The sequence below is a fragment of the Neobacillus vireti genome (assembly GCF_036962465.1).
Lineage (GTDB): Bacteria > Bacillota > Bacilli > Bacillales > Cytobacillaceae > Neobacillus > Neobacillus vireti_B.
Map to the genome: position 1 here is coordinate 9,658 of NZ_JBALNF010000023.1, position 57,671 is coordinate 67,328.

At 40.1% G+C, this 57,671-nt stretch carries 54 protein-coding genes (1 of these 54 running past the window's edge); 11 read left to right on the forward strand and 43 right to left on the reverse strand.

Annotated features, from left to right (window positions below):
* Nucleotides 1-155 precede the first annotated feature (155 nt).
* The gene (locus V7077_RS09995) at nucleotides 156-824 is read right to left on the reverse strand and encodes a CoA transferase subunit B (protein ID WP_335500961.1); all 669 of its coding nucleotides are present in this window, start codon (nucleotides 822-824) and stop codon (nucleotides 156-158) included.
* Nucleotides 825-844: 20 nt separating this feature from the next.
* Nucleotides 845-1,534 carry a CoA transferase subunit A gene (locus tag V7077_RS10000; RefSeq protein ID WP_335500963.1) on the reverse strand — a complete coding sequence of 230 codons (690 nt, stop codon included), beginning with the start codon at nucleotides 1,532-1,534 and terminating at the stop codon, nucleotides 845-847.
* Between the two features lie 172 nt (nucleotides 1,535-1,706).
* Here V7077_RS10000 and V7077_RS10005 point away from each other — a divergent pair, with 172 nt between their 5' ends.
* The 3 genes from V7077_RS10005 to V7077_RS10015 all read left to right on the forward strand — a co-directional run bounded on the left by V7077_RS10005 (nucleotide 1,707) and on the right by V7077_RS10015 (nucleotide 4,020).
* Nucleotides 1,707-2,612, forward strand: coding sequence for a hydroxymethylglutaryl-CoA lyase (locus V7077_RS10005; RefSeq protein WP_335500965.1), 906 nt, complete (start codon nucleotides 1,707-1,709; stop codon nucleotides 2,610-2,612).
* A 75-nt stretch (nucleotides 2,613-2,687) separates the two neighbouring features.
* Nucleotides 2,688-2,828: a hypothetical protein gene (locus V7077_RS10010; protein ID WP_176541399.1), complete on the forward strand. Its 141-nt coding sequence runs from the start codon at nucleotides 2,688-2,690 to the stop codon at nucleotides 2,826-2,828.
* Between the two features lie 271 nt (nucleotides 2,829-3,099).
* Entirely contained in the window at nucleotides 3,100-4,020 is a 921-nt protein-coding gene (locus V7077_RS10015) for an alpha/beta hydrolase (RefSeq protein ID WP_335500968.1), read from the forward strand.
* A gap of 46 nt (nucleotides 4,021-4,066) precedes the next feature.
* Here V7077_RS10015 and V7077_RS10020 read toward each other — a convergent pair whose 3' ends face one another.
* On the reverse strand, nucleotides 4,067-4,402 hold the full coding sequence (locus V7077_RS10020; RefSeq protein WP_335500970.1) for a YolD-like family protein: 336 nt from the start codon (nucleotides 4,400-4,402) through the stop codon (nucleotides 4,067-4,069).
* An 18-nt stretch (nucleotides 4,403-4,420) separates the two neighbouring features.
* Nucleotides 4,421-5,680, reverse strand: coding sequence for a DinB/UmuC family translesion DNA polymerase (locus tag V7077_RS10025; protein ID WP_335500972.1), 1,260 nt, complete (start codon nucleotides 5,678-5,680; stop codon nucleotides 4,421-4,423).
* A 142-nt stretch (nucleotides 5,681-5,822) separates the two neighbouring features.
* Between V7077_RS10025 and V7077_RS10030 the strand changes: the two genes are divergently transcribed.
* Nucleotides 5,823-6,014 carry a YqzH family protein gene (locus V7077_RS10030; RefSeq protein WP_335500974.1) on the forward strand — a complete coding sequence of 64 codons (192 nt, stop codon included), beginning with the start codon at nucleotides 5,823-5,825 and terminating at the stop codon, nucleotides 6,012-6,014.
* A 288-nt stretch (nucleotides 6,015-6,302) separates the two neighbouring features.
* Here V7077_RS10030 and V7077_RS10035 read toward each other — a convergent pair whose 3' ends face one another.
* The 3 genes from V7077_RS10035 to V7077_RS10045 form a co-directional block, all read right to left on the reverse strand.
* Nucleotides 6,303-9,485 carry a DEAD/DEAH box helicase gene (locus tag V7077_RS10035; protein ID WP_335500976.1) on the reverse strand — a complete coding sequence of 1,061 codons (3,183 nt, stop codon included), beginning with the start codon at nucleotides 9,483-9,485 and terminating at the stop codon, nucleotides 6,303-6,305.
* A gap of 119 nt (nucleotides 9,486-9,604) precedes the next feature.
* Entirely contained in the window at nucleotides 9,605-10,402 is a 798-nt protein-coding gene (locus tag V7077_RS10040) for an SDR family NAD(P)-dependent oxidoreductase (protein WP_335500978.1), read from the reverse strand.
* Between the two features lie 34 nt (nucleotides 10,403-10,436).
* Nucleotides 10,437-11,399 (reverse strand): MBL fold metallo-hydrolase, encoded by a 963-nt coding sequence (locus V7077_RS10045; protein WP_335500980.1) that lies wholly within the window; start codon nucleotides 11,397-11,399, stop codon nucleotides 10,437-10,439.
* Between the two features lie 190 nt (nucleotides 11,400-11,589).
* On the opposite strand from V7077_RS10045, the gene proC reads away from it, so the two are divergent.
* From proC to namA, 3 genes are all read left to right on the forward strand, one after another.
* Complete coding sequence (proC, locus tag V7077_RS10050) at nucleotides 11,590-12,432, forward strand: pyrroline-5-carboxylate reductase (protein WP_335500982.1); 843 nt, start codon at nucleotides 11,590-11,592, stop codon at nucleotides 12,430-12,432.
* Nucleotides 12,433-12,517: 85 nt separating this feature from the next.
* Nucleotides 12,518-13,666 (forward strand): glycosyltransferase, encoded by a 1,149-nt coding sequence (locus tag V7077_RS10055; RefSeq protein WP_335500984.1) that lies wholly within the window; start codon nucleotides 12,518-12,520, stop codon nucleotides 13,664-13,666.
* Nucleotides 13,667-13,742: 76 nt separating this feature from the next.
* On the forward strand, nucleotides 13,743-14,765 hold the full coding sequence (gene namA / locus V7077_RS10060; RefSeq protein ID WP_335500986.1) for an NADPH dehydrogenase NamA: 1,023 nt from the start codon (nucleotides 13,743-13,745) through the stop codon (nucleotides 14,763-14,765).
* Between the two features lie 41 nt (nucleotides 14,766-14,806).
* On the opposite strand, the gene rnz is transcribed toward namA, so the two are convergent.
* Nucleotides 14,807-15,730, reverse strand: a complete 924-nt coding sequence (gene rnz, locus V7077_RS10065) for a ribonuclease Z (RefSeq protein ID WP_335500988.1) — start codon at nucleotides 15,728-15,730, stop codon at nucleotides 14,807-14,809.
* Between the two features lie 235 nt (nucleotides 15,731-15,965).
* Between rnz and zwf the strand changes: the two genes are divergently transcribed.
* Nucleotides 15,966-17,432: a glucose-6-phosphate dehydrogenase gene (gene zwf / locus V7077_RS10070; protein WP_335501102.1), complete on the forward strand. Its 1,467-nt coding sequence runs from the start codon at nucleotides 15,966-15,968 to the stop codon at nucleotides 17,430-17,432.
* Between the two features lie 73 nt (nucleotides 17,433-17,505).
* On the opposite strand, the gene V7077_RS10075 is transcribed toward zwf, so the two are convergent.
* The 4 genes from V7077_RS10075 to mce form a co-directional block, all read right to left on the reverse strand.
* Complete coding sequence (locus tag V7077_RS10075) at nucleotides 17,506-18,783, reverse strand: DNA polymerase IV (protein ID WP_335500990.1); 1,278 nt, start codon at nucleotides 18,781-18,783, stop codon at nucleotides 17,506-17,508.
* An 85-nt stretch (nucleotides 18,784-18,868) separates the two neighbouring features.
* Nucleotides 18,869-19,990 carry a tripeptidase T gene (locus tag V7077_RS10080; protein WP_335500992.1) on the reverse strand — a complete coding sequence of 374 codons (1,122 nt, stop codon included), beginning with the start codon at nucleotides 19,988-19,990 and terminating at the stop codon, nucleotides 18,869-18,871.
* Between the two features lie 126 nt (nucleotides 19,991-20,116).
* Nucleotides 20,117-21,667: an acyl-CoA carboxylase subunit beta gene (locus tag V7077_RS10085; protein WP_335500994.1), complete on the reverse strand. Its 1,551-nt coding sequence runs from the start codon at nucleotides 21,665-21,667 to the stop codon at nucleotides 20,117-20,119.
* Nucleotides 21,664-22,083 (reverse strand): methylmalonyl-CoA epimerase, encoded by a 420-nt coding sequence (gene mce, locus V7077_RS10090; RefSeq protein ID WP_335500996.1) that lies wholly within the window; start codon nucleotides 22,081-22,083, stop codon nucleotides 21,664-21,666. The genes V7077_RS10085 and mce overlap by 4 nt, the downstream gene beginning before the upstream one ends.
* Nucleotides 22,084-22,248: 165 nt before the next feature.
* On the opposite strand from mce, the gene prli42 reads away from it, so the two are divergent.
* Nucleotides 22,249-22,347: a stressosome-associated protein Prli42 gene (prli42, locus tag V7077_RS10095; RefSeq protein ID WP_205176447.1), complete on the forward strand. Its 99-nt coding sequence runs from the start codon at nucleotides 22,249-22,251 to the stop codon at nucleotides 22,345-22,347.
* 39 nt (nucleotides 22,348-22,386) lie between these two features.
* Here prli42 and V7077_RS10100 read toward each other — a convergent pair whose 3' ends face one another.
* The 18 genes from V7077_RS10100 to V7077_RS10185 all read right to left on the reverse strand — a co-directional run bounded on the left by V7077_RS10100 (nucleotide 22,387) and on the right by V7077_RS10185 (nucleotide 43,968).
* Nucleotides 22,387-22,872 (reverse strand): L,D-transpeptidase, encoded by a 486-nt coding sequence (locus V7077_RS10100; RefSeq protein ID WP_420489631.1) that lies wholly within the window; start codon nucleotides 22,870-22,872, stop codon nucleotides 22,387-22,389.
* A 49-nt stretch (nucleotides 22,873-22,921) separates the two neighbouring features.
* Nucleotides 22,922-23,905, reverse strand: coding sequence for an aromatic acid exporter family protein (locus tag V7077_RS10105; protein WP_335501001.1), 984 nt, complete (start codon nucleotides 23,903-23,905; stop codon nucleotides 22,922-22,924).
* A gap of 109 nt (nucleotides 23,906-24,014) precedes the next feature.
* A complete protein-coding gene (locus V7077_RS10110; protein WP_335501003.1) occupies nucleotides 24,015-24,737 on the reverse strand; it encodes an amino acid ABC transporter ATP-binding protein in 723 nt (240 codons plus the stop codon).
* The gene (locus V7077_RS10115; protein ID WP_215043339.1) at nucleotides 24,730-25,389 is read right to left on the reverse strand and encodes an amino acid ABC transporter permease; all 660 of its coding nucleotides are present in this window, start codon (nucleotides 25,387-25,389) and stop codon (nucleotides 24,730-24,732) included. The genes V7077_RS10110 and V7077_RS10115 overlap by 8 nt, the downstream gene beginning before the upstream one ends.
* Nucleotides 25,390-25,441: 52 nt before the next feature.
* A complete protein-coding gene (locus V7077_RS10120; protein WP_335501005.1) occupies nucleotides 25,442-26,218 on the reverse strand; it encodes a transporter substrate-binding domain-containing protein in 777 nt (258 codons plus the stop codon).
* 193 nt (nucleotides 26,219-26,411) lie between these two features.
* Entirely contained in the window at nucleotides 26,412-27,584 is a 1,173-nt protein-coding gene (locus V7077_RS10125; protein WP_335501007.1) for a M20 family metallopeptidase, read from the reverse strand.
* 122 nt (nucleotides 27,585-27,706) lie between these two features.
* Nucleotides 27,707-28,144, reverse strand: coding sequence for a BrxA/BrxB family bacilliredoxin (locus V7077_RS10130; protein WP_335501009.1), 438 nt, complete (start codon nucleotides 28,142-28,144; stop codon nucleotides 27,707-27,709).
* Between the two features lie 112 nt (nucleotides 28,145-28,256).
* Entirely contained in the window at nucleotides 28,257-29,381 is a 1,125-nt protein-coding gene (gene meaB / locus V7077_RS10135; RefSeq protein ID WP_335501011.1) for a methylmalonyl Co-A mutase-associated GTPase MeaB, read from the reverse strand.
* Nucleotides 29,382-31,580 (reverse strand): methylmalonyl-CoA mutase, encoded by a 2,199-nt coding sequence (scpA, locus tag V7077_RS10140; protein WP_335501013.1) that lies wholly within the window; start codon nucleotides 31,578-31,580, stop codon nucleotides 29,382-29,384. It abuts the gene before it with no gap.
* Nucleotides 31,561-33,450 (reverse strand): methylmalonyl-CoA mutase subunit beta, encoded by a 1,890-nt coding sequence (locus V7077_RS10145; protein WP_335501014.1) that lies wholly within the window; start codon nucleotides 33,448-33,450, stop codon nucleotides 31,561-31,563. The genes scpA and V7077_RS10145 overlap by 20 nt, the downstream gene beginning before the upstream one ends.
* Nucleotides 33,451-33,641: 191 nt before the next feature.
* Entirely contained in the window at nucleotides 33,642-34,955 is a 1,314-nt protein-coding gene (locus tag V7077_RS10150; RefSeq protein ID WP_335501017.1) for a dihydrolipoamide acetyltransferase family protein, read from the reverse strand.
* Between the two features lie 15 nt (nucleotides 34,956-34,970).
* Nucleotides 34,971-35,954 carry an alpha-ketoacid dehydrogenase subunit beta gene (locus tag V7077_RS10155; protein ID WP_335501019.1) on the reverse strand — a complete coding sequence of 328 codons (984 nt, stop codon included), beginning with the start codon at nucleotides 35,952-35,954 and terminating at the stop codon, nucleotides 34,971-34,973.
* Between the two features lie 12 nt (nucleotides 35,955-35,966).
* Complete coding sequence (locus V7077_RS10160) at nucleotides 35,967-36,968, reverse strand: thiamine pyrophosphate-dependent dehydrogenase E1 component subunit alpha (protein ID WP_335501021.1); 1,002 nt, start codon at nucleotides 36,966-36,968, stop codon at nucleotides 35,967-35,969.
* A 65-nt stretch (nucleotides 36,969-37,033) separates the two neighbouring features.
* Nucleotides 37,034-38,455, reverse strand: a complete 1,422-nt coding sequence (gene lpdA / locus V7077_RS10165; protein WP_335501023.1) for a dihydrolipoyl dehydrogenase — start codon at nucleotides 38,453-38,455, stop codon at nucleotides 37,034-37,036.
* 23 nt (nucleotides 38,456-38,478) lie between these two features.
* Nucleotides 38,479-39,588 carry a butyrate kinase gene (gene buk, locus V7077_RS10170; RefSeq protein ID WP_420489629.1) on the reverse strand — a complete coding sequence of 370 codons (1,110 nt, stop codon included), beginning with the start codon at nucleotides 39,586-39,588 and terminating at the stop codon, nucleotides 38,479-38,481.
* A gap of 135 nt (nucleotides 39,589-39,723) precedes the next feature.
* Nucleotides 39,724-40,827, reverse strand: a complete 1,104-nt coding sequence (gene bcd, locus V7077_RS10175) for a branched-chain amino acid dehydrogenase (RefSeq protein WP_335501027.1) — start codon at nucleotides 40,825-40,827, stop codon at nucleotides 39,724-39,726.
* A 30-nt stretch (nucleotides 40,828-40,857) separates the two neighbouring features.
* Complete coding sequence (gene yqiS, locus V7077_RS10180) at nucleotides 40,858-41,763, reverse strand: phosphate butyryltransferase (protein WP_335501029.1); 906 nt, start codon at nucleotides 41,761-41,763, stop codon at nucleotides 40,858-40,860.
* 129 nt (nucleotides 41,764-41,892) lie between these two features.
* On the reverse strand, nucleotides 41,893-43,968 hold the full coding sequence (locus V7077_RS10185) for a sigma-54-dependent Fis family transcriptional regulator (RefSeq protein WP_335501031.1): 2,076 nt from the start codon (nucleotides 43,966-43,968) through the stop codon (nucleotides 41,893-41,895).
* Nucleotides 43,969-44,155: 187 nt separating this feature from the next.
* On the opposite strand from V7077_RS10185, the gene V7077_RS10190 reads away from it, so the two are divergent.
* Nucleotides 44,156-44,389, forward strand: coding sequence for a DUF2627 domain-containing protein (locus tag V7077_RS10190; RefSeq protein ID WP_335501033.1), 234 nt, complete (start codon nucleotides 44,156-44,158; stop codon nucleotides 44,387-44,389).
* An 80-nt stretch (nucleotides 44,390-44,469) separates the two neighbouring features.
* Here V7077_RS10190 and V7077_RS10195 read toward each other — a convergent pair whose 3' ends face one another.
* Complete coding sequence (locus tag V7077_RS10195; protein ID WP_335501035.1) at nucleotides 44,470-45,198, reverse strand: glycerophosphodiester phosphodiesterase; 729 nt, start codon at nucleotides 45,196-45,198, stop codon at nucleotides 44,470-44,472.
* 36 nt (nucleotides 45,199-45,234) lie between these two features.
* Between V7077_RS10195 and V7077_RS10200 the strand changes: the two genes are divergently transcribed.
* Nucleotides 45,235-45,372 carry a YycC family protein gene (locus V7077_RS10200; protein WP_335501037.1) on the forward strand — a complete coding sequence of 46 codons (138 nt, stop codon included), beginning with the start codon at nucleotides 45,235-45,237 and terminating at the stop codon, nucleotides 45,370-45,372.
* A gap of 76 nt (nucleotides 45,373-45,448) precedes the next feature.
* Here V7077_RS10200 and spo0A read toward each other — a convergent pair whose 3' ends face one another.
* The 12 genes from spo0A to V7077_RS10260 all read right to left on the reverse strand — a co-directional run.
* Entirely contained in the window at nucleotides 45,449-46,240 is a 792-nt protein-coding gene (gene spo0A, locus V7077_RS10205) for a sporulation transcription factor Spo0A (RefSeq protein ID WP_335501039.1), read from the reverse strand.
* Nucleotides 46,241-46,626: 386 nt separating this feature from the next.
* A complete protein-coding gene (gene spoIVB, locus V7077_RS10210; protein ID WP_420489630.1) occupies nucleotides 46,627-47,925 on the reverse strand; it encodes a SpoIVB peptidase in 1,299 nt (432 codons plus the stop codon).
* A 117-nt stretch (nucleotides 47,926-48,042) separates the two neighbouring features.
* Nucleotides 48,043-49,731, reverse strand: a complete 1,689-nt coding sequence (recN, locus tag V7077_RS10215; RefSeq protein WP_335501043.1) for a DNA repair protein RecN — start codon at nucleotides 49,729-49,731, stop codon at nucleotides 48,043-48,045.
* Between the two features lie 16 nt (nucleotides 49,732-49,747).
* Nucleotides 49,748-50,197 carry a transcriptional regulator AhrC/ArgR gene (gene ahrC, locus V7077_RS10220; protein ID WP_335501044.1) on the reverse strand — a complete coding sequence of 150 codons (450 nt, stop codon included), beginning with the start codon at nucleotides 50,195-50,197 and terminating at the stop codon, nucleotides 49,748-49,750.
* A 261-nt stretch (nucleotides 50,198-50,458) separates the two neighbouring features.
* A complete protein-coding gene (locus V7077_RS10225) occupies nucleotides 50,459-51,295 on the reverse strand; it encodes a TlyA family RNA methyltransferase (RefSeq protein WP_335501046.1) in 837 nt (278 codons plus the stop codon).
* A gap of 3 nt (nucleotides 51,296-51,298) precedes the next feature.
* Nucleotides 51,299-53,200 carry a 1-deoxy-D-xylulose-5-phosphate synthase gene (dxs, locus tag V7077_RS10230; protein ID WP_335501048.1) on the reverse strand — a complete coding sequence of 634 codons (1,902 nt, stop codon included), beginning with the start codon at nucleotides 53,198-53,200 and terminating at the stop codon, nucleotides 51,299-51,301.
* 163 nt (nucleotides 53,201-53,363) lie between these two features.
* On the reverse strand, nucleotides 53,364-54,257 hold the full coding sequence (locus tag V7077_RS10235; protein ID WP_335501050.1) for a polyprenyl synthetase family protein: 894 nt from the start codon (nucleotides 54,255-54,257) through the stop codon (nucleotides 53,364-53,366).
* Nucleotides 54,258-54,260: 3 nt separating this feature from the next.
* Entirely contained in the window at nucleotides 54,261-54,494 is a 234-nt protein-coding gene (locus V7077_RS10240) for an exodeoxyribonuclease VII small subunit (protein WP_215043384.1), read from the reverse strand.
* Complete coding sequence (xseA, locus tag V7077_RS10245; RefSeq protein ID WP_335501052.1) at nucleotides 54,484-55,842, reverse strand: exodeoxyribonuclease VII large subunit; 1,359 nt, start codon at nucleotides 55,840-55,842, stop codon at nucleotides 54,484-54,486. Before xseA ends, V7077_RS10240 begins: the two co-directional genes overlap by 11 nt.
* 115 nt (nucleotides 55,843-55,957) lie before the next feature.
* Nucleotides 55,958-56,815 carry a bifunctional methylenetetrahydrofolate dehydrogenase/methenyltetrahydrofolate cyclohydrolase FolD gene (gene folD, locus V7077_RS10250; RefSeq protein WP_335501053.1) on the reverse strand — a complete coding sequence of 286 codons (858 nt, stop codon included), beginning with the start codon at nucleotides 56,813-56,815 and terminating at the stop codon, nucleotides 55,958-55,960.
* A 34-nt stretch (nucleotides 56,816-56,849) separates the two neighbouring features.
* Nucleotides 56,850-57,245: a transcription antitermination factor NusB gene (gene nusB, locus V7077_RS10255; RefSeq protein ID WP_335501055.1), complete on the reverse strand. Its 396-nt coding sequence runs from the start codon at nucleotides 57,243-57,245 to the stop codon at nucleotides 56,850-56,852.
* A 261-nt stretch (nucleotides 57,246-57,506) separates the two neighbouring features.
* A protein-coding gene (locus V7077_RS10260; protein ID WP_335501056.1) for an Asp23/Gls24 family envelope stress response protein crosses the window boundary here: on the reverse strand, nucleotides 57,507-57,671 show its end. It continues 243 nt past the right edge of the window; only the last 165 of its 408 coding nucleotides appear in the window; its start codon lies beyond the right edge, outside the window; it ends in the stop codon at nucleotides 57,507-57,509.

Genomic DNA, 57,671 nt, shown 5'->3' on the forward strand with positions numbered 1-57,671 from the left:
TCCGCTCCAATCAACAAGGTCTTTTACAGAGTCTAAATTAAAAAAGGTATAATTTCTCATCATTAAGAGAATTATACCTTTTTGTTGTTACTTTAAGATTCTTAATAAACCGAAGGTTTTTCAGTGCCCTAGTGCCCGTCAGCCTGTTTTTACCATTAATAAGCATTCAATCTAACATTTTGGTCGACATGTAATAGGGCTTCTGTTGACTTAACAACTTCTTCAACTGTATACCCACTGGCCACTTCTACAAGTTTTAACCCTGAATCGGTCACATCCATTACGGCACGCTCGGTGATAATCCGATTCACAACTCCTTTTCCGGTTAGCGGCAAGGTACATTGTTTTAATATCTTTGATTCACCTTTTTTGTTGACATGCTCCATAATAACAATGATTTTCTGAGCCCCATGGACAAGGTCCATTGCCCCGCCCATTCCTTTAATCATTTTTCCTGGAATCATCCAGTTGGCCAAATCCCCGGTTTCCGATACTTCCATTCCGCCGAGGATCGCCAAATCGACATGCCCCCCACGAATCATGGCGAATGATTCCGAACTATCAAAATAGGCTGCCCCATTAATGGCCGTGACTGTTTCTTTTCCTGCATTAATTAAATCAGGATCGACTTCTTTTTCATGCGGATATGGGCCTATTCCAAGAAGACCGTTTTCTGATTGCAAAACAACCTGTTTATTATCTGATATATAATTGGCAACGAGGGTGGGCATACCAATTCCAAGGTTTACATAGTAGCCATTCTCTATTTCCTTTTCTGCCCTGATTGCAATTCTTTCTCTAACACTGGCTTTATCATTTGCCATGGTTTTTACTCCCTCCCACTCTATTTTTTTACGGTTAATCTTTCTATCCGTTTTTCTTGTTTCCCCTCAATAATGGTCTGAACATAAATACTTGGTGTATGAATAAAATTAGGATCTAGTTCACCTATTTCATAAAGCGCTTCCACTTCTGCAATTGTTACTTTCCCGGCAGCGGCAATCATCGGATTAAAGTTTCGGGCAGTTTTATGGTAAACGAGATTTCCCATCTTATCTCCTTTCCATGCCCTTACAAGACTAAAATCAGCTGTCAGCGCTTCCTCTAATAGATATTCACGGCCATTAAATATTTTTGTTTCTTTCCCCTCCGCAATTGGTGTACCAACCCCCGCTGGAGTATAAAAGGCCGGAATCCCGGCACCACCGGCCCGAATTTTTTCCGCTAGGGTTCCTTGAGGAGTTAATTCTACTTCTAATTCTCCTGTTAATACCTGTCTTTCAAACTCTTTATTCTCACCAACATAGGAGCCTATCATTTTTTTTATTTGTTTATTATTTAATAGAAGACCCAAGCCCCATTCATCAATCCCGCAATTATTTGAAATGACCGTTAAATCCTTTACTCCCTTTTCGGCTAAAGCTAATATCAGATTTTCTGGAATGCCGCATAACCCAAATCCGCCAACCATCAATGTTGCCCCATCCTGAATATCGGCAACTGCCTCTTGGAAGGACGTACAAATTTTCTTCATCCTTTCTATCTCCCCTTTAATTATTGTTTCACTAACTCACTACAATCCGTTGACTTTTAATTACTTCTACTTATCTGCTCAAAATTCCTCTAATTTTGTCAAAATTCTATTAACTCTTGCTTTTCAGAAATCAACACCACTACAATGAAGGTATGTACTTGGGAGGGGGAAAATGATGTTAAATTTACCTAAAAAAGTGACGATTATTGAAGTAGGTCCGCGCGATGGCCTTCAAAATGAGAAGCTATTAGTCCCAACTGATATCAAAAAAAAGTTTATAACTAGTTTAAGGAGTGCCGGACTTAAGGAAATGGAGCTGACGTCGTTCGTGTCACCAAAATGGGTGCCGCAAATGGGAGATGCTGCTGAAATCACAGCCGATTGTCTTGATGAGAAAACGAGAAACATCGTCCTAGCCCCTAATCGGAGAGGCATTGATCGGGTTTATTCGACCAATTGCCAAGCAGTTGCGGTATTTGTCGGTGTCAGCAATAGCTTTAATATAAAGAACATTAATAAAACAACTCGAGACAGTATGGCAGAATTAAAGCCCATTATCCGTGAATTAAAAGAAAAGAATTATTTTGTCCGGGCCTGTATTTCTACAGCCTTCTATTGTCCTTATGAAGGAAAAATAAGCGAGAAAGATACGTTAGAGCTCTGCCGTGAATTTGTTCTTGCGGGAGTTGATGAATTAAGTGTCGCCGACACGATTGGGATGGCAGCCCCAAATGAATCCTATTCTCTATTTACCCAATTAAAGTCTGAATTTAATGAAAGCCTGATTACAGCCCATTTTCATGATACGCGCAAGCTTGCCCTTGCTAATATTCTCGCTGCCCTCCAAGCGGGAATTGATCGGTTTGATACATCTGCCGGAGGCCTTGGCGGCTGTCCTTTTGCTCCGGGTGCGGCAGGAAATGCTGCTACCGAGGATGTTGTTTATATGCTGGAAAGAATGGGCATTGCAACAGGTGTTGATTTGGATAAATTAATGGCGGCTATTGAAGTTGTCATCCCTTATCTTTCAAGGAAAATCGAGACCGGCTATTACCGCCTTTATGCCCAAACGGTTTAACTAGACTTCTTATGAATAATCAGTCTCCTCATCAACCATCATAATAATTGAGACTACCAGGAAGGGAGACTGAATATGAGCCAGAAACGGGAAAAAGGAAACAGTCAAAGCGGGAAAAATTATGCGGACACAGCAGGAGGCGGCAAACGAATGATTGCTGCGGAAGAGCTTGAAAAAGCCCTTCACCCAACAAAAAGGCAAAACTCAGAGCAATAAGAAAAGCGGAAGCGCCTTGGTCAGCCCCGACAAGCACAAGACAAGCCGGCCGAAAGGTTGCCTTTTAACCTTTTGGACGGATGGTCTTGTGACCTCGAGGGGCTAGGCGCTGGAGCTGGACATAAAGAAAAGCGGAAGCGCCTATAGTTAAAGCCGCTCATTGGTGTCAGCGGCTTTTTTTATGTTAAAATTAAATTTGTTAATTTATGGGCAGTGTGTTGTTTTCTTACATATTTTATTAGGAAACTTTATTTCTGTGGGAGGTGCCAATATGAAAAAAGCATTCCGGACTTTGTTTATTTTGTTATTTTTCTGGGTATCTCTCGGTTTGTATTTTACAAACCGTCTGATGTATATGAAAAAGAAGGACGAGGAATTAATCCTCAGGCGGGAAAAAGAAGCGGGCAGGTATAACCCTGAAGAATTTGAGTCGCTTCCAAAGCGGGAGGTGGACATCCCTTCTCCATATGGCTATATCATTAAAGCACTGCTTGTTGAACCACACCAGACGAATCGGTATGTGATCATTTCTCATGGTGTGACGGAAACTAAAATTAACTCGATTAAATATGCAAATCTTTTCCTAGAGCGCGGCTTTAATACCTTAATTTATGACCATCGCCGTCACGGACAATCGGGTGGAAAAACAACGAGTTTTGGCCACTATGAAAAGTTCGATTTAAAAACCATTGTTGATTGGCTGAAGCAGGAGATCGGTCCCACGCTTCGACTCGGGATTCACGGGGAATCGATGGGGGCTGCTACCATGCTTTTGTATGCCGGACTATTAGAAGATGGGGCCGATTTTTACATTGCGGATTGTCCCTTCTCTGATTTCAAAGAACAGCTTGCCTATCTTATAAAAAAGGACTTTAAGCTCATCCCTGGTCTCCTATTGCCAATCGGTGATGCACTTTTACGCTTGCGCGATAAATATTCGATACAGCATGTTTCCCCCATTTCGGTGATTGAAAATATTAAACATCCTGTGTTGTTTATCCATAGCAAAAAAGACGATTTTATTCTACCCTCCATGTCAAAGGATTTATTTGAACAAAAAAAAGGGCCCAAAATGCTTTATATTGCTGAAAATGGACGTCATGCCCAGTCTTTCAATGAAAATCGCTCCGATTATGAACGAGCCATTGATGAATTTTTACAAAAATATGTGGATCAGCCACTGCCCAGTTAATAGCAAATAGTTAAATGGGCGGCTTGCCTCTAAGCCGCTCTTTATTTTATAGATCGGTTAACCGGATATCTGCAATATCTGCCAGTGGTATCCGGTGCACCTCCTCAAAACGGTCCACCACGTGAAGCTTTTGGACTAATTCATCCCAATAATGGATTTTACCAATAACCATTTCATAGTTTTGATTTCGATAATGAGTAATCGTAACAAAGTGGTTAAACTCAATCGCTTCGGACAAGGTTTCGTTCATTAGCTCCAACTGCTGCTCATCCATTTCCTTTTTCTGTTCGTATCGATCTTCTTTTACCCAGTCCCTAAGTAATTTGACGTGTTCAGGCAGCATCATGGACGTCCATTTGATTTTCCCACGGTCACGAATCATAGGTATTTCCTTCTTTCATTACATTTTATGTCCCCCAACCAATGTCGCGCGGTGTTTAGCGGTTCCCGCAGGCGTATAAGAAACAGCCCGCAGTAAAGAACCTGACCCAAAACGCCTGCGGATCGAATCCACTACATACCCAAGCTCCCGTCGCTTAGACGCCCCCATGTCAAACAAATCAAGCTGAAGTTCCCAATCGTCGACAATATTTCCAATTGCAATTGAAATTTGCCGTACCGTTTTTCCACTATAATGTTCATTAAATAATTCGAGGCAGACACGATAAAGTTCCATTGTTACATTTGTTGGCTGTTTGATTGTTCGAGAACGATGAAATCCGCCCCCAAATTCATCCTGACTATACCCCACTCCGAGACTAATCGTTCTTCCTGCTTTCCGATGGGTGCGTGCTCTTCGGGCAACCTCTTCACATATTTCTAACATGACAGCCTTAATCTCCTCTACCTCTTTATAATCCCTCAACAAAATTTGACTCTTCCCAAAGCTGATTTGTCCTTGAATAATGGGCGCTCCCAGATCGGATAGATCTACTCCCCAAGCATGATAATAAAGCTGGTTTCCCATAATCCCGAATTTCTTTTCCAGCTTTTCTAAATCATAACGAGCCAATTGGCCAACGGTAAAAATCCCCATGCTATTTAATGTTTTTTCGACACGTCTGCCAATTCCCCACATTTCTCGCAGTGGTGCGACATTCCAAAGTTTGGTCTGAACATCTTCGTATGTCCATTCCGCCACCCCTTTTTTCTTGGCATCAAGGTCAAGGCAAAGCTTTGCTAATAACATATTAGGTCCAATACCAACGGCGCATGGCAGCTGAAATTCCCGTTCAATATCCTTTTTTACTTTTTCGGCAATGGTACAGGCATCCCCCCACAGCTGAGCAGCACCATCCACTTTAATAAAGCTTTCATCGACACTATAGACATGGATGGCTTCCTTTGGAACATAGCGGTTAAATACACGGGTAATTTCAGTTGAAATCCGCAAATAAGTAGCCATTTTGGGCTCGACAATTTTAATCCTCGGGTCATCTGGTATTTCAAACAAACGTGAACCGGTTTTAATTCCAAATTCCTTTTTTAAGCGCGGTGAAGCGGCAAGTACGATGCTCCCCTGGCGCTTTTTCTCACCTACAACAGCCAAATAGCAATTCAAAGGGTCAAGACCTTCCATAACAGCGGAACAGCTTGCATAAAAACTCTTCATGTCCACACATAAAATTTTACTTTTCGGCATCGCGCTGTAATCAATCATGACTTTTCCCTCACAATTTAAATATCGAACATTTGTTCTTTAGTATATTCACATTTTAAGCGAATATGCGTTCGTATTCAATGGAAATTTTTTGAGCAGTTTCCAGTAGAGAAAAACGTTATAATGATGATGAGGTGTCGTGATGGAGAAAAAACTAGTCGTCAAAATGATTAAAAATTGTTTTAAACAATATTACGAAACGGATACCCTGCCAGTAAGCGAACAGGATTTAGCACAATTAGCGAATCGGATTCTTGAAAGGAAAAAGGGAGAGCCCACAGCGGATTTATATGAGGTTGTAAATGATATCGTCTATGAATTTTTGACTAATTAAAGATAAAAAGCCTCTGAAAAAAAGAGGCTTAAATCATTTTAATAATGATCTTGAATGTTGATTTCCGCTTCAGGCGGCAAGCGGTTCGCGGGCGTTCCAGGAAGCCTCCTCGGCGCGCTTGCGCCTGCGGGGTCTCTCCTAGCCCGTACTCCCGCAGGACTTTGCATTTGCATCCTCGAATCCGCCCACGCATAAAGGAAATGCGATAGCATTTTCGAGGAGTCTTCGCCGCCTTCCGTTTCAATCAACAGACTAAAATCAACAATAACCTTTAACACAGTCTAATAATTAAGAAAGAATCTCGCGAATATCTTCCTCGGTTAAAAGGGAAGTTTGCTGCTCATCAGAAGATTGAATAATTTCTTCAATCAGGTGCCTCTTTCTATCCTGAAGCTCACTGATTTTCTCTTCAATGGTCCCGCGAGTAACAAGTTTAATCACCTGGACTACATTTTTTTGACCAATGCGATGGGCCCGGTCCGCTGCTTGGTCCTCTACTGCTGGATTCCACCAAATATCATACAGAATGACCGTATCAGCTCCAGTCAAATTGAGGCCTGTCCCGCCGGCTTTTAACGAAATCAAGAAAAAGTCGCGTTCACCTTCATTAAAACGACGGCAGATTTCCACTCTTTCTTGAGCAGGCGTTTGACCATCCAGGTAGAAAAAAGGAAGTCCCATCAGACTCAAATTTCTGCCTATTAACTCAAGCATTTTGGTAAACTGTGAAAAAATCAGGACCCTGCGCCCAGACATCCTGGACTCTTCAACAATTCTGAGCAGCATGTCCAATTTTGCAGAACCCCCATTATAACTATCAACAAACAAGCCTGGGTGACAGCAAATCTGCCGCAAACGGGTTAAACCAGCGAGAATTTTTATCCGATTTTTCCGAATCGTCTCCTTATCAAGATGCTTCAACGTATCCTCCCTTAATTTCGCCAAATAAGCTGCATACAGCTTCTTTTGATCCGGCAGAAGCTCTGCCATTTCTAGGGATTCTAACTTTTCGGGAAGCTCAGACGCAACATCCTCCTTCATCCTGCGCAGCAAAAAGGGACGGACTCTACGGGCAATCTTTTTCTTAGTAAGATGGCTAAACTCTCTTAATCCCTTAAATAATTCAGGAAAAACAACATGAAAAATCGACCATAATTCTTCGGGTGAATTCTCTACCGGGGTGCCGGTGAGAGCGAAGCGATAGTCGGACCTAAGTCTTTTTACACTCCTTGCCGTTTGTGTGACCGGGTTTTTAAAGGCCTGCGCCTCATCAAAAAAGATGGTATGAAAGGATTGTTTCTCATACCACTGAATATCCCGTCTCAACAGTGGATAGGAGGTAATAAGCACATCTAATTCCATAGCCTCTCTCTGAATTTTATCCCTTTCCCGCTGATTACCATCCACTACAACGGATTGTAGTTCGGGAGCAAATTTCATTATTTCATTTAACCAGTTATAAGATAAAGAGGAAGGACAAACGATAAGAACCGGCTGTTTTCGATCCCGAATAGAGGGAAGCTCTGATAAAATAAACGTTATACTCTGCAAGGTTTTCCCTAGTCCCATATCATCCGCAAGAATCCCGCCAAAGCCATAATGGGCAAGGGTCTTCATCCATCGATACCCGTGTTTTTGATAGTCACGCAGAATAGACTCCAAACTTACCGGCACCTCAAAGCTTAGACCGCTAGGATTTCGTAATGTTTCAAGAAACTGTTGAAATGAATCCTCCAGCCTTAGCACCTTACTGTCATCCACCGAGTCGAACAGCGGAAGTCCCTGCATGATGGAAACCTCAAAGATGTTTTCAATCTCCCCCCTCTGGACAGGAAGTTCTGTTAAGAAACGCTGAATTTCTTCAAACTCTCTTGTCTCTAACGAGAGAATACTGCCGCCCGGCAGACGGTAATATTTACGCTTTTCTTCTAATGCCATTAATACCTCTTTGATTTGCTGTTGAGAAATGCCATCGAGCTCGAATTTAAATTCAAGCCAATTCGTTCTTTCTTTTTTCAATTTTACCCTGAGTGCCGGAGGGGCGGGTGCTCTAAAGATTCGATTTCTCACTGCAGTCGTCGCATAAATTTGTACCTGCTTTTGCAGCTTTGGGACAACACGGTAAAGAAATTCGTATTCTAATTCTTCATTGTGTAAAAAATAACCGCTGTCCGTTTTAACAAAAGAGCTTTCCTCCATTACTTTTAAAATTTGCTCTTCCCTTTCTTTATCCCTGATTATCCGAACACCGGCAAAGACAGTGTTATCTTCCAAAGGATTAATCACTAGATTTTCATACTGAAACTCCAGCCCCGCCAGAAGCCGATTTTTTACCCGATCTAAGTACAATTTCGCTGTCAACGGAGTTTTCATAAACTTTCTAGCAAGGGTAGTTGATAACTGTACATAACCCAATCTTCTCAGTCCTGGAACTACCTTTTCAAAAAAAGGGGCTATTTGCTGTTGGTCAATAAAGATTTGGTTTGTTTCGGAAATATCCAGCATCTGTTTAATCTCTTCCAAATGCTGACAATCCTCAGCGTTTAGGTTAATTATTTTACCGGCAGACACTACCGAACCATAGGCAGTTAAGACAACCATCCGCGACAGCCCTTTTACCTTTAACCAATAACCAGTGGTTTCAGCCTCCAAAAATTCAAACTGTAAAGGCGGCAGTTCTTTTGTTATTTGCAGAGGATTAAAAGTTAACCCTTCAAGTTCCAACTTTACGAGGGGCGCCCTCGTTAACAGAGTTTGCAGCTGCTTCCAAGAAGACGGTGGAATCGGGAGCAGTTCTGTGTTGTTAACCACGGAAGAATCAGCTCCGTCATGGATCAGCTGAATGAGATGCTGAATAACCGCATCTGCCTCAGATTGAAAACAATGCAGGCTCGGATCATATAAAAATAGGCTAGAAAGCTGGGATGAATGACCAGATTGGACTCCTTCAAGGAAGCTCCTGATATGCTCCACTTTCGTCTGTTCAATGAACAGCTCCATTCCAAGTGAAGGGTATCCCGTATTATCCATAGTAGGTTTTATAATAAACTCCAAATCAAGAACTGCTCTATTTTCAAAATGACGCTGATAACCGCTCGGTCGTCTTTGTTTGCTTTGAAAAATATTCAGCATACCTGCAGCCAATTCTTCTCGTTTAACTGGGGCTGAACTAACCGGACTCGTTCCTTTCATTTGAAAATCATGAACGGCTAACAAAACGGCAGCAATATGCTGACAATCCTTTTGAAAAGAGGCAAGTTTAGGGCAGCTGCATCTGGAAAGTAACTGCTCATCGTTTTCCTTTTCAATCACCACGTAAAAATTCTCTGTTCCGGAGACAGTTGCTTTATACCGCTCAGGTCCAAATTGTTCAAATAATACTTTATTAGAGCGGAAAAATGCCTCGCCTCTTTTAAAGGAGACAGTCCCGCATAATTCTTTAATCATTTTTTGATTTATTTTAATACTCACATCCCTGACTCCTTCCCGAAGACAGTTCTATCTATCTAAGAATTAATCCATTATACCATGTCTAAAAAAGAGAAATGAAAAAGCTGCCTTCTTTTGTAAAAGCAGCTTTTTCCAACTCTCTATTTAGAATTAAGTACTCTTTTTCCGATTCGCTCAAACAGCCGTGGGAATAGAACATAAACAACGCTGCCCATATTCATCCAGCGCGGAAGATTAACTTCTCTTGTTTTAGTCAGCATGCTATCGACTACTTTTTGAGCCACATACTCAGGCTGCAGCATGAACCTCTGGACATTTTTTACGTAGGTGCCCTGTTCATCAGCAATATTGAAAAAGTTAGTCGCAATCGGTCCTGGGTTGACAGATGTCACTTGGACATGATAGTCATCAAGTTCCATCCTAAGAGCATTCGTGTAGCCGAGAACAGCATGCTTTGTGGCGGAATAAACACTCGACTTTGGTGTCGCGAGTTTTCCAGCCTGAGAGGCAATATTAATAATATGGCCAGACGCGCGTTCCCGCATCTTTGGCAAAACCATGCTGGTGCATGCCATCAGGCCAATGACATTAACATTGAACATCCCTTTTATTTCGTCCATCGTGGCTTCATGGGCCTCACGAAATACCCCAAATCCCGCATTATTAACGAGAATATCAATGTGGCCTATTTGTTCAAAGATTTGTTCAAAAACCTCTTTAACTCGGTCTGTATCTGATACATCAAGCTGGAACACATTAACTCGTATGTGATGGTGCTCCTCTAAGTTAATTTTCAGCTGATCGAGTTTATCGACACTCCGTGCCAACAGGACAAGATTAGCACCACTCTTTGCACAAAGCTTGGCAATTTCGGCGCCAATTCCGCCCGAAGCACCTGTAATGACAATATTTTTACCTTTCAATTGTTCCCTCACCATTTTAACACCCCATCAGAGTTACAGCCCTAACTACCTAAACCCTTGCTTGATAGAAAACAGGCTTACTTGTACTACTAATAATTTCCCCGATAGATGCTAAATAGTCAAGCTGGGCTACACTTTCCGATATCGTTAACATCAATTCACGCTGATAGACCGTTGGAAAAAGACGTTTACAGATTTCAAAGACTGTGAGCGGTTCTTCCTTTAGCCAGTTATACACTGTCATTGCACGTTCATGCTGCCGAGTTCGTCTTTTTTCAATCAGCTCGGCTAATTGAGTGACCTCTTCCCCATGCCCCGTATAGACATATTGAATCGGATAGGATAATAGTTTTTCCATAGAATCATTATGCTGCAGCTGCGGTTTCGGCCTTTCCGTTTCCCCAGGAACGGGCGGCTCTAGCAAGGGATTGGGTGAAATATGAGCTAAAATCAAATCACCTGCAATTAGGATTCCATCCTTTTCGCGAAAGAGTGCAATTTGACTTTGGGCATGACCCGGTGTTTCAATTACCTCCCAATCACCAAGTCCGATCGGGCTCATTCCCTCGACTAAAATCCCAGTTAACGAGCGGTTACACGAATATTTAAATGGGTTACGAAGCTTAGATAAGAAGGGAAAATATTCTTCGGGCAGACCAAACTCCCTAAAACTCGCTTTAAAAAATTCTTCCTGCAGTTGAAAAAATTCTTCTGTGGGATGGATCCATCTTTCATTAAAAGGATGACCGTATACCTCTAGAGTATCTGAAAAAAAATCAAGCATTCCAACATGATCAGGATGATGATGTGTAAGAACAACTTGCTCAATATCCTGTGGGCTTAAATCTAATTCAGCCAGCTGCTCTGTGAAGGATCTCCAGCACTCAGCTGTTTTTACTCCGGCATCCACTAGTGTTAACCGCTCTCCCTTTATCAAATAGACATTAACATCGCCCACGGGAAACGGCGTTGGCAGCGTAATTTTCGCGATTCCAGCTTTCCATTCTGTCATTCAAAGAACCCCTTATCTTTACTAAAGAATGTAGTTAAATTAAGTTGATAGCTTAAAGTTTAGCCATTTTTTTACTTATTGTCATGTTTAATGAATCTTTTTAGAAAAAATAAAAAATTCTTATAATTACTCTCTTGACAAACTGTCTGTCTTCAAGCATAATCACTTCATTTCAATAGGAGGAGTAACAATGAAAAAGATTGCAATTGTAGGTGCTGGTTCAATGGCTGAAGCTTTCATTTCCGGCATACTAGAGAATAAATTAATTGATAGACAACACATCTGGGTGACGAATCATGGTAATAGAGAACGATTAGCGCTTCTTGAGGAACGATATGGCATATCTAGTACGTATGAGTTGAGTACCCTTTTTAAAGGGGCAGATATCGTTATGCTTGCGATGAAGCCAAAGGATGCCGATACCGCGATTAACCATATTCATGAATTTTTAACGGACGACATGCTGATTGTATCCGTTCTCGCAGGTGTATCGATCAATACAATTGAAACACTAACAAGAAAGCCCCTTTCAATAGCCCGATCAATGCCTAACACATCTGCAGCAGTCGGAAAATCAGCGACTGCTATCGCCGTAAACGAACGGGTTACAACGGAGCAATTAAAAACCATAAAGATTCTTTTTGAGACAGTTGGTTTGGCAAAATTCGTTGAGGAGGAACAGCTCGATGCAGTGACAGGATTGTCGGGAAGTGGTCCAGCCTACATTTATTATCTTATCGAAGCAATGGAAAATAGTGCAGATGAGATTGGCCTTGATAAGCAAATTGCTCAAGAACTAATTGTTCAAACGCTTATCGGTGCTGCTGAAATGGTGAAAAACTCCTCTAAATCTCCCGAACAGCTGCGCCGGGAGGTAACTAGTCCTGGTGGAACCACTGAAGCAGGGATCCGCGTTTTGGAAGAATACGGAGTACAACAAGCATTTATATCTTGTATCAAGGCCGCTAGTGCCCAATCAAAATTAATGGGTAAAAGCTTAAGTTCAGAACTAAATGTAAGCAAGCACCTATAAAGTTTGGTATAGATCATCCACGCAGCTTTTAAACTAATAGAAAGCCACTTCGGCCTGCTAAGAAAATACGCAAAGGACTGGAGAAATGGATAACTTCTTAATTATTATGTTCACCATCGGGATTCTCGTTTGGATTGTTTTTCTACTAGATGCAGTGCTCGGATTTCGAAACTTCGATTCTTTGGAATTGGAAGAGGGTCTGGATTCCGGGCCGCTGCTCTCTGTCATCGTAGCAGCAAGAAATGAAGAAAAACAAATCGAAGTGAGTATCCTAAGCCAGTTAAAGCAAACCTATAAAAATGTTGAATGGATTCTCGTTAATGACCGTTCTACAGATGCCACTGGATCCATCATGGACAGATTATCAAGACAAGACTCCAGAATCAGGGTACTACATATTAAGGAATTGCCTGCTGGCTGGCTTGGCAAAAACCACGCTTTATATAACGGTACACTCCAGGCTTCCGGCCAATGGATTTTGTTTACAGATGCCGATGTACAATATGGAACCAAGGCATTTGCAAAAGCATTGCATTATTTTGAGAGGCATCAACTAGACCATCTAACAGCAGCACCCAATTTAAGTGCCAACCATTTCTGGCTTAAATCATTTGTTGCCTTTTTTTTATTCGGATTTTCCTATTTTAAACGACCTTGGATGGCCAATAATCCTAAATCCAAAATTGGAACAGGGATTGGTGCCTTCAACTTAGTATCCAAAAGGGCATATGAAGCATTCGGAACACATAAAAAATTAAAAATGAGACCCGATGATGACCTGCAGCTGGGATTGAAAATGAAAAGAGCAGGGTACCGCCAAAGGATTGTTTCTGCATTACGGCTGATGGAAGTGGAATGGTATGGAAGTCTTAAAGAAGCATTTGTCGGCTTGGAAAAAAACACGTTTGCTGGTTTAAATTATCGAATTAGCATGGTGTTTTTTTCTATTTTCGGGGTTTTTATGACGAATGTTCTTCCCTTTTTCACAATCTTTGCCGAAAATAAAACAATTGTCCTGCTAAGTCTGGGGAATATTGTTACAAGTTGCATTCTTTATTGCATTGTGATCAAGAAAATGACTGTTTTTTCCCCAGCCTTGTTTCTTGTTCTGCCAATCACTGCTTTACTCTTTATATATTCGATTATAAGAGCAAGTTTTCTTACATTTAAACGTGGAGGCATCGTCTGGCGTGGGACAACTTATAAGTTAAGTGAGCTACGAGAAAAGGATTAAGAGCCGAATTTTTCAATATTTCCAGTCCATTTGTTATACTAAAAAGTGGTAGCCAATTGGACTGGAGGTAATTTTTATGGCAATAAAATTATTTTCCCCTTATACAATTAAGGGTGTCACGTTTAAAAATAGAATCGTCATGTCACCAATGTGCATGTATTCCAGTCATAATGAAGACGGACATGTACAAAACTGGCATCGTACTCACTACACGACCAGAGCAGTGGGCCAGGTTGGCCTCATCATTGTGGAAGCAACAGCAGTAACACCACAAGGTCGGATTTCCCCTCAGGATTTAGGCATATGGAATGATGAACATGTGGAGGGCTTACAAGAACTAGTTGGCCTTATGAAAGAGCATGGCTCTAAGACAGGAATTCAACTTGCCCATGCCGGCAGAAAAGCGGTTTTAGACGGCGAAATTCTCGCTCCTTCCGCAATCGCTTTTAACGATAAGTCCAAGACCCCTAAAGAAATGACTATAACGGAGATCAAAGAAACTGTTGAGGCCTTTAAAAAAGGAGCTGAACGGGCAGGCAGGGCAGGGTTTGATGTCATTGAACTGCACGGTGCCCACGGCTATTTATTAAATCAATTTTTATCACCGCTTTCTAATAAAAGAGAAGATGAATATGGTGGAACGGCTGAAAATCGCTACCGTCTTCTTCGCGAGGTTATTGATGCTGTTAAAACGGTCTGGAATGGACCATTATTTGTAAGAGTATCTGCCCATGATTATCACGAAGAAGGATTAGCTCCCGAAGATTATATAACTTTTGCAAAATGGATGAAAGAGCAGAATGTGGATTTACTTGATGTTAGTTCAGGTGCTGTTGTACCCGCAAATATCAACGTCTTTCCTGGATATCAAGTAAAATATTCAGAAACGATTAAGAATGGTGCAAATGTGGCTACAGGTGCAGTCGGATTAATAACCTCTGCTATACAAGCAGAAGAAATATTACAAAATGAGCGGGCCGATTTGGTCTTACTAGCTCGTGAATTATTGCGCGACCCCTATTGGCCCCGGACGGCAGCAAAGGAGCTGGGCGTCAGCATTGAAACACCCAAACAATATGAACGCGGCTGGAACTATTAAAAGCAAAAAGCACTTACCAATCACAATGGTAAGTGCTTTTATTACCTAAAAGGAATGTTAAATTCTTTAAAATCCTCAGCAATAACCGTTTGCGGAAAAATTTCTTGTGCTTCGTCAACAAGTTCAAGCCATGCCTGACGATCATAGCGGGAGCTTATATGGGTGAGACACAATTGTTGACAGGAGGCTAGTTTAGCAATCTCTGCAGCCTGCCTTGTGGTCGAATGAAAATAATCAGAGGCAAGCTGCTCCTCGCCTTTTGCAAAGGTGGCTTCATGTACTAAGAAATCGGCATCCTGAGCTAACCACCGTGAATTTTCACAATATCGGGTGTCTCCAAGGATAGTGACAATACGTCCCTTTTGGGAAGGACCAAGAAACTTGTCCGGTTCGATCACCCTGCCATCTTCGAGTGTGACGATTTCACCATTTTTTATTTTTCTAAAAATGGGCCCTGGCTGTACTCCTGCTTCTTTCAATTTATCGGCAAGAAGGGTACCGGGCCTGTCTCTCTCAACAATCCTGTAGCCATAGGAAGGAATTCCGTGGTCTAACCGCCGTGCCTCCACTTTAAATTGCTCATCCTCAAAAATAATTCCTTCGGAAATTTCAGTTACGGTTAAGGGATATTTTAAATATGTTTGACTTAACGAAAGACTAACCTGAAGATATTCTTTAATGCCCTTTGGTCCGTAGACAGTAACGCCCGTTTCACCGCCTTGAAAGGAGCGGCTTGATAACAGCCCTGGCAGCCCGTAGATATGATCACCATGGAGGTGGGTAATAAATATTTTTTCAATCCGCCGTGGTTTGATGGATGTATGTAATATTTGATGCTGAGTTGCTTCACCTGCATCAAATAGCCATACCGACCCTCGCTCTTCAAGTAATTTGAGGGCAATGGATGTAACGTTTCGTAGTTTTGCCGGCATCCCTGCGCCTGTTCCCAAGAAAAATATATCCAAGTAGAAGGCTCCTCTCTTCTCCGTTTTTGCTTATGAATAACTATATCACAAACTCTTTTTTTATGCTCCCTCCTGCTCGAGTTCGACAACTAATTCAAAATTTTTTGTTACATGCAATTCAATATATTTGCGAAACCTAAAGAAAACATATAAATTAAATAAAAGCAAAAAATACATAACTAGGCTATTAGAAAAGAGGTTACATAACGTGGAGCAAAACATGACTTCGTTAATAATGATTTTTGGAGCAACTGGAGACTTGGCTAAACGAAAATTATTCCCTTCGCTTTACCGCTTATTTTCACGGAATAAACTAGACAAGTTTGCCGTGATTGGAGTTGCAAGAAGGTCCCTTTCTAATGATGATTTTCAAGCATCTGTAAAGGAATCCGTAATTTCTTCCTTAGGAAACAAAGAAAATCTTGATGAATTTGTTTCCCATTTCTATTATCAATCACATGATGTAGCGGATTCCAGCTCTTATGTATCATTAAGAAAGTTTGCTGATCAAATTGATGCAACTTACGAGCTGGAGGGTAATCGAATCTTTTACTTGGCAATGGCTCCGGAATTTTTTGGTCCAATTGCCCTGCATTTAAAATCCGATGGCCTCACCGATGTTAAAGGATATAAACGGCTTGTCATTGAGAAACCATTTGGACACGACTTAGAATCGGCTAAGAAGTTAAACCAACAGATTAGAAGTGCCTTTTCTGAAAAAGAGGTATATCGAATTGATCACTATTTAGGAAAGGAAATGGTTCGAAACATCGAGGTCATTCGTTTTGCCAACGCAATTTTTGAACCACTTTGGAATAACCGCTATATTTCTAATATACAAATTACATCAAGCGAAACACTTGGGGTAGAAGAGCGAGGCCGTTACTATGAAACAAGCGGAGCTCTTCGGGATATGCTGCAAAATCATATGATGCAAATGGTAGCCTTGCTTGCGATGGAACCGCCAATTAGTCTGACCACAGACGAAGTAAGATCTGAAAAGGTCAGAGTGTTTAGGTCCCTAAGAACAGTCGAGGGTGAGGAAGTAAAACAATATTTTGTCCGCGGTCAATATGGTGAAGGAATGGTTGAAGATGTTAAAGTTCCTAAATACCGTGATGAAGCAATGGTTGATAAAGAATCCAATACGGAAACTTTTGTAGCTGGAAAGATTATGATTGATAATTTCCGCTGGGCGGGTGTGCCTTTTTATATTCGCACAGGTAAAAGAATGGCCACTAAATCAACCAAAATCGTCGTCCAATTTAAAGACATTCCGATGAATTTATATTATCAAACTGAAAAAATGTTAAATCCAAACTTGCTTGTTATCCATATTCAGCCTGAAGAAGGAATAACACTGCATCTAAACGCTAAAAAAGCGGGCGGACACCTTGATGCACAAGAAGTAAAATTAAGCTTTGCCAATACAGGCATTCATGCCATGAATACTCCTGAAGGGTATGAGAAACTCTTATACGATTGTATGAGAGGGGATGCTACCAATTTCACACACTGGGATGAAGTAGCGTACTCTTGGGCTTTTGTGGATAAGATTTCAGCTGTATGGGAAAAAACGAAAGCAGCTTTCCCTAATTATGAATCCGGAACGATGGGTCCTAAGGCAGCAGATGAACTTCTCGAAAAAGACGGCTTCTTCTGGTGGCCTATGGCCGATTTAGAGGTTGATATCTGTAAGTAAGAAAAACGGAACTTCCTTTTCTGTAAATGACTCCAAACTAAAAAGCTCCCTTTGTTTAACAAAGTGGAGCTTTTTAGTGTTCATCCTTGTTTTTGTCGGGAAATGACCGTAAAAAATCTTTATTAAAGCTTGTCCCTGTTCCAACATTTTCAGCTTGTAGATCATTATGGGAGCCTGCCGTCTCAATAATGTTTTTTCCATACTTTTCACGCAGGCTGGAAAGGGTTTTTAAGAGCGGCTCTTTTTTAGCATCTTTTTCGAACGAGAATAAATCCAGCTGTTTAAAAGCATGATCTTGTTCTACTAGATCATTCCCGGTTATTCCCAATAAACGAACAGGGTCACCATTCCAAGCCTTTAAAAAGAGCTGCTTCGCAAATAACGAAATATCATCTTTATGATTAATCGGGTTCAGCAATTTCATACTTTTGGTAATGGTCTTCCGATCTTTATAGCGGATTGTTATTGCCAAGGCAGTTGTCATAACTGTTTTGCGCCTAAGTCTGGTCGACACTGTTTCGGCCAACCCATCCAGCACCTGGTACAATTCTTGTTGATTGCTAATATCCCTTGGGAGAGTAGTTGAATTTCCAATACTTTTAAATTCTGATACAGATTCAGGGTCCACTGGCCGAGGGTCAATACCGTTTGCACGATCTTTTATGCGCATCCCATTGATTCCGAGAAGTGACTTTAATTGGATTTCATTTCCTTTAGCTAAGTCCCCAATCGTTTGAATGCCAATTGTTTGTAATTTTTCAGCAGTCTTTTTTCCAACCCCATGCATCTCATTTGTATTCAAGGGCCACAGGACGGTAGGAATATCGCGTTTCCTTAGAATGGTTATACCCAGCGGTTTTTTCATATCGGAAGCCGTTTTGGCTAAAAACTTATTCGGAGCAATCCCAATACTACACGGTAAATCCAGTTGATTTAGGAGTCTGTTTTGGATACTTTCAGCTATCTCAATTGGACTTCCTAAGGAAAAGCTTTCAGTAATATCCATATATCCTTCATCAATCGAAACAGGTTCGACTAGTTCCGTATATTGTCTTAGTATTTCAAACATAGCAGTCGACGCAGCCCGGTATCGTTCAAAATTCGGTTTCATAACCACAAGCTGCGGACAATGTTTTTTTGCTTCCCAAAGCGGCATGGTCGTTTTTACACCAAATTTCCTCGCTTCATAGCTGCAGGTAACTATAATTCCTCGTCGCTCCTCAACATTTCCCGCAATGGCAAGCGGTTTTCCCTTCAGTTCAGGGTTATAAGCCATTTCAACAGAAGCGTAAAAACAATTCATGTCTACATGTAAAATCACTCGTCCATTTTTCGGATACATTTCCTTCATAACGAACACACCCTTAAAACATTTGTTCTACTTTTATTATAGCAAAAAAAGGAGGCCATTTGGCACTCCTTCCGAAGAGAGTTGGTTATTGATTGGTTACTTCATCGACAATGGCAAGGGTCATCTCAGCAAGCTTATACAATTCTGCCACCGGCATACGCTCGTTTGTGGTATGAATTTCCTCATATCCTACAGCTAAGTTTACAGTCGGAATATTGAACCCATTAAAGACATTGGCATCACTGCCTCCACCGCTATGTTGAAGTTCACAGCTGCGGCCAATCTTTGCTGCTGCCTTCCGGGCAATTTCCACAACTTGGTCGCCTTCGCGAAATTTGAAGCCTGGATACATGACTTCCACATCAACTTCTGCCCTGCCGCCCATTTGTTCGGCAACTGTTTCAAAAGCTTCCTTCATTTTGTTAACTTGGGCCTGCATTTTTTCAGGAATGAGTGAGCGAGCTTCCGCTAAGATATCTACGCGATCGGCAACGATATTAGTAGCTTGTCCGCCCTCAAAACGGCCAATATTAGCGGTCGTTTCATGATCGATTCTGCCTAATGGCATTTTCGCAATTGATTTGGCGGCGATGGTAATCGCAGATACTCCCTTTTCAGGTGCGACACCAGCATGGGCTGTTTTGCCATAGATGACAGCTTTTACCTTTGCTTGTGTTGGTGCGGCAACAACCACGTTACCAACTAAACCATCACTGTCAAGGGCATAGCCATATTTTGCTTTTATTAACGATGGATCAATTGCTTTGGCACCATGTAAACCAGATTCTTCACCGACAGAGATGACAAATTGAATTAAACCATGTGGAATGTTTTGTTCTTTAAGCAGACGAATGGTTTCAAGCATCACGGCTATACCCGTTTTATCATCAGCACCAAGAATTGTCGTACCATCTGTTACAACATAGCCGTCTTTTATGGAAGGTTTAACACCCTTAGCAGGGGTTACAGTATCCATATGACAAGAGAAATAGAGAGGATCCACTCCTTCTTTTACAGCAGGTAATGTACAAATTAAGTTACCTGCTCCATGCCCCGTTATAGCTGTTGTATCATCTTCAAAGACTTCGAGACCTAATTCGGTAAATTTTTGTTTTAACACCTTCGCAATTTCTGTCTCAAACTTCGTTTCTGAATCAATTTGAACAAGTTCTAAAAATTCATTCAAAAGACGTTCTTGATTTACCATTTATGACCCTCCAATTATGTATACACTAATATCTAGCCGTAAGCACTAGTCAAAGTGCTTACGCTTTTCTATTTCAGTATACCTCTTTATTTGTTATATCATCAAATGAAAGAGCTACGTGGTAAATTAGAGAGGGATATTTCCATGTTTTTTGGCCGGCCGGGACTCTTGTTTCGTTTTTAGCATATCCAGTGCTTGAATAATTTTTATTCTAGTATCACGTGGATCAATAACATCATCGACCATTCCCCTACTTGCGGCCACATACGGGTTAGCAAATTTTTCACGATATTCCTCAATTTTTTGCTGCCTAGTAAGCTCCGGGTTTTTACTACTATTGATTTCCTTTGCAAAGATAATGTTGGCTGCCCCTTGTGGACCCATTACGGCGATTTCCGCATTTGGCCAAGCAAATACCAAATCAGCACCGATTGACTTACTATTCAATGCCACATATGCACCGCCATATGCTTTCCTTAAAATAACTGTCAATTTAGGCACCGTGGCTTCCGAATAAGCGAATAAAATTTTCGCCCCATGGCGAATTATTCCACCATGTTCCTGTTTAACCCCCGGAAAGAAACCGGTTACATCTTCAAACGTAATAATCGGGATATTAAAAGAATCACAAGTCCTGATAAATCTGGCGGCTTTATCTGATGAATCAATATCGAGGCCTCCCGCCATTACTTTTGGCTGATTACAGACAAGTCCGACTGTTTCACCTTTCACCCGTGCAAAACCAACGACAATATTTTTTGCAAAGTTTTGATGAATCTCCATAAAGGAGTTGTCATCGACTACTTGTTCAATTACCTTTCTAACATCATAAGGGCGGACAGCATCGAATGGAACAACATCCATTAAATCAGGGCGATAATCATTTCCCTCTTCCACCTCTATCAATGGCGGCTTTTCTCCATTATTCTGTGGAAGATAGCTCAAAAGTCTGCGGACATTTTCCAATACCTCGGCTTCAGTTCCTGCTTGAAAATGGGCGTTTCCACTAATGGAATTATGAACATTTGCACCGCCAAGATCCTCCGGAGAAATCTTTTCACCGGTTACGGTTTCAATTACTTTTGGACCAGTTATAAACATCTGACTCGTATTTTCTACCATAAAAACAAAATCGGTAATCGCTGGTGAATAAACGGCACCACCTGCACACGGTCCCATGATGACAGAGATTTGCGGAATGACTCCGGAGTAAATGGCATTCCGGTAAAAGATATGTCCATACCCATCAAGTGATACCACACCTTCTTGGATACGCGCCCCGCCGGAGTCATTAAGGCCGACAAAAGGGGTACCGTTTTTGGCGGCTAAGTCCATTACTGCTGCAATTTTTTTAGCATGCATTTCCCCTAATGCACCGCCAAAAACAGTGAAGTCCTGTGAGAATAAATAGATCGGTCTGCCATTCACTTTTCCAAAACCTGTTACAACCCCATCACCAGGTCCTTTTTGTTCATCCAAGCCAAAGTCGTTGGTACGGTGTTCAATAAATGGATTTAATTCAATAAAACTGTCCCTGTCTACTAACAGGTCAATTCTCTCGCGTGCTGTTAATTTTCCTTTTTGATGCTGCTTATCAATTCTTTCATCTCCGCCGCCAAGCTCTACTTCCCTGCGCTTATCATACAGTTCATTGATTTTTTCATAAATATCAATCATTTTACCCCTTCATCCCCTTTTTTCTCACAAAGCTCAACTAGAACACCGGCTGCGGATTTCGGATGCATGAAGGCGATTTGTGCCCCGCCTGCCCCTAACCTCGGCTGGTCATCAATCATTCGAATTCCCTGCTCCCTCATATTAGCTATTCTTTCTTCAATCGAAGTCACACCGAGAGCCACATGGTGAATTCCCTCTCCGCGTTTAGCAATAAACCCTGCAATCGGGCTATCCTCTGAAGTTGGCTCAAGAAGCTCCAGTTTGGTTTCACCTGCATTAAGAAAAGCCACTTTAACCTTTTGAGTGTCAACCACTTCGATCCCTAACAATGGCAGCCCTAGAACATCCATATAAAATGGCAGCGTATTCTCCAGAGACTTTACAGCAATTCCAATATGGTCGATTTTTTTAATCATGTTTTCCCCTCTGTTTCCAAAATTAAAATAAATCTGACAGTTACCATATTCGTTAAAAAGTTCATAAATCCTTCCTAAAATGCGTAGTTGTTCCGTTGTCCATTTAGGCTTTTCCTAGTAAAATAAGAATAAAGCTTATAGAAATTAGAGGGAGGTACTGAAAAATTGTCTAAAAAGAAAACACGAAAAATTATTGTCTATCTCATGCTTTTTGCCATGCTGGCTTCCACCCTCCTTTTAGGTATTGCAAGATTCTTATCTTAAAAATACGAAGGGACTGTTCAAATTTGAACAGTCCCTTATCTATTTTATTGCTCCATTTTCTTTTGCCAAGACATCAAATGTTTTATTGGAGGAAGTAACCAATATTTTTGTTCCAACCGGGATTAATGGAAAAAGGGAGGATACGACCTCATTTTGGGTGCGGATACAACCATATGATACATACTTTCCGATGGAAGCTGGTTGGTTCGTTCCATGAATTCCGTAGATTCGGCCGTCAGTTCCTTTGGCATCAAAGCCAATCCATCTAGCTCCAAGTGGATTTTCAGGAGAACCACCGGGAATATTCTTCTTGCGATAATATGGATTCTTAGCCTTTACCGTAATGGTAAACAGGCCTTCAGGTGTTAAATCTTGAGTTTTGCCAGTACCTACACTGACAATCGTTTGAACTTTGTTATCATTGATAAGGGCTAGTTCATTGTTTGTTTTATTGACGATAACGAAGGGATCGCCAACCATAGGGTTAGGTCCTAATGGCCAAAGGGGTGAAAGAGAAAAAGTCATGAGAAGGGGCGATAATAGTTTAATCAATCCAACCACCTGCCTTTTTCCCTTAATTTACCTCGACCTTCTTCGTTTCATTCATTTTTTTAACATAAAGGGAACTTTTGATAATAAGATACTCGTTCATTTCATTAACTAATTGCAGTAATGCTGCCCTGACTTCAAACTCCTGTCTTGTTTTAGGCAATTCCATTTCTTCGAATTCTTTCTTCATTCCTTTTAATTTATCTATATAAATATAAGCTGTATTGCCCGGATGAATATTCTCTGAAAGTTCCTCAAGAAAATCAGCCACCATATTTCCCTGTTTCACGGTACTAGTAAGTGATGTGACAATTGGTAAAACGCGTTCAATTATTTCAAATTGTTTTTCTCTGATTTTAAAATATTCAAAGTACAGGTTCTCTTCACGCCGAATACGGTTTTCAAAATCTCTATAAGCAAGCATTTTTGCCTCTTCAAGCAGCTCGGCACTTTCGGTAATTTCCAGTCCGTCCCAACTGCTCTCCCCAGTTCTTAAGTACCTCACCATTTCACAAAAAATTATTTTAAAATTTTCCTCAATCTTCACTTGAAAGTCTTTAAGTTTTTTATCCACACTGGGCATATACAGGTTAATAAGTAACGCGACACCTATACCAACCGTTATTACCCCAAGTTCATTTAAGAAAATAGACCATGAAAAGTGATGTGCCATATAAATATGCAAAATAATAACACTGCTTGTGACAACACCATCTTTTGCTTTTAGCATTACAAGGATAGGGATAAAGAAAAGGAGCATTATCCCAATAACAATGGAATGATAGGCAATCCCTTCGAAAAAGACCGCTGAAAAAGGCATGGCTAAAACACAGGCTAAAAAACGGTCCCAAGCTGTTCGAAGTGATCTCCTTTTTGTCACTTGAACACATAAAATCGTTAATATACCGGCCGAGGCAAAATTATGCAGTCCTAACTGCTGGGCAATTAAAATGGAAACAGCCGTACCTACAGCTGTTTTTATTGTCCGATATCCAATCGAAAATTTCATAAATATCTCCCCACAAAAAAAGATGATCATATTGACCATCTTTAGCATATCCCTATTTAGACATTTTTTCCAAGAAAAACTACCCTTTAATGGTTAGCAGATTCAACCGTTATAATACTTTTTCTAAAAAGTCCTTTGCTCTGCTTGTACGTGGATTATTAAAAAACTCACTTGGTGAGCCTTCTTCTAATAATCTCCCTTCATCAAGGAAGAGGATACGGTCAGAAACCTCACGAGCAAACCCCATTTCATGTGTTACGATGGCCATCGTCATTCCGGTTTGGGCCAAGTCTTTCATAACAGTCAATACTTCTTTAACCATCTCGGGATCGAGTGCTGATGTAGGCTCATCAAATAACATTAACTTTGGTTCCATTGCAAGTGCACGAGCAATAGCAACACGTTGTTTCTGACCACCTGACAAATTATTCGGATAAGCAGTCTCTTTTTCAGTAAGACCCACTCTGGCGAGTAAATCACGAGCTTTAGCTACAGCGGTGTCACGGGATTCCCCTTTAACTTTCTGCGGGGCATATATTAAGTTATCCAATACTGTCAGATGCGGGAATAAATAAAAGTGCTGAAAAACCATTCCGATTTGTTCCCGAATTTTCATGATGTTTGTTTTTTTATCCGTAATGTCTTGATGATCGACCCACACTTTTCCTTTGGTAGGAATTTCCAACATATTTAAACAACGCAGGAAAGTTGATTTTCCAGATCCTGACGGGCCAATAATAGACACAACCTCACCACTGTCAATACTGGTCGAAATATTTTTTAGGACCTCATTTTCTCCGAATTGTTTATAGAGGTTTTCAACTTTAATCACTAAATTTCATCCTCCTTTCAACTCGTTTACCAATGAGAGTAAGGACCATAACTAAGATCCAATAGATTAAACCAACAAAAATTAAGGGCTCAAAATTACGATAAGTATCTGCCCCAACAACTTGGGCCCGGCGCATCAAATCTAAATAACCAATGGTTGATACGATTGCTGATTCTTTTGTTAACGTAATAAATTCGTTCATAAGTGCCGGTAATATATTTTTTAACGCTTGAGGCATGATAAGATCCTTCATCATCAGACGATAAGGTACACCAAGAGCTTGTGCTGCTTCTGTCTGGCCTTTATCAACTGCCTGAATTCCTGCCCGGATAATTTCAGAAACATAGGCGGAAGAATTTAATCCAAACGCTAGGATAGATGATAAGAATGGTGAAATATCATAGCCTGTTAATTGAGGTATAGCAAAATAGATAAGCATCAATTGCAAAATTAACGGTGTACCCCGAAAAATAGATGTATAAAAATCTCCGAACCAATTTAAAACTTTTATTCGTGAAATTTTACACAGTGCCAAAAGAGTACCAAGAATAAAGCCTAAAATAATTGAAATTATAACAAATTTTAATGTAACCCATATTCCTTCTAAAATAAAAGGAATATAAGGCACAATTTGGCTAAAATCCAAATTCATGCCTTACACCTCACTTCAATTTATTCATCAAACATTTAAGAAAATTAATCAATTACTGTTGATCTTTTAACCACTTGTCCTTCAGTTCTTGAAGTTTTCCGTTCTCTTCTAATTTTTTAAGAGCGTTATCCACATCGTCAACTAAGTCACTGCCTTTTGGAAAAGCTACTGCCATCCCTGGAGAACTAGATGTTGGATCATCAAAACCTGCTAATCCTTGTTGCTTAATGTATCCAGTTGCAACTGATTTATCTAAATAAGCTACTTGGATACGATTTGATAATAGCTCTTGGATTAAGTTTGTCGCATTATCTAATGGCTTAAGCGTAAAATCAACTTTTTTCTGTAGCGCTTTTGCCCCTTCTTCTTGGATGGTTCCTAATTGTACAGCAACCGTTTTTCCTTTAAGATCATCAATCGTTTTAATATCGGAATCTTTTTTTGTTACAAACATTTCACCTGAGTGGTTATAAGCTGTGGAAAAGTCAACATTCTTTTTACGTTTTTCAGTTGCTGACATCCCAGAAATAACCATGTCTACACGTTTCGCTTGCAATGCCCCGATTAATCCATCAAACTTCATGTCTTTAATTTCTAGTTTATAGCCCAATTCATCCGCAATGGCATTAGCTAGGTCAATATCAAATCCAATAATCTTTCCTGATGGCTCTCTTGATTCAAATGGAGCAAAATCAGCTGAGGTAGCCATGGTTAATACTTTTTTAGAAGAAGCCTTTTCTCCAGTTGCCCCGTCCTTATTACTCTGACCGCAAGCAGCCATAACTAATAATGTAAAGATAAACATAAAAGATAAAATTGTTTTTTTCATGATGTACCTCCTGTGTAAAATATAAGTATATGCGTAGTTAAATTGAATTTTTATTCAACAAAACGAATAATAACACATGAAATTATATTTGAAAAGACGTTTTTTAAATATAAAAATATTCTAATAATTTAATATACCAATATTATTTCCCCCTAAAAAAAAAACACCTTTTAAAAAAGGTGCCTTTAAGGAGTCAAGCTTTAATTAGCTCGACCTGACGAAATTCATTTTTCATTTTTTCGAATACGTCCTTATTCGTAATCAAATCATACCCTGTTAGTGCAAGAGCCAAAGCACCTCTAGAGAGTATCTGATGAGAATTGTCCGTAATGGTTAAGTCGGCAAACTCTCTGGTATGGGCAACTAATCCAGGTGAATCAAGACCAATATACGGATGAATAGCCGGAACAACGTGACTAACATTTCCCATATCGATTGAACCATAAGAATCCTTCGCTTTCTCGACTTGCATAACACCCGTTGTCAAAAGATTGCTTGTAAACAGCTGGGATAATGTTTGGTTTGTAACCATATTATCATAGCTCAATTCATAATTTTCAATATGAACCTCTGCGCCCGTCATGGACGATGCACCTTTCGCTATGTTCACCACCTTTTGAACTAGTTCATTTAAGTAGGATCTCTCCTTTGCCCGAATATAAAATTGAGCTACTGCTTTATCCGGAACAATATTAGCAGCTACTCCCCCCTCCTTAATAATTCCGTGTATTCTAACATCGGAAGTTACATGTTGACGGAGAGCATTGACCCCGTTAAATAATTGTATAACGGCATCCAGTGCATTAATCCCCTTTTCTGGCGATGCTGCTGCATGACTCGTTCTGCCGCGGAAGTCAAATTGAATAGCATCCATCGCTAACGATTCACCACTCTCATAGGAAACATCTCCTGGATGGACAATCATCGCTGCATCAATATCGTCAAATACTCCTTGTTCCGCCATCGGTACCTTTGCTCCATTGGTTTCTTCTGCAGGTGTACCTAATACAACAACTCGGCCGCCAATTTCATCCAGCACTTTACTTAATAAGACTCCTGCCCCTGCACTCATAGTTCCAATCATATTATGACCACACCCATGTCCAACTTCCGGTAAGGCATCGTACTCGGATAAATAAGCAATAGTAGGACCTTCTTTTTTACTATCATAAACCGCTTTAAAAGCTGTAGGTCTGCCAACAATTCCCTTTTCTACTGAAAATTGATGCTGCTCAAGTAATTCCACTAAAAGATTCATAGATTCATATTCTTGATCACCAAGCTCTGGATGATGATATAAAGTATCGTTGATTTCCCATAATCTGTTTTGTATAGTTTCTAAATTATTTTTTAATAATTCTTTCATGTCAATCCCCCTCCGAATTTATGATTAAAATTACAAAATAATTAATAAATATACATGAAAAAATATATTTAGACAACAAAAAAGGTCAAATCGTTTTCGATTTGACCTTTTTTGTTTACCCCTTAAACTTCTTCGCAATATTGATCAAATTCACTTTGCAGCTTTGCCACTACAGTTGCAGGGTCAAATCCCTCAATTTGATGTCTTTCGATCATGGTCACAATTTTTCCGTCTTTTAACAAGGCAAAAGATGGTGAGGATGGCGGATAACCGGTAAAATAGCTTCTTGCTGTTTCGGTTGCCTCCTTATCTTGTCCGGCAAATACGGTAACTAGATGGTCAGGACGCTTGTCATTGTGAAGAGCATGTGCTGCGGCAGGGCGCGCAATACCACCCGCACAACCACAAACTGAATTAATCATCACTAATGTCGTTCCTTTTTGATCAAAAGCTTCTTCGACTTCTGTTGGAGTTTTTAATTCTTTATATCCAGCAGACACGATCTCTTCGCGTGCTTGCTTAACTACATCATTCATGAAAAAGTTAAAATTCATACTCATCGAAACACACTCCTTATATTCCTTATATAACTACATCATAACAGTTTAAATGTGTTTATTTCAAATGAAATGAAATACCAAAGTTAAGAGAAAACTGCCATGAACCAACGGTTTACCCTTTTGTTGATAAAAAGGTTTCGAATAATGTTTCTACAGCGGTAGCTACGGTCATTTCTCCGGAAATGACCTCATTCTCTAGTTTTGGCAGAGCACTTTTAACCCCTTTATGATGGTAAAAAAGAAATTGAAGCTGATCTGTAATCATTGAATATAACCATTCCTTGGCTTGTATTCTCCTTCTTTCCTCAAAAACTCCTGAGGATTTTACGGTTTCTTCAAAGTTTTGAATAACACCCCAAATTTCACTAATGCCTTCAAACGTGATTGAAGAGCAAGGATATGCCCTTGTCACCCAACCTTTTGTAGCTGGCTGGAGGAAGTGAAGGATGCGATTATACTCTAGCCTTGTATGTTCCGCTCTCTGTTTATTTGCTCCATCCGCTTTGTGAACAAGGATAAGATCCGCTAGTTCCATAATCCCTTTCTTCATTCCTTGAAGTTCATCCCCTGCCCCGGTCAAAACTAGCAACATGAAAAGATCCACCATATCTCTCATAATTACCTCACTTTGACCCACTCCAACCGTTTCAATTAAAATGATATCAAAACCGGCTGACTCACATATTAGCATAGCCTCCCTTGTTTTTCGGTGTACTCCGCCAAGTTTTCCTCCCGTAGGTGACGGACGAATAAAAGCGTTCGTATTCTTTGATAATTGCTCCATCCTAGTCTTATCACCTAGAATACTGCCGCCGGAAATACTTGAACTCGGATCAATAGCTAATACAGCAACCCGGTACCCTAGACCGCACAGGTACATACCAAAAGCCTCAATAAAGGTACTCTTACCGGCACCTGGTACACCAGTAATACCGATTCGAATTGATTTTCCTGTTTTGGGAAGGAGTTTTTTCAGCAGCTCCTGTGCTTTTTGAAAATGCTGTTCAGCATTACTCTCAACTAGTGTAATGGCTCGGGCAATCAGGCTGCGGTCACCCTTTAACACCCCATCATAAAGAACGTCAACGGATGGTTCTGTTGTATTTCGTTTACGAAAGCGCACATTTTTTTCAATAGCCGCGGGATGACCTTCAAGCTCTTCCCCGCTGCGTACGATACTTAAACAGCTGTCAGTTGTATGAGGATCACTCCACTCCGGCTTATGGTCCTTTCCCATTTATTGCGACACTTCCTCATAACCTAGTTTTAAATAAATCTCCCTAATCACTTTTTGAGCGGCCACAGGAATGATCGTGCCCGGTCCGAAAATAGCTGCCGCACCATGATCAAATAAAAATTGATAATCTTGTGCAGGAATGACACCTCCAATAACAACCAAAATATCCTCGCGGCCCAATTTTTTCAATTCGTCCACAAGTTGCGGAAGCAATGTCTTATGACCCGCTGCGAGCGAGCTCATGCCCACTACATGAACATCATTTTCAACAGCTTGAATCGCAGTTTCTTCTGGTGTTTGGAACAATGGACTAATGTCGACGTCAAAGCCTAAATCTGCAAAAGCGGTGGCGATGACTTTTGCTCCCCGATCATGACCGTCCTGACCCATTTTGGCAACAAGGATTCTTGGTCGTCTCCCTTCATTCTCGAGAAATTCATCTGTCATTTTTTTTACTTCATTTATCTCTTCCTCATTGCTAAACGCTGTACTATATACTCCACTTACGGAGCGAATGACAGCTTTATGTCTTTTAGCCACACGCTCAATAGCGTCAGAAATTTCACCCAGTGTTGCTCTAACTCTTGCTGCCTTTATGGCAAGTTCTAATAGATTTTGTTCTCCTGTCTCAGCAGCTTTCGTTAAGGCACTAAGCGCCTCGGCTACTTTTTGATGATCCCGAGCTTCCTTTAAAGCCGATAATTTTTCAATTTGTTTTAAACGGACAGCGGTATTATCAATATCCAATATATCGATTGCTTCTTCCCTTTCGAGCCTGTAGCGATTAACCCCAATGATTGTTTCCTTCCCCGAATCAATTTGAGCCTGCCTTCTGGCGGCAGCTTCCTCAATTTTCATTTTTGGAAGACCTGTGTCAATAGCTTTAGCCATGCCTCCAAGTCCTTCAATTTCTTCAATGTGTATCCAGGCCCTTTTTATTAAATCATCTGTCAGTTTTTCAACATAATAAGACCCACCCCAAGGATCGATGACCTTGGTTAATCCTGTTTCTTCTTGCAAGAACAACTGAGTGTTGCGGGCAATCCGGGCAGAGAAATCTGTTGGTAAGGCAATGGCCTCATCTAAGGCGTTCGTATGCAATGATTGGGTATGACCCATGGCTGCAGCATGAGCCTCAAGTAGTGTTCGGGTAACATTATTAAATGGATCCTGTTCGGTTAAACTCCACCCCGACGTTTGTGAATGAGTCCTTAATGCTAACGATTTTTCATTTTTTGGATCGAAGGACTTCATCATTTTGGCCCATATGAATCTTGCTGCCCGCATTTTGGCAACTTCCATAAAATAATTCATCCCAATTGCCCAGAAAAAGGACAGCCGAGGTGCAAATGAATCAATGTCAATCCCCGCTTTAAGACCTGTTCTGACATACTCCAATCCATCTGCAAGTGTATAAGCTAACTCTAAGTCTGCGGGAGCACCTGCTTCTTGCATATGATAACCCGAAATACTAATACTATTAAACTTTGGCATGTATTTGGATGTATATTCAAAAATATCGGCAATGATCTTCATCGACATAGCTGGAGGGTAAATATATGTGTTGCGAACCATATATTCTTTTAAAATATCATTTTGAATCGTACCCGAAAGTTTTTCTTGGCTGACCCCCTGCTCCTCAGCCGTTACAATGAAGAATGCTAGGATGGGCAAGACTGCGCCGTTCATGGTCATCGATACAGACATTTGGTCCAAGGGAATTCCAGCAAAAAGGGTCTTCATATCAAGAATGGAGTCTATGGCAACTCCCGCTTTACCAACATCTCCGACTACACGTGGATGGTCCGAGTCGTAGCCGCGATGGGTAGCTAAATCAAAGGCAACAGATAATCCCTTTTGTCCCATTGCAAGATTTCGGCGGTAAAAGGCATTACTTTCCTCAGCGGTTGAAAATCCTGCGTATTGCCTCACCGTCCAAGGCCGATTAACATACATGGTAGGATAGGGGCCTCTCGTATAAGGAGGCAGACCTGGAAGATCACCAATGTGTTCTAACCCTTGACGATCTTCTTTTGTATAAATAGGCTTAAGGGATATTTGTTCATTTGTTTCAAAGATCAAATCCTCAAGGGAAGAAGAAATTTCTTGATGAACTTTCTCTTCCCACTCTTTTTTAGTCATGAATGTTTGGTCAGCAAACAATGGAATACTTTGAAAATCAGGCTTTTGTTTCTTCAACCGTGTTCACCTCCATATCAGTGAGGATATCAATAAGAGTTTCATAGCAATTAGTCCCTGTATGAATAAACTGCTTAATACCCAGACTCTGCCACTGGGGCTGTTTTTCTATTTCAGGAAGCCCTGCTAAATAAAATTTGCGGTCAGGAAATTCAGATTTTAGGAATGATAGTATGTTTTCACCTGCTAGTTCGTACTGTTCATTTGTTCCACAAAAGCAGAAATAGGATGTAGTTGTTTCTAAGAGAAATTGTTTAGCATGATCTACAGTTACGATCGGCTTGCTTTCTATTGCGTTCAAACCACCTGCCGCAAAAAAGCCTTTCATAAAATCAAGCCTTGGTTTATAGTGCTTTAATTCTCCAAGACATACGATTCCTACAGATGGAATAGTACCAACTTTTCCTTCAAGCTGCTTTGCCTTTTTTCGCAGCTCTTCAAATGGCTCTGTAAGTCTTCGTGCAGGAATTGCTTCTATTTTGCTCAATGAATACGTCCCATTTGAAAAAAAACTATTTATATTCTTCGGTAGAGGGTTGGAGGGGATTTCATTTATATCTGCATAAACATTGGTTCCGATCATACTTTGCTTTCTAGTTTGAATATCCAGATTCTTTACGTCGTAGACAGCTTTAATTTCCTGCTGCAGCCAATTGGATTTTAAGCTATTTAATATACCGCCCTGGGCTTCGATTTTTTGGAAATAATCCCAAGCTTTTTCGGCAAGTTCATTCGTTAGTTCTTCTACATACCAAGAACCACCTGCTGGATCAATTACTTTTTCTAGGTGTGCCTCATGTTTCAAGAGTAGTTGAATATTTTTAGCGATTCTTTCTGCAAATGGTGTTGTGACTGTAAGATGATCAAAAGGAGCAACTTGTAAATATTGAACCCCTCCGATAATGGCTGTAAATGCTTCATTTCCAGCCCTTAGAAGATTGACATAGGGGTCATGTAAGGATTTTGTAAAGGAAGAGGTCTCAGCAGAAATAATCATCCCGCGGGCTTCGTCTTTAATACCATAAAGCTCAGTTATTCGATTCCAGAGTACTCTTGCTGCCCGAAGTTTTGCTAGTTCCATGAAGAAGTTACTTCCAATCGAAAATTGGAAGACAACTTTTTTTACGATTGCATGAAGGTCCAGTTCACTCTCCTGAAGGATATCGAGATAATGCACCCCTTCTGCAATGGAAATGGCCAATTCTTGGACGGCATTTGCTCCGCCATTATGATAAGGGGTAGTATCAATTAGAATAGTGCTTAGAGATGAAAAACTTTTACTATACTTGTTTATATTTTTTTTCCATTCTTCAATATATTCCTGTGAGAAAACCCCTTCCTCGGCAAATAACGCAATCGGGTCTGAACCGATATAACCGGTAACTTTATTAGCTGTGTTTTCGTCTTCGGCCATTTTTGTTAAAACATTTAGAATCGTTGATTGCCATCCTTTTGCATTAATCGCTAATGGATATTGATGATAGATTCCTTCTAAAACGCTAGAAAGGTTCTGATCTGTTTCAATTAATTCTTCCGATACTTTAATGGCAATGGCAGTTTGCCCTTTTTTTACGGCATCATGAAGTTTCTCCTTTAATTCACTAGGTGATTGGTAAGCTAACTGCTGAGCAATGTTCCACATATTTGTATGGTAGCCCAATGGATATATTCCCCGCCGGTAATCGGAACCTCCTGGATAATCTGGAACTGGCTTCTCATCTAGTCTTGTATAAAGCGGTTTCAAAACTATGTTCTCATATGTATGACGATGTAAGGAATCAATCTTTTTCCCTTTTAAAGTGCTTTCCGCTTTCTCTTGCCAATCCTCAATTGTTTTCTGTAAAAATGATTGATTTTTTATATTTTCCAACTCCTTCTCCCCTTTCTTCTAAATTGAAGTAAAATTCAATTAATTCTACTTATTTCTATTTTATGGTACAAATAGTTTTCAGGCAATAACAAAAGGCGCAGGATGGATTCAAAGTCCCTATTCAATTTATTTTAGAATTTCCTATACCATTATAAAAACCGCTGCCAGTCCTGACAGCGGTTGTTTAATGCCTAATAAATAGATGTCGTTGATTTAGAGGTATTTTCCACTATTTCTTTCACTCGTTGTAAGAAACGGCCGCAAATTAGTCCGTCTAACACCCTGTGGTCCAAGGACATACAAAGATTCACCATATCTCTGATGGCAATCATGTTATTATTCATGACTACTGGACGTTTAACAATTGACTCAACTTGAAGAATCGCCGCTTGCGGGTAGTTAATAATTCCCATCGATTGAACCGAGCCAAATGAACCCGTGTTGTTCACCGTAAATGTCCCGCCTTGCATATCTTCTGATTTTAATTTCCCTGTTCGCACTTTTACGGCTAGTTCAGAGATTTCTCGAGCTATTCCCTTAATGGATTTTTCATCTGCATTTTTAATGACAGGAACATACAAGGCATCTTCCGTTGCAACTGCAATAGATATATTAATGTCTTTCTTTTGGATGATTTTATCCCCGGCCCACATTGAGTTTATTTGCGGAAACTCTTTCAAGGCTTGGGCTGTTGCTTTTACAAAAAAGGCAAAAAAGGTTAAATTGAAACCTTCTTTCTTCTTAAAGTCGTCTTTTAGACTGTTGCGATATTCCACAAGATTAGTTGCGTCCACCTCAATCATGGTCCAGGCATGCGGCGCTTCATGTTTACTGCGAAGCATATTAGCCGCGATTGCTTTACGTATCCCAGTGACTGGAATCTCAAGATCTCCGGTACTAACAGGAACGGTCGCTTGTTGAGGGGCCGGGGCCGAAACCGCTGCTGGCTGACTTGGCACAGCTGGTACTTCTTTTGGTTTCGCTTCGACCGCAGGTATCAATTCACTTACGGATTCAACCATTTGGGCTGGGGTAGGGATATGACCTGATTCAATTAATTTTAATAGGTCCTTTCTAGTAATTCGTCCCCCTGCACCTGTCCCAGATACCTTTGTTAAATCTATCCCGTGCTCCTGGGAAATTTTTAGCACAGCTGGTGAATACCGAGTTTTATTCGGTTGAACCGATGTATTTGTCGTTTCGGTTATTCTATTTTCTTCTGGAACTGGACTCTCAGCGGGAGTAGAATCCTGTCCAGTGCCAGCTTCGATTTCAATGGTACAGATTATTTCCCCGACCGCTAGTGTCTCTCCTTCTTCAGCAATCAGCTCTTTAATTACACCAGTAAAGGAGGACGGGACTTCTGCATTTACTTTATCGGTCATGACCTCGGCAAGTGGGTCGTATTTATTTACTCTATCACCCACAGTGACTAACCACTTGCTAATAGTCCCTTCGGTTACACTTTCCCCTAATTGAGGCATTCTAATTTGTTCAATTGCCACGAGTTCCATACCTCCTTAATATTCCGCCAGCTCACGCATTGCTTTTTCAACTTTGTCCGGATTAATCATAAAGAATTTCTCCATAGTAGGAGAATATGGCATAGCTGGGACATCTGGGCCAGCGAGCCGCTTAATCGGAGCATCTAAATCAAATAAACAATGTTCCGCTATAATGGCTGAAACCTCACCGATGATGCTTCCTTCCTTATTGTCCTCTGTTATTAGCAGCACCTTGCCCGTTTTAGAAGCTGCCTCTATAATTGCCTCTTGGTCTAGCGGGTAGACAGTTCGTAAATCAAGAATATGAGCAGAAATTCCATCGCGGGCTAATTTTTCTGCTGCTTGAAGGGCAAAATGAACACATAGACCATAAGTAATGACCGTAATATCTTCGCCTTCTCGCTTTACATCAGCTTTCCCGATCGGCAGGGTATAATCCTCTGCAGGGACCTCACCCTTAATTAAACGATAGGCCCGTTTGTGCTCGAAAAAGAGAACGGGGTCATTGTCGCGAATAGCTGCTTTTAATAATCCTTTCGCATCGTATGGTGTCGAAGGCATGACTATTTTCAAGCCTGGCTGATTAGCAAAAACGGCTTCCACTGATTGGGAATGATAAAGTGCTCCATGTACTCCGCCGCCGTAAGGGGCACGGATAACAATTGGACAGTTCCAATCATTGTTAGAACGATAGCGAATTTTTGCCGCTTCAGAAATAATTTGATTTACAGCTGGCATGATAAAATCAGCAAATTGCATTTCTGCAATTGGACGCATTCCGTACATGGCTGCCCCAATCCCTACACCTGCGATAGCTGACTCGGCGAGTGGTGTATCAATGACCCGCTCCTCGCCAAATTGTTCATACAACCCCTGGGTGGCTTTAAATACGCCGCCTTTCACTCCTACATCTTCTCCAAGGATAAATACTTTTGGATCCCGTTCCATTTCTTCACGCATCGCCATTGTGATTGAATCAATATATGAAATAATCGCCATTTTACGTCCCCCTTACTCTTCCGTTTCCTCATAAACATATTTCAATGCATCTTCTGGTGCTGAATAAGGAGCATTTTCAGCATAATCTGTCGCCTCATTCACCAGTTTCATCACACGATCATTGATTTCTTTTTCCAGTTCATCATTTAAGACCTTCGTTTCCTTTAAATAGGCCCCGAAAGTCATAAGCGGATCCTTTGTTTTTGCTTTTGCCACTTCATCCGGTGCGCGGTATGAACGATCATCATCATCCGAAGAATGAGGTGTAAGACGGTAAGAGACAGTTTCAACCAGTGTTGGCCCTTCACCGCGACGTCCTCTGTCAGCAGCTTCTTTTACAGCCCTATACACTTCCAAAGGATCATTACCATCAACGGTGACACCTGGCATCCCATAGCCGATTGCACGATCTGACACCTTTTCACAGGCTAATTGTTTTTCAATTGGGACAGAAATAGCATACTTATTATTTTCACACATAAAAATAACCGGAAGTTTATGCACACCTGCAAAGTTCGCACCCTCATGGAAATCTCCTTGGTTTGAGGAACCTTCCCCAAAGGTAACAAATGTCACGAGGTCTTTTTTCTCCATTTTTCCTGCAAGAGCGATTCCTACAGCGTGAGGAACTTGAGTTGTAACAGGTGACGATCCTGTTACGATTCTATTTTTCTTTTGGCCAAAGTGTCCAGGCATTTGCCGGCTTCCGGAATTTGGGTCCTCCGCTTTAGCAAAACCCGAGAGCATCAATTCTGTTGGTGTCATTCCGAATGTTAATACAACCCCCATGTCACGGTAATAAGGAAGTACATAATCCTTCTCGCGGTCAAGAGCAAAAGCGGCCCCCACTTGTGCTGCTTCCTGGCCCTGACATGAAATAACAAATGGAATTTTTCCTGCACGATTCAATAACCACATCCGCTCATCAATGCGTCGGGCCAAAAGCATCGTCTCATACATTTCCAATACCTTTTGGTCACTTAAACCTAAAATTTCATGACGCTTCTCTGCCATATATTTCTTACCTCCCGATTGTTCACTATACACTAACAAATGATCCTAGCATAAAACGTTTATTATTATGAATGAATGGCCTTCCCATCAACGGCTAGGGCAGCTTCTCCAATGGCTTCTGTCAAAGTTGGATGGGGATGAATGGTATGAGCAATTTCCCATGGTGTTGCATCTAATACCATGGCAAGCCCAGCCTCTGTAATCATATCTGTTACATGCGGCCCGATCATATGCACCCCTAGAATATCATCAGTCTCCGAGTCTGCGATAATTTTTACAAAACCATCTGATTCCCCAAAAACAAGGGCTTTCCCGATTGCCCGGAAGGAAAACTTACCTACTTTCAATTTACGGCCATTTTCTTTTGCCTGCTCCTCAGTTATTCCTACACTTGAGACCTCCGGGTTACTGTAGATGCACCTAGATACCAAGTTATAATTCAATGGTGATGGTTTTTCACCTGCTATATGTTCAACTGCAATAATCCCCTCATGCGAGGCTACATGTGCAAGTTGTAAACCGCCTATTACGTCGCCTATCGCATAAATATGAGATTCTTTCGTTTGGTAAAACTCGTTGGTTACGATAAAGCCATTTTCTGCTTGGATATCGGTATTTTCAAGTCCTATTCCCTCTAGATTTGCTTGACGGCCAACCGAGACTAAGAGTTTTTCAGCCTTAAACTGTTTAAGCACGCCTTTAACCTCTGCTGAAATACTAACCTCTTGACCTTTAACAATTGTTTCAGGAAGCACCTTAGCACTTGTAACCAGGTTAATCCCTCTCTTTTTCATTACTCGCTGCATTTCTTTAGAAATCTCTTTATCCTCTGTTGGAATAATGCGGTCAGCAAACTCAAGAACTGTAACATCAACTCCAAAATCAGACAGCATGGAAGCCCATTCTATTCCAATCACGCCGCCCCCAATTATAATAATGGATTGTGGCAACTCTTTGAGCTGTAATGCTTCATCAGAAGACAACACAAATTCACCGTCGATTTCCAATCCAGGCAGCGTTCTAGGTCTCGAACCTGTGGCCACAATGACATTTTTCGGAATCAACATCTCGTTTTCCGTTCCGTTGTTCATTTCAACAGAAATGGTACCTGGCATTGGTGAAAAAATTGATGGTCCAAGGATACGGCCGATTCCTTCATAGACATCAATCTTTCCTTGTTTCATTAGATGTTGGACGCCTTTATGTAATTGATCAATAATTTTATTTTTTCTGGCTTGAACCTTCCCAAAATCTAATGAAACATCGGTCGTAATCACACCAAAATCCTCACCGCGCTTTGTTGTTGCAAATACTTCCGCACTTCTTAACAGGGCCTTACTTGGGATGCAGCCTTTATGCAGGCAGGTTCCTCCCAACTTTCCTTTTTCTACAATGGCTGTCTTTAAACCAAGCTGAGAAGCACGAATAGCTGCCACATAGCCGCCAGTTCCACCTCCAAGTATGACCAAATCATATTCTTGTGCCATTAACATTTCCTCCCCATTCTACTTTAGATTTTTGCAGTGGAAAAATTTCCTGGATACACTTTCACCTCTTCTTCACCCCGTAAAACCCGAAGGGCTCCTTCGGCCAATGCTTGAAGCTCATCTTCACCAGGATGAACAATGACATCTGCAATCCAATTAACCCTATCACTAATTCGTTTGACGAAACCTGCTCCATAAGCAAGGCCTCCTGTTAAAACAATGGCATCCACCTTGCCAGATAGTACCGTACTGCAAGATCCAATTTCCTTTGCTACTTGATAGGACATCGCCTCATATATTAATTCCGCCTTTTTGTCACCCGCAGTAATTCTTTGTTCTACTTCTTTCGCATCATTTGTTCCAAGGTATCCAACAAGTCCCCCTTGCCCAACCAGTCGTTTCATAATTTCTTCTCTGTAATGTTCGCCAGAGTAACAAAGTGCTATCAAATCTCCTGCAGGAACCGTTCCGGCCCGTTCAGGACTAAATGGACCATCTCCATGCAAACCATTGTTTACATCTACTACTCTGCCTTGTTGATGGACACCAACCGTTATCCCCCCGCCCATATGGGCAACAATTAGATTCAATTCACTGTATTCTCTCCCCAGTTCCTTTGCTACTCTTCTGGCTACAGCTTTTTGGTTTAAGGCATGGAAAATGCTTTTTCTCTCAATTAGGGAAAAACCGGATATCCTTGCAATCGGAGCAAGTTCATCAACAACAACCGGATCGACAATAAAGGCTGGGATATTAAGCCCAGTTGCAATTTCGTAGGCGATAATCCCGCCTAGATTGGATGCATGCTGGCCGGAGTAACCAGATTGCAGGTCCTTTAACATCAAATCATTGACTGCGTATGTTCCCCCTTTAATGGGACGGAGTAAGCCACCACGGCCACAAACTGCTGATAACTTTGATATATTAATTCCTTCATTATCCAGTGTTTCCAAAATTGCCGTTTTTCTAAATTGATATTGGTCAATAATATTAGCAAAAGTATTAATTTTTTTAGCTTCATGGCGGATTGTCTTTTCAAAGATGGAAATTTCATGATCAAATATGCCTATTTTAGTGGATGTTGATCCTGGGTTGATGGCTAATATCCGATAGTTATTTTCTTGCAATGTCATAACCTCCACTTAAAAAACATCTATCTAATGGCAAATGCGCTGAATTCTAATTCAGCGCTCCGCCTTAACTTCAATTATCCTAGTTAGCCATTTAGTATTTGAACTAACCTCTGACACTGGTCTTGGTTCCCACTATTATCTTGAAATTCGATGGCTTAAAATGTGATGGCCATTTTGCAAAAATTGACTTCTTGAATTGCGGATTCGTTCAATTCTTTCTTCTGCCATTCGATCAGCAGCAACATAGGTTGGGATGCCATCCCGTTTCGAAATTTCAATTACCTTTTCAATTGTCGTATATAGCTGTTCAACCTTTTTCATGGCACGTTCTTGATTGTATCCATAAAGCTCATCAGCCACATTAATAACGCCGCCAGCATTTATTACATAGTCCGGGGCGTAGACAATACCCATTTCATGAATGGTATCACCATGACGGGTATCCTTTAATTGGTTATTGGCTGAACCTGCAATTACCTTTGCTTTTAATTGAGGGATTGTATCATCGTTGATGGTTGCTCCTAAAGCACAAGGAGCATAGATGTCACATTCCACTCCATAAATGTCATCCGGATCAACAGCACGTGCCCCAAAAGCTTCAACGGCCCGATTAACCGCCTCTTTATTAATGTCCGTTACGATTAGCTGGGCCCCTTCCTTATGCAGATATTCACAAAGCGTATAAGCTACATTACCAACCCCTTGAACAGCAACGACTCTTCCTTCAAGAGAATCTGTACCAAATGCTTCTTTTGCCGCTGCTTTCATTCCGCGATATACACCGTAAGCGGTGACTGGAGATGGATTGCCAGATGAACCAAATGCAGGCGATATACCCGTTACAAAATCTGTTTCTTCATGAATTAGGTCCATATCCGCTACAGTGGTACCTACGTCTTCAGCTGTAATATACCTTCCATTTAAACCTTGGACATAACGGCCGAATGCCCTAAATAAGGCCTCACTTTTATCTTTACGAGGATCGCCAATGATAACCGTTTTTCCTCCGCCAAGATTTAAGCCTGCCGCTGCATTTTTATAGGTCATTCCTCTTGCAAGACGAAGCGCATCTTCAATGGCTGCTTCCTCAGAGGCATATGTCCACATACGTGTTCCGCCCAATGCTGGGCCAAGAGTTGTATCATGTATAGCAATAATTGCTTTTAAACCTGATTGCTTATCTTGACAAAAAACCAATTGCTCATAATCATATTTTTCTAAATATTTAAAGATCTCCATGAATTTTTCCTCCTCAAAATGGGTCAAAATCTATTTATTAACACAGCATAAGGCTAAAGCTAATGAGTAGAGCTTACTCTCAGCGGAATCCGCTCTTGATGTCAGTACAATGGGAGCACTTGCCCCCGTAAGGACCGCGCCTACCTTTGCCTTAGCAAAGTAAATTAATGATTTGTACAACACATTTCCAACTTCAATAGCAGGGACCAATAAAATATCTGCTTTACCTGCTACGTCGCTTATAATCCCTTTGTGTTCCGCAGCTAATTCTGAAATAGCATTATCAAGACCCAATGGTCCATCGACAATGCAACCCCTAATCTGCCCGCGTCTATTCATCATCGTTAATGCAGCTGCATCAAGGGTTGCCGGCATATCTGGGTTTACTGCTTCAACCGCAGCTATGACAGCCACTTTTGGCATTTCGATTCCGATTGATTTGGCAAGTGTAACGGCATTATTCAATATTTGTATTTTTTGTCCTAGGCTAGGTGCAATGTTCATAGCAGCATCTGTAATGAAGATTAGTTGGTTATAGCCAGGGATTTCAAAAACGGCAGTATGTGATAAAACATTCCCTGTCCTAAGTCCATATTCCTTATTTAAAACTGCCTTTAATAATATACTGGATGGAATATTTCCTTTCATTAAAACATTTGCTTGTTTGTTGAATACCGCTTGAACCGCAGACTCTGCAGCAGCAACAGCAGAGCCTGTATGAACAATCCTTAATTTATGATTATTAAGCAAATCATGCTTTTGCAATTTAAGCAGTAAACGAATTTTTTCTTGATCGCCATAAAGTATAAATTCAGCAAGATTTCGCTTTAAGGCATCACTCACGGCCTCAACTACTTCTGCCGTGTCTGCTGCAGCTACAGCAACCGTATTTTGGCCTTTTCGGGTTGCTTGGTTAATCAGTGAATCTAGTAACAAGCATTCATCAACCCTTTCTTCACTTCCTCAATCCCATAATAAAATATGCAAGTTTTGTGCCAAAACACTTTTATGTAAACGTTTTATTTTCCAGATCAGAACAGTGCAATAATTTTCATACCATGAAAATTATTGCGTGCTATTTCTTTCAAGATTAAACTTATCCAGCTTATAATAAAGGTTTCTTACCGATAAACCTAATGTTTTAGCTGTTAACGTTTTATTACCGTTCATTCGTGAAAGAGTTTCCTGGATAATCCTTGCTTCGTATTCTTCGACCATTTCAGGCAAGGTCCTTTCTTCAAGAACCGGTACAGCAGAGTTCATTCCAGAAGATTCAACCTTTAATGTTTTATTCCTTAATTCTGGAAGATGGTGAACATCTATTAAAGTATCACTATAATTCATAAAAATAATCGCCCTGCCCAAGATATTTTCTAATTCTCTTACATTTCCCGGCCAGTCATATTCCATTAATTGAGTTAGTGCGTTTTTGGTCACACCTTCCACATTTCTTCCATAGTCTCGATTAATCTTTTCAATTAGCCTGCTGCATAAAACAGGGATTTCCTCTTTACGTTTCCTGAGCGGAGGAATTTGAATTGGCATACGATTTAATCGGTAATATAAGTCTTCCCTAAACGATCCTTTAGCAATACCCTTTTCTAGGTTTACATTGGTTGCTGCAATGACTCGGACATTTATGTTGATCGGCTTTGCAGCACCCACACGGATAATTTCACTTTCCTGCAGCACCCTTAAGAGTTTTGCTTGTGTATTGGCAGATAATTCCCCTATCTCATCTAAAAAGATACTGCCATTGTTTGCTTCTTCAAAAAACCCTCTTTTCCCACCCCTTTGTGCACCTGAAAAGGCACCTTCCTCATAGCCAAATAATTCGCTCTCTAATAATGATTCCGAAATTGCTGCACAATTCACCCGAATAAATTTATTGTATTTTCGGTCACTCGCATTATGTATCGCATGAGCAAACAACTCTTTACCTGTTCCTGATTCCCCTCGGAGCAATACGGTGGCAGGAGTTTTCGCCCCAAGCTTTGCCTGTTCAATCGCAATGACCATTTCCTCTGAGATGCCGATAATATCCTCAAAGGTGTATTTTGCTTCAAGCGTTCGGATGATTTGTCTAGCGCGATTTAATTCTCTGCTTAACGATTTCATTTCTGACATATCATGGATAACACCGACACTGCCTTTTAATTTTCCTTCTACAATAATCGGAGCAACATTAACAATTACTTCCCTTTTATTTGGTCCTACCCGCATTGGCACACCGCGTACAGCTCTTCTTGTTTGTAAAACTTTCATATGCATACTCTCACCCTCAGAAATGTCAGCCGTAGCTGGCTGACCGATAACTTGATCTTTGGTAAGACCTGTTAGTCTGGTGTAGGCTGGATTAATGAGTATTCCGCGGCCATTTTCATCCACAACAGAGATAGCATCATCGCTCGAATGGATAATGGCTTGAAGCATGGTTTGGATTTCTTTTAAATTGGTTATCTCCTCCGCTAAATTTACCACTTCGGTTATATCCTTAAAAACAGCAAATGCCCCCATCAATGTTCCATTTTCTTCAATGATAGGAATACGGGTCGTAATAATTTTTCGTCCATTACCTAATATCATTTCCTGGTTAGATTCAACTCTTCTTGTTTTCAAAATTAATAAAAGCCTGCTCATCGGGATTACATCCAGAACAGCCTTGCCAATTGCCTGCTCTTTTTTAACCCCCATAATTTCCTCGGCTCTTTTATTAAACAGAATGATTTGTCCTTTTTGGTCAATTACCATCATACCATCATTGGCCGCGTTAAAAATTAGTTCCTGCTTATATGAATCATTCTGAAGCTTGGCCACAAGTTCTTCCTTTTCTTCCATGAGCTTTGCTACTAAGAACGCCACACTCCCAGGAATTAATACAGTTTGTTTACTTTTAGCATTTCGAATTTCTCGAAAAACTTCATCACTTCCTGTTACTTCAATAATGATATCAATATTCTCATATAAAAAGGGCTCCCAGCTTGTCCCTGTTTTAATTCCTTCTTTCCTTGCAAAGAGGATTCCCGGTGCATTTTCGTTTCGATCGATTACAACGTGTACATTAAGCACTTCGGATTCTTTTAAAATTTTTAAGATTGCCGTTCCACCTTTACCAGCACCAACAATCATAATATTTTGCATTTTTTATACCCCTTTTGGCATTAGGAAATTTTTTGCATTCATTAAAGAAAAATCTCTGCAAATATCTTCATTATCAATATTATAACTAAATGACCCTCCTTGACAATTTTCTTCTATATAAAAATATTTTGTTGAGATATAATGATAAGGAAGTTAGAAATTATCTAGTAATTGGAAGGATTTATGTATGATACGTATTATTGCCCTCATCATTTTAGTCATTCCAGGTGCATTAGCAGCTTTAGGAATTAAATTAATGCGTGATATGACATTTGGAATTTTGCAAGCGCCATTTCCAAATTTATTATTGCAATTCTTAACGGGTTTGATTTTTTTTATCGGGGGTCTTGGATTTGTAGCTGGGTTTATATTTCATCGAGACCGTAAGCGCAATAAAGTTCAAACAAAGTTTAAGAAGTAGTTTGCAGCTATGAGTGTTTAAAAAAGGAGAGGCTGTTCGATTTGAACAGCACTCTCCTTTTCAATTAACAGCTCCTCATACTATGATTTGTTCTGAATTTGTTTCCGGATACGGAGAGCCTTAACAGGGTCATCCGTTATAATGGCGGTACAATTTATTTTAAAAAGCCGTTGCATATCTTCATCTTTGTTAACTGTATAGGGCCGTACCGCAATGCCATTTTCCATTGTTTCAACAAGAACAGCATCAGACATAGCGGAGTGTTTGGGATGAATTCCTTTTGCTCGGATGGATTGGGAATAAATCCAAGGCATATAAATTCCTTCGATAAACAATGGGGCTGTTTCAATTTCTGGTGCAATCCTATAGCTGTAAACAATACTATAATGATTAAAAGAGGAGATAATGATCCGTTCACTAAGACCATATCTTCTAACTAGCCGAATTACTTTTTCTTCCATTCCCTCATACGGAATGAGACCGTTTTTCAACTCAATGTTACAGATTAATTGATTGGATTGGAGCCATTCCAATACTTCAATTAAAGATGGGATTTGTTCCTTTTTTAAACCTTCTTTGTTTGCATTTAATTTTCTAATTTCACTAAATAAGAAATCTTTAACAAATCCCTTTCCCGTAGTGGTTCGGTCCACTTTTTCATCATGAATAACAACAATTTCTCCATCCTTGGTTAACTGAACATCGAGTTCTAATCCATCAGCACCAACTTTTTCAGCCTCTATAAAGGCGCCCATGGTATTTTCAGCAAATAAGGTGGAATATCCTCGGTGCGCAAAAATTTGTGTCATATTTTCACTTCCCAATATAAAAATGGAGGAATATACATGAAGCCATTACAATTATCAACAGAAACTGCCCTAAAACTATCGAAGGAATTAGAAATACCGTTAGAACAGCTTATGCATTTACCTCAACATATTCTCATCCAAAAACTAATGGAAATGGAAAAGAAAGAAAATTAATAAATCACCTGAAAACCTAAAAAGTAAGGCCTTCATTCAATGGAATGAAGGCCTTATACCGTATTTACTGGTCGTTTCAAGAAGCCTTATGTTCAAGGCGTAATTTATCTGCTACCATGGCAATAAATTCACTGTTAGTAGGCTTTGCTTTCGACATACTTACCGTATAACCAAAAAGAGACGAAATGGAGTCAATATTCCCCCTGCTCCAGGCTACTTCAATCGCATGACGAATTGCCCGTTCCACACGGCTTGCTGTCGTATTATATTTCTTGGCGATATCCGGATATAATACTTTGGTTATAGAACCTAAAAGTTCGATATCGTTGTAAACCATTGAGATGGCTTCACGCAAATATAAATATCCTTTTATATGCGCTGGAACACCTATTTCATGAATAATACTCGTGATACTTGCATCAAGGTTTTTTGGCTTTTGTTCGACTTGAGAACGATAACTTACAGATGGAGCCTTCCTTGTAAACGTATTACCATTACCGCTTACTTGTCGAATGTGACTGCCGAGATTTTCCATATCAAATGGTTTTAAGATAAAATAAGAAGCACCAAGTTCAACAGCCTTTTTGGTCACATCCTCTTGCCCAAATGCAGTTAGCATAATGACATTGGGAATCGTGCCTTTTTTCACATCACGTAAACGTTCAAGGACGGCTAAACCGTCAAGATGAGGCATTATGATATCCAACACAAGAACATCAGGATCTGCGGAGGTTAGCATATCTAAACATTCTTGACCATTATGTGCAATACCGACAACTTCCATATCATCTTGGGAGGAAATATAGTCCTCTAATAATCCAACTAACTCTCTATTATCGTCAACAACGCATACCTTGATTTTTTTCAATTCCAGTTCCTCCCTCATCAAATCCAGTCTCTATTTTTAAGTGACATTTAAATCGTGCATTTTTTCTCTTAATTCTATTCTAATTTAGAAATTCGACAATGCAACTAAAATTCCTTTCATTTTTTAAATATTTGTTAAAATAGTGATAAAATCTCATCTTTTCTTTGTTTTACTTCTTTTTTCGACTCAAATCGCGTCTTTTCCAATTTATAACTGTTTTTTGTCGAATTTTCTTTTTATAAAAAGGCTGTGTTAATCTTGAATGTTGATTTCCGCTCCAGGCGGCTTCGCTCCAATCAACATGTTGAAATCAACAATAACCTTTAACAAAGCCTATAAAAAAAGAAGCAAAATAGGCCATTATGCCTATTTTGCACTTTTCAATCTTAGCTTGCTTTCTCTTTCGGTGTTTCGTATATATTAATTCCAGCTTCATTCAACATCCACTCAATATGGACTCCATAGCCAGAGGTAGGATCATTGACAAAAACATGAGTGACAGCTCCGACAAGCTTGCCGTTTTGGATAATCGGACTTCCACTCATTCCCTGTACAATTCCTCCTGTCTTTTCAAGCAGCTTTGGATCGGTTACTTTAATAACCATGCCTTTTGTTGCCGGAAACTTTTGCGGAATTGTGCTAACAATTTCAATATCAAATTCTTCAACTCGGTCGTCATTAACCACTGTTAATATTTTAGCCGGTCCTTCTTTTACCTGGTCAGATAAGGCAATTGGAAGTGGTTTATCCATTATGCCATTTTTTAAATCCCTGTTTAATTCTCCAAAAATCCCAAACGGACTATTCTTTTGGATATTTCCAACAATTTCATGATCCGAAGAAAAACGAGCTAGTTTTTCACCTGGATCTCCATTACTTCCTTTTTCAATAGATGTTACGGTAGAACGGACAATTTGACCATCTTCTACAACGATTGGTTTTTTTGTATCCATGTCTGAAATGACATGTCCAAGGGCACCATATTTTTTAGATTGCGGGTGAACAAATGTCATGGTTCCAATACCAGCTGCAGAATCTCTGATATATAAGCCAAGCTTATAGGTGCTCTCTCCTTTATCTTTCAATGGAGTAAGCTTTGTTGTGAATTTACCACTTTCTCGGCTAATCACTAAATTGAGGGGTTTACCGTCTTGCCCTGCCGATTGAACAAATGGAGCTACGTCTGTCATCTTTTCAATCTTACTGCCATTGATTTCTGTAATGATATCCCCAACTTTAATTCCTGCAATTTCACCTGGGGACTTTTTTCCGTTTGTGGTGTTAATTAAATGGTGACCAACCACTAACACACCTACCGTATTTAGTTTAACGCCAATTGATTGACCACCGGGTAATACACGAAAATCTTTTAGGACCCGTACATCGACCTTTTTAATTGGGATCCCTGCGTATTCCAGGAGCATTTCGTTTTTGCCATATTCATTTGCTTTAACAGATACCGATTTTTTTTCCTGATTAAGCGTGATATTCGCATTGTGAGAAGCTATGGTGGCTGTTACCGGGGCAGCCTTTAGGAACGTGTAATCTTGTCCTTCAAAAACGGTTATTGATTTTGGTATTGAGAGGTATTGCTGTAAGGGCTGAAAAAAAATAAGGCTAATTAATGAAACAAGGAGAATTCCACCAATAATTTTTCTAATTATTTCTAACTTCAAATCCTTCACTCTCCTCGCTTCTTTTCAACTGCACTTATAAAAATGGCTACATCTATAATTTTGCCTCCTTGACAATCATTTATAACTTCGTTCAACATAAAAAAGCTACCCAATTTGGATAGCTTTTCATTTTTTCTTATTTTTACCAGCTAATTGCAATAATTCCTCTGCATGTTGCTTCGTTAAATCGGTAATTTCAGTTCCCGAAATCATCCGGCCGATTTCCTTGATCTTTTCCTTCGTCCTTAAGGATGTAACAGAGGTTTTTGTACGTCCGCCCTTAATATCTTTCGCTATATACAGGTGTGTATCAGCCATAGCTGCTACTTGTGGTAAATGGGAGATACAAAGAACCTGAGAACCTACGGCAACTTTATAAATTTTTTCAGCAATTGATTGGGCGACCCGTCCGCTGACACCAGTATCTACTTCATCAAAAATAATTGAGGTTACCCCTTGATGTTTAGAGAAGATACTTTTTAATGCAAGCATGATTCGAGACAATTCTCCACCTGATGCCACCTTTGACAATGGTTTTAATGGTTCCCCAGGATTGGTGGAAATATAAAACTCAATATGATCGACGCCATTTTTAGCAAAATGAAGCTGCTCGGATTCAAAACGAATTTCAAAAATAGTTTTCTCCATATACAGTTCTTTTAATTCCTGATGAATTAATTTTGTTAACTTTATTGCCCATTTACGGCGAATATCCGTTAATTGTTTTGCTTCAAGGACTAAGTCTTTTTTAATCGATATTAATTCCTTTTCCAGCTCTCCAATATGCGTTTCTTTATTTTGAAGTGTTTCAATTTCTTCTTCAATTTTAGCAGCGTATTCTAAAATTTCTGGAATGGTTTTCCCATATTTCCGTTTCAATTGGTTAATCTCGTTTAAACGTGTTTCAATATCATTTAATCTTTGCGGGTCATATTCTAAAATGTCTAATTCATTTCTTAATGTTTGTGCCGCATCCTCTAATTGATAAAAACTATTTGAAACCGAATCAGATAATTCTCGGTAGCTTGTATCAAGTGCCGCAGCCTCTTCTAGAGAGCCCATGACCATTCCTATCCAATCAAGCCCCTTTTGTTCGCCCTGTAAAGCGTTATAGCCTGTTTGGATGGCTTCAAATACCCTCTCGAAATTCCCCAGTCTTCTTTTTTCCTCAAATAATTCTTCGTCTTCGTTCGGCTTTAAATTAGACTTTTGAATTTCATCTAATTGAAATTGAATTAGGTCGAGCCGATGTGCTGTCTGCTGGTCATTTTCACTCAAGGATTTAAGTTTATGTAGTGTCTGCTCATAGCGGCGAAATACTTGAACATATTCATTCTGAGCAGGATCAATTTCTTCCGCGCCGAATTGATCAAGTAGTGTCAGATGTCTCGTTTCATCCATAAGCTCCTGATGTTCATGCTGCCCATGAATATCTACAAGTGTAGAACCTATCTCTCTGAGAATGGAAATGGTCACAAGCTTTCCATTAATTCGACAAACACTTTTCCCTGTACGAGCTATATCCCGACGTAATATAACCATGCCTTCTTCAATTTCGATGCCGAATTCAAATGCTTTTGAAATAACAGGATGGTTTAGGTCATCTATTTGGAATAATCCTTCAATTACGGCTCTTTCTTCCCCATGGCGGACAAATTCAGCCGACCCTCTGCCCCCAACGATAAGGTGAATCGCATCAATAATAATTGATTTACCTGCACCTGTTTCCCCCGTTAGAACCGTTAACCCTTTTTCAAATGAAATTGATAAATTTTCAATAATGGCGAAATTTTTTATTGATAATTCTGCTAACAAGGAACTCTCCCCCCATTTAAAGCATGTCAAGGAACCGGTTTGTAATGACCTCTGTATCTTCTGGTGTTCGACAGATAATTAACATGGTATCATCACCACATATCGTTCCCAATATTTCTTCCCAATCGAGATTGTCAATCAATGCACCGATTGCCATGGCATTACCAGGCAGGCATTTCATGACCAGTAAATGGCCAGCGGAATCAATTCTGACAAATGCGTCAATTAGCGACCTTTTTAATTTTTGTAGTGGGTTAAAACGCTGATCTGCAGGTAAACTGTATTTATAACGGCCATCTGTTAATGGCACTTTAACTAAATGTAATTCCTTAATATCTCTTGACACAGTAGCTTGAGTAACGTTATAGCCTGCGTTCTTTAATTCATCCACTAAATCATCTTGCGTCTCAATATCATTGCCGGCAATAATCTCTCTTATTTTAATATGACGTTGACCTTTATTCATTTTTTCACCCCGTAATATAAGAAAAGCGCAAGCGCCTTGGTTCGTCCCGACAAGCCTACAAGCTGGCCAAAAGGTTGCTTTTTAACCTTTTTGGACATATTGGCTGTAGACCATTCGTTAGGCTAGGCGCTGGAGCTAGACAATAAAGAACATATGAGCACTTGTCCCAATGTCCTACTTACCAATATGTTAGCCCATTTTAGAAGGAATGTACATTTTTTTATAAAAATACATTACGATGCATAAGGATAGGCTAATTGCCTACCCTTCTTCATGCTTTGTATGAAATTCTCGATGGGATTGTTCTACGACTTCCACAGGCTGAAACTTCAGCTGATTAGCACCTATTTCTTGTTCACCTTCCCAATGGAGGTGAAGCAAAAATTCAATATTTCCATCTCCCCCGGTAATCGGGGAGAAGGATAAGTTTCTTACAACATAACCTTCTTTAATGGAAAAATTAATAATTTTCTCAATGACTTGTAAATGAACTTTCTCATCCCGAACAATTCCTTTTTTGCCCACTTGCTCACGCCCTGCCTCAAATTGCGGCTTGACTAAGGCAATAATATCACTTCCGGGAATTAACAAGGTTTTTAATACAGGTAAAATTAAGGTTAGAGAGATGAAAGATACATCGATGGTCGCAAAGTTTGGCATCTCGCGGCTTAAATCCGCTGGTGTTACATAACGAAAGTTGGTTCTTTCCATTACAACTACTCGTTCATCCTGCCGCAGCTTCCAGGCAAGCTGATTATATCCAACATCAAGGGCATATGACATCTTAGCACCATTTTGTAGTGCACAATCCGTAAACCCGCCAGTAGAAGAACCGATATCCAATAAGACCTTCCCTTCGACATTAACATTAAAGACCTTTAATGCCTTTTCTAGCTTTAATCCACCGCGACTGACATATGGAAGGACATTTCCTTTTATATTCAGGGGTATATCAACCTTAACCTTTTCACCTGGTTTATCTAACCGTTCTTCATTTGTATATACTAGGCCAGCCATAATGGCTCTTTTAGCCTTTTCCCTTGTTTCAATAAGTCCTCTTTCAACTAATAAAACATCTAAACGCTCTTTATTTTTCATATTTTAAGCCCTTTGTTGTTTTTTTCTGGCATTTGCTAAAATAGAAGTCCTCTTAATCGTTTCTTCTGTTGTTAAACTGATTTCCTCAAGCAAGGAATCTACGTCACCGTGTTCAATAAACTGGTCTGGGATTCCCATCCGGTCAATAAGTGCATCGTGATATCCCTTGGACCCCGCAAATTCTAGAATTGCACTGCCAAACCCGCCCTGCAACACCGCCTCCTCAATCGTAAGGATAGGAATACCTTTATCGAGAAGTTCCGTAAGCATGGTTTCATCAAGGGGCTTGATAAACCTGGCATTGACAACGGATATGGATAACCCCTGTTTTTCAAGTTTTTGTGCAGCCTCCATAGCCATTGGAATGGTGGTGCCAAAGGTTAGGATTACCGCATCACTACCTTCTTTTAGCGTCTCCCATGTGCCAATTGGTATGTTATGGAACTCTTCATCCATTGCTACTCCAAGTCCATTTCCACGGGGAAATCTCATGGCTATCGGTCCATCATTATAACTTAAAGCCGTATAGACCATATGCTGGCCTTCATTTTCGTCCTTAGGCATCATTAAGACCATGTTTGGCATATGTCTTAAAAAGGCTATATCAAAAACCCCTTGATGGGTTTCGCCATCGGCACCAACTAAGCCTGCGCGGTCAATTCCAATAAAAACATTTAAGTTTTGCCTGCATATATCATGCAGCACTTGATCATAGGCACGTTGTAAAAAGGTTGAATAAATCGCTAAGAAAGGCTTCATATTTTGAGTTGCCAACCCTGCCGCCACTGTTGCCGCGTGCTGTTCAGCAATCCCAACGTCAAACATACGATCAGGAAACTCACTTGCAAACCCTTCTAACTTTGATCCTACAGGCATTGCTGGAGTAATCGCCACAATTCGATTATCATTTCTTGCTAGCTTCCGGACCGTTTCACTGACCACACTGCTCCAAGCAGGCGGTTGTTTTTTTGTGGGTTTAACAAAATCTCCTGTATCCATTTTATATGGACCAGTCCCGTGCCATGTACCAATCTTGTCAATTTCCGCTGGTCTAAAACCCTTCCCTTTTTTAGTAATAACATGGAGAAGGACAGGTCCGTCGGTTTTCTTAGCGTATTGGAGACTTTCAAATAAATTATCGAAATTATGACCATCAATAGGTCCTAAATAAGTAAAGCCAAGCTCTTCAAAGAACATACCGGAAACCACCAAATACTTGAGGCTATCCTTTATTCTTTCGGCAGTTGCAGCAAGTTTTCCACCTACTGCAGGTACCTTTTTCAATAGTACTTCAAGTTCATCTTTTACCCATTGGTATTTACCAGCGGTCCGCAATTGGCCAAGAATATTATGAAGGGCACCGACGTTAGGTGCAATCGACATCTCATTATCATTCAGCACTACAATCATATTCTTTTTTTCATGACCAATATGATTCAACGCCTCTAGTGCCATTCCGCCCGTTAATGCTCCGTCACCGATAACTGGAACCACAAAAGATTTTTCTTTTTTTAAATCCCGGGCAATCGCCATACCCATGGCAGCAGAAAGAGATGTAGAACTGTGGCCGGTTTCCCAAACATCGTGTTCACTTTCACCCCGTTTTGGAAATCCGCATAATCCCTTAAATTGTCTTAACGTATCAAATTCATTGGCCCTGCCTGTTAATATCTTATGGACATAAGATTGATGACCTACATCCCAAATCAGTTTATCCTTAGGACTATCAAAACATTTATGTAATGCGAGCGTTAATTCTACTACTCCTAAATTTGGTCCGATATGTCCACCGGTTACAGATAATTTCTGAATTAAAAATTCGCGAATTTCTTGACTAAGAGCCTCAAGCTCCTGATTCGACATCCTTTTTAAGAAGGATGGGTCCTTGATTGATAATAAATCCATTTTTGGACCACTCACTTTCATACTTATTCGTTCTACCCTTTTATTCCTAGTATTTCTATCTTTATCTGAAAAAATAGCCGCTAACACACTAAGTGATAACGGCAATTAACAACTTCTCAAAATGAGAACCATTAGTACATACTCATAATCAGCCAAAAACACTCTAGTGATCCCTTGATGCAACTAAATCCGTTATTTCGTCAAGAAGAATGGTATTTAAATCTGTCTTTTTTAAATATTCTTTTGACAGCTTAATTTGATTCTGAAGGGCTTCTCGTGCCCCTTCCAAGGATAATAGTTGTGGATAAGTGCTTTTATGGTTAACGGTATCACTGCCAACAGGCTTTCCAATTATTTGTTGATTGCCTACCAAGTCTAGAATATCATCCTGTATCTGGAAAGCAAGTCCAAGGTGATGTGCAAACGCTGAAAGGTTTTGTAATGAGCTTTCGTTTGCTTGGGCCATAATGGCTCCTGAGACCACACTGAACTTTAGCAGCTTGCCTGTTTTGTGAATATGTATATACTCTAGTTCTTCCAGGGATAGAACCTTGTTCTCCCCTTCCATATCAGCTACTTGTCCGCCTACCATTCCTTCAGCGCCGGCTGCTTTTGCCATTTCTAGAATCAACCTCATTTTCACAGCAGGCCCAGCAAAATCATCAGAAAGCGTATTTATTACTTCAAAACTATAAGTTAATAATGCATCTCCAGCAAGTGTTGCAATGGCATCTCCAAACACTTTGTGATTGGTCGGTTTACCTCTTCTTAAATCATCATTATCCATGCTGGGCAGGTCATCATGGATTAATGAATAGGTATGAATCATTTCTATTGCAGCTGCAGCCGGGATCCCCTGTTTAGGGTCGATTCCAAATGCATGTAAAGTTGCAAATAACAATAATGGCCGAATTCTTTTGCCGCCAGCTTCAAGAGAATAAATCATAGAATTCTTTAAGACGGAGGGGGCATCCAGTTTTTCTACCAGCGCTCGAAGTTCTTGATTTAGCAGTTGTTGATATTCTTTTCTAAATGCGTCTAGTAATCCGGTTTTCAAGCCCTAATCCTCCTCTGCAATAGAAAAACGTTCAGTACGCCCATCCTCCGTAATAATTTGCGTAAGTTGTTCTTCCACAGTTTTTAATTTATCATGACATAGTTTGGATAGTTCCATACCTTCTTTGTAGAAAGTAATCGCTTCTTCTAATGGAACGTCGCCTTCTTCCAGCTTTTCAACAATTTCTTCAAGCTTTGTCATGGCCTCTTCAAAGGTTAAAGTTTTTTCAGTTGTCACTCGCATCTCTCTCCTTTATGGTTTCCACATTACAGAAAAGGCTTCCATCTGTTAATTGAATTTGAACTTGCTCATTTGTTTTAACCTGTTTAACACTTTTTACGAGCCGGTTATCCTCTGTATAGGCTAAACTATAGCCGCGCTCCATTATTTTAAGAGGGCTTAATGCCTGTAGTGTTGAAATAATCCGATCAAATTCAGTTTGTTTTTTTTCATAAATTTGCGTTACTGTTCGGTTTAAATCCTTTTGTGTCCTTTCAAAACGTTTTTTTGCCTCTAGCAGTCCTTCTTTTGGATGTCTTCCCTGCAACCGTTTTGATAAGGCTTCATGCTGGTCTATTTTTACAGCAGATAATCGAGAAACTCCCCGTTTCAGTCCTTCAGTTAACCGATCTACCTGCTCAAGCTTTTGCTCATAAAGCCGGTGTGGATAACGAAATGCATACGATTTTTGAACACGGCTTAACCGTTCATTTTCAAACTTAAACCTCGCGCTCATAACACGAATCAGACGGGTTTGGCGCTGCAAAACCCTATCCACCAGTTCCTCAATATGTGGAACCGCTAATTCTGCTGCACCCGTTGGTGTCGGGGCACGCAAGTCAGCAACAAAATCGGCAATCGTAAAGTCTGTTTCATGGCCTACTGCTGAAATGATCGGGATTCTGGAAGCAAAAATGGCACGAGCTGTCATTTCTTCATTAAATGCCCATAACTCTTCAATCGAACCACCGCCGCGCCCAACAATTAAGACATCGATTTCTTTTATATTGTTGGCCTTTTCAATGGCTTTTACGATTGAAGGGGCAGCATTCTCTCCCTGGACAAGCGCGGGGAATACAAGAATTTTAGCGATAGGATAACGCCTTTTAATCGTAGTAATGACATCCCGAATGGCAGCTCCGGTAGGGGAAGTAATTACACCTACTGTTCTTGGATATAGAGGGATGGTTTTTTTTGTTTCAGGAGCAAATAATCCTTCCGCTTCTAACCTTTGTTTAAGTTGTTCATATGCTAAAAATAATTCGCCAATGCCATCAGGCTGCATTTCTCTTATATATATTTGATACTGGCCGCTTGGTTCATATACACTGATTTCACCCTTAACAATCACCTTCATCCCGTTCTCAGGTGAGAATTTCATAAACCGGGATTGTCCGGCAAACATCACGGCAAGAATTCGGGCTTTCTCATCTTTTAAAGTAAAATACATATGTCCGCTTGAATGCTGTTTGAAATTAGAAATTTCGCCTCTTACATGAACTTCCCGTAAGTGGGGATCCGCATCAAATTTTCGTTTTATGTATTTTGTTAAAGCATTCACAGATAAATATCTTTGTTCCTGCATGTGCAGCTCCTTTTGACGAAAGAATAAAACTGTCCTTATCTATTATACATTTAGCTCGATTTTTTGTCTGTAAAAACAAATTGAACTATATGTATGAGATAAGGACATAGTTTACTTAATCTCGAGCAAGACTTTCAGCAGCAGACTTCACCGTATTGTACATAAGCATGGTGATGGTCATTGGGCCAACACCTTTAGGAACTGGAGTAATAAATCCAGCCTTTTCGGAAACTTCATCAAAAGCAACATCACCACAAAGTTTTCCAGCTTCATTACGATTGATTCCAACATCAATAATTACCGCACCATTTTTAACATGTTCCGCCTTAATAAAATTTGGTATTCCAACGGCAGCGATCAAGATATCCGCTTGGTTTGTATGATACGGTAAATCCTTTGTTTTTGAATGACAGTAGGTAACCGTTGCATCTTGATTTAGGAATAATTGGCCAACTGGCTTACCGACGATATTACTTCTTCCCACAACGACAACATGCTTTCCAGGAATAGAAATACCTGTTTCTTCTAGTAAGACCATAATCCCATAAGGTGTACAAGGCAGAAAAGCATTTTGTCCGGTCATCATCCTGCCAATATTAATTGGATGAAAGCCATCGACATCCTTTAATGGAGATATGGATTCAATTACTTTCTTTTCATCAATATGCTTCGGCAGCGGCAGCTGAACTAATATTCCATGAATTTCCGGCGTTTCATTTAATTCAGCAATTTTTGCTAATAATTCCTCTTCAGAAGCTTCTTCCTGCATTTCTATTAATAAAGAGTTCATACCAAGCTCTTTACATGCTTTCTCTTTATTCGTTACGTAAGTCCTAGATGCATGATTATTGCCAACGAGAATGACGGCTAAGCCTGGTGTTACGCCAAGATCTTTAAGTCTCACAACTTCTTCGGCAATTTCTAACCTTTTTTTTGCAGCTATATCTTTACCGTTAATTATTTGTGCTGTCATCATAATTCCTCCCCAGTCCCTAGAAACTAATCGATTAATTGTTATGCAGTTTTTCTTTTACCTTAGATAATACCCCATTAATAAACTTACTTGATTGGTCATCTCCGTAAATTTTTGCAATCTCTATGGCCTCATCTAGTATCACATTATCAGGAATATCCTGAGAAAATTTCAATTCAAATGCTGCCATTCTTAATAAGTTCCGATCCACAGTAGCTAATCGGTCTAAAGACCACTTTTCAAGATTTTCGCTAATAAGAGCGTCGATTTCTTCTTTTTGTTCAACTACCCCCAGAACCAGTTGATTCAGATAGTCATCACTAGTCTCTCCTTCTAAAACATGTTCAATCGCTAATGATGGTTCGGTGTCACTAACATCAATTTGAAAAAGTGCCTGTAACGCCTTTTCCCTAGCTGTTCTTCTTTTCATCTACCTTTAACTCCTTTAGCTATATATTAACTAATTTTTGTTTAATTTTTGTTTATGACCTGGCACTATGTACTTGAAACTAGCTTGCACATAAAAAGATAATAGCATAACTAAAATGGAATCGCACGGTATGTCTTATTATTTTATAAAGGACCAGCCTGTCAATTATGGATTTGTACTTTTTTTCGTCAATAAATAGTATTTATAAACTCATCAAAAAATAGAAGAACCAAAGGATCGGTACCTTTGGTTCTTAAAAAGTTAAAGTTCGGCGTCAATTTCCTGTTCGTTCTTTTGATTTTCAAATTGAATTCCGACTACGTGAATGTTTACTTCCTCTGCATCTAACGCAGTCATATTCAACAAGGCTTGACGAATATTATCCTGAACTTCTCCTGCAACCGTTGGAATAGATGTACCAAACTT

Excerpts from the sequence above, each read along its gene's own strand:
- V7077_RS09995 (WP_335500961.1), bottom strand. The coding sequence starts at position 824 with ATGGCAAATGATAAAGCCAGTGTTAGAGAAAGAATTGCAATCAGGGCA.
- V7077_RS10000 (WP_335500963.1), bottom strand. The coding sequence starts at position 1,534 with ATGAAGAAAATTTGTACGTCCTTCCAAGAGGCAGTTGCCGATATTCAG.
- V7077_RS10005 (WP_335500965.1), top strand. The coding sequence starts at position 1,707 with ATGATGTTAAATTTACCTAAAAAAGTGACGATTATTGAAGTAGGTCCG.
- V7077_RS10010 (WP_176541399.1), top strand. The coding sequence starts at position 2,688 with ATGAGCCAGAAACGGGAAAAAGGAAACAGTCAAAGCGGGAAAAATTAT.
- V7077_RS10015 (WP_335500968.1), top strand. The coding sequence starts at position 3,100 with ATGAAAAAAGCATTCCGGACTTTGTTTATTTTGTTATTTTTCTGGGTA.
- V7077_RS10020 (WP_335500970.1), bottom strand. The coding sequence starts at position 4,402 with ATGATTCGTGACCGTGGGAAAATCAAATGGACGTCCATGATGCTGCCT.
- V7077_RS10025 (WP_335500972.1), bottom strand. The coding sequence starts at position 5,680 with ATGATTGATTACAGCGCGATGCCGAAAAGTAAAATTTTATGTGTGGAC.
- V7077_RS10030 (WP_335500974.1), top strand. The coding sequence starts at position 5,823 with ATGGAGAAAAAACTAGTCGTCAAAATGATTAAAAATTGTTTTAAACAA.
- V7077_RS10040 (WP_335500978.1), bottom strand. The coding sequence starts at position 10,402 with ATGGTGAGGGAACAATTGAAAGGTAAAAATATTGTCATTACAGGTGCT.
- V7077_RS10045 (WP_335500980.1), bottom strand. The coding sequence starts at position 11,399 with ATGACAGAATGGAAAGCTGGAATCGCGAAAATTACGCTGCCAACGCCG.
- proC (WP_335500982.1), top strand. The coding sequence starts at position 11,590 with ATGAAAAAGATTGCAATTGTAGGTGCTGGTTCAATGGCTGAAGCTTTC.
- V7077_RS10055 (WP_335500984.1), top strand. The coding sequence starts at position 12,518 with ATGGATAACTTCTTAATTATTATGTTCACCATCGGGATTCTCGTTTGG.
- namA (WP_335500986.1), top strand. The coding sequence starts at position 13,743 with ATGGCAATAAAATTATTTTCCCCTTATACAATTAAGGGTGTCACGTTT.
- zwf (WP_335501102.1), top strand. The coding sequence starts at position 15,966 with ATGATTTTTGGAGCAACTGGAGACTTGGCTAAACGAAAATTATTCCCT.
- V7077_RS10075 (WP_335500990.1), bottom strand. The coding sequence starts at position 18,783 with ATGAAGGAAATGTATCCGAAAAATGGACGAGTGATTTTACATGTAGAC.
- V7077_RS10080 (WP_335500992.1), bottom strand. The coding sequence starts at position 19,990 with ATGGTAAATCAAGAACGTCTTTTGAATGAATTTTTAGAACTTGTTCAA.
- V7077_RS10085 (WP_335500994.1), bottom strand. The coding sequence starts at position 21,667 with ATGATTGATATTTATGAAAAAATCAATGAACTGTATGATAAGCGCAGG.
- mce (WP_335500996.1), bottom strand. The coding sequence starts at position 22,083 with ATGATTAAAAAAATCGACCATATTGGAATTGCTGTAAAGTCTCTGGAG.
- V7077_RS10100 (WP_420489631.1), bottom strand. The coding sequence starts at position 22,872 with ATGACTTTTTCTCTTTCACCCCTTTGGCCATTAGGACCTAACCCTATG.
- V7077_RS10105 (WP_335501001.1), bottom strand. The coding sequence starts at position 23,905 with ATGAAATTTTCGATTGGATATCGGACAATAAAAACAGCTGTAGGTACG.
- V7077_RS10115 (WP_215043339.1), bottom strand. The coding sequence starts at position 25,389 with ATGAATTTGGATTTTAGCCAAATTGTGCCTTATATTCCTTTTATTTTA.
- V7077_RS10120 (WP_335501005.1), bottom strand. The coding sequence starts at position 26,218 with ATGAAAAAAACAATTTTATCTTTTATGTTTATCTTTACATTATTAGTT.
- V7077_RS10125 (WP_335501007.1), bottom strand. The coding sequence starts at position 27,584 with ATGAAAGAATTATTAAAAAATAATTTAGAAACTATACAAAACAGATTA.
- V7077_RS10130 (WP_335501009.1), bottom strand. The coding sequence starts at position 28,144 with ATGAGTATGAATTTTAACTTTTTCATGAATGATGTAGTTAAGCAAGCA.
- meaB (WP_335501011.1), bottom strand. The coding sequence starts at position 29,381 with ATGGGAAAGGACCATAAGCCGGAGTGGAGTGATCCTCATACAACTGAC.
- V7077_RS10155 (WP_335501019.1), bottom strand. The coding sequence starts at position 35,954 with ATGGCGATTATTTCATATATTGATTCAATCACAATGGCGATGCGTGAA.
- V7077_RS10160 (WP_335501021.1), bottom strand. The coding sequence starts at position 36,968 with ATGGCAGAGAAGCGTCATGAAATTTTAGGTTTAAGTGACCAAAAGGTA.
- lpdA (WP_335501023.1), bottom strand. The coding sequence starts at position 38,455 with ATGGCACAAGAATATGATTTGGTCATACTTGGAGGTGGAACTGGCGGC.
- buk (WP_420489629.1), bottom strand. The coding sequence starts at position 39,588 with ATGACATTGCAAGAAAATAACTATCGGATATTAGCCATCAACCCAGGA.
- bcd (WP_335501027.1), bottom strand. The coding sequence starts at position 40,827 with ATGGAGATCTTTAAATATTTAGAAAAATATGATTATGAGCAATTGGTT.
- V7077_RS10185 (WP_335501031.1), bottom strand. The coding sequence starts at position 43,968 with ATGCAAAATATTATGATTGTTGGTGCTGGTAAAGGTGGAACGGCAATC.
- V7077_RS10190 (WP_335501033.1), top strand. The coding sequence starts at position 44,156 with ATGATACGTATTATTGCCCTCATCATTTTAGTCATTCCAGGTGCATTA.
- V7077_RS10195 (WP_335501035.1), bottom strand. The coding sequence starts at position 45,198 with ATGACACAAATTTTTGCGCACCGAGGATATTCCACCTTATTTGCTGAA.
- V7077_RS10200 (WP_335501037.1), top strand. The coding sequence starts at position 45,235 with ATGAAGCCATTACAATTATCAACAGAAACTGCCCTAAAACTATCGAAG.
- ahrC (WP_335501044.1), bottom strand. The coding sequence starts at position 50,197 with ATGAATAAAGGTCAACGTCATATTAAAATAAGAGAGATTATTGCCGGC.
- V7077_RS10225 (WP_335501046.1), bottom strand. The coding sequence starts at position 51,295 with ATGAAAAATAAAGAGCGTTTAGATGTTTTATTAGTTGAAAGAGGACTT.
- dxs (WP_335501048.1), bottom strand. The coding sequence starts at position 53,200 with ATGGATTTATTATCAATCAAGGACCCATCCTTCTTAAAAAGGATGTCG.
- xseA (WP_335501052.1), bottom strand. The coding sequence starts at position 55,842 with ATGCAGGAACAAAGATATTTATCTGTGAATGCTTTAACAAAATACATA.
- folD (WP_335501053.1), bottom strand. The coding sequence starts at position 56,815 with ATGACAGCACAAATAATTAACGGTAAAGATATAGCTGCAAAAAAAAGG.
- nusB (WP_335501055.1), bottom strand. The coding sequence starts at position 57,245 with ATGAAAAGAAGAACAGCTAGGGAAAAGGCGTTACAGGCACTTTTTCAA.